The sequence below is a fragment of the Streptomyces sp. ALB3 genome (assembly GCF_044385685.1).
Classification (GTDB): domain Bacteria; phylum Actinomycetota; class Actinomycetes; order Streptomycetales; family Streptomycetaceae; genus Streptomyces.
In genome coordinates this window covers 1-55,918 of sequence record NZ_JBISCE010000046.1, presented here as the reverse complement: position 1 = coordinate 55,918, position 55,918 = coordinate 1, and the positions used below count along the sequence as shown (strand labels likewise).

Below are 55,918 nucleotides of genomic sequence, written 5' to 3'. Positions count from 1 at the left end.
CACCCATGTGCTCGCCGTAGCACCCGTGATGGCCATCGAGCCGGCGGTGGAGTGGTACGAACGGCTTCTCGGCCGCCCGGCCGACGCGAGGCCCATGGACGGCCTGGCCGACTGGCACATCGCGCCGTACGCCTGGCTCCAGGTCTTCGAGTCCCCCCAGCAGGCCGGCGGGACGCTGGTGAACCTGGTGGTCGACGATCTGGACCGGGCGCTCTCCGAACTGACGGGCCGGGGGATCACGGCCGGGGAGATCCGGCCCGGCGCGGAGGGCGTACGGTTCGCCGCCCTCCATGACCCCGACGGCAACCGGGTCACCCTCATCGAGAACCCGGTGGCCGGCTGAGGGATCCGTACGACGGTTGTCACGGGCTCACGGGAGCTCCGCCCGGGACCTGGGTTCAGGCGGCCCGGGCCGTGTTCCCGCCCTCGTCCCCGTCGTCCGGGAGCTTGCAGACCCGCTCCAGGAAGACGGCCGCGGCGACGACCGCGATGCCGGCGAGGACGGCGAAGCCCGCGTAGATGGCCTGGTCCCGCCGGGGCGGGACATCGAGGGAGCCCAGCAGGAAGACCCCTGTGCCGCCGTACATCCCCGCGACCAGCGCGGCGACGAGCGCGCTCGCCTGGCCGAAGACGACGGCGCGCGCCGCCATCATCGGCTCCACGCCCTTCGCTCCGGGGCGGCGCTCCCGCTGGGCGCGCAGCCGGGCGCGGATCGACAGGGCCGATGCCAGCAGGACGACGGCGATGACGGCCAGCACGATGGGCGCGGCGAGCGGCACGCTCGGCAGCGTGCCCAGGGAGTCCCAGAGGCGGGCTCCACCCCAGCACAGCACGCCGGCTCCGGCGAAGAGTCCGGCCAGGAGACCGAGCCGTAGTTGCTTCACCGAGAGTGCCGCCCTTCGTCGCCGTTGCCCGTCGCCGCCCGCAGGCGGTCGTCCATGAGCCTAACGACTACTCGGGGAGACGGAGTTCCAGGTCGGGCCGGGGAAGCACTCCCTCGCGGCCGACACCGTCCAGCAGTCCGGCGACCGCGCCGGCGCCGGGCAGCTGGGCCTCCGGGTCCACGTCGTGCCAGGGGGCGAGGACGAAGGCGCGCTCGCGGGCGCGCGGGTGCGGGAGGGTCAGGAGGGGGTCGTCGGAGACCACGTCGGAGTACGACACGATGTCGACGTCGATGGTGCGCGGCCCCCACCGCTCCTCGCGGACCCGGTCGAAGGCCTCCTCGATGGCCTGGCCGCGCTCCAGCAGGGACGAGGGGGGCAGGGTCGTCTTCACGATGACGACCGCGTTGAAGTACGACGGCTGGGAGCCGGGGGTGACGCCCCAGGGCTCCGTCTCGTAGACCGGGGAGACAGCTTTCACCCGGAGGCCGGGGGTGTCCTCCAGGGCGTCGACGGCGCCCTGGATCGTCTCCAGCCGGTTGCCGAGGTTCGAGCCGAGGGAGATCACGGCCAGTTTGGGGTTGGAGAGCGTGACGTCCGCCGCGTCGACCTGCTCGACCACTGCGGCGGGGACCGGCTGTACGGTCGGGTCGCTCTGCCCCTCGGTGGAAAATGCAGTCATGCTCGGCTCCGGGTGATGGTGATGGTCACGTCGTCGAAGGGGACGGTGATCGGGGCATCCGGCTTGTGGACGACCACCTCGACCTCCTCGACCCCTTCGTGCTTGAGGCACTGCTGCGCGATGCGCTCCGCGAGCGTCTCGATCAGATCGACCGGCTCACCCTTGACGACGTCGACGACCTCCTCCGCGACCACGCCGTAGTGCACGGTCTTCGACAGGTCGTCGGCGGCTGCCGCGGGGCGGGTGTCGAGGCCGAGCACCAGGTCCACGATGAAGGTCTGGCCCTCCTGCCGCTCCTTGGGGAAGACACCGTGGTGCCCACGGGCCTTGAGGCCGCGCAGCGCGACACGATCCACGCGAATCACTCCTGCTGTTCGTCGTCTCTGGAGGCACCCGGCCGCGTGCGGGCGGTGAGGTGCCGTCTTCCGAATCTACCCGCGAGCTCCGACAGCGCCCGCCCGCGGGGGCGCGGGCCGACCCGGCAGAGGGTTGGTAGCCGCGTATACCCCGTGTTCGGGGGGCCCAACCTCCGTGCCCGTGTTCCGCCCGCTCAGACGGTGGGTTCCTCGTCCTCTTCCTCACCGGTTTCGGCCAGTACGGGTGAGCCGTGGTGGGACCAGAGCTTCCAGCCCTCCGGTGTGCGCCGGAACACGTTGGTGGCGACGACGAGCTGGCCGACGAGCGGTCCGAGCGCGTTCCCCTCCTCCGCGGGGCCGCCGCTGAGGATGTTCTCGGTGCAGGTCACCAGGGCGGTGTCGCCTGTCATCGAGACCCCGACGTCGGTCAGGAAGAACTGGATGTACTCGGTGTTCGCCATGATCAGCGCGTAGCTCCGCAGCACTTCGCCGCGGCCCGTGAGGACCGGCCATCCGGGGTGCACACAAGAGACGGTGAGGTCCTCGCCGGGCAGCCACAGGCCGGAGAGCTCGTCGAAGTCCCCTCGTTCCATCGCCTCGTAGAAGGCGGTGTTGGCCTGCTCGACCGCCGCGATGTCGGCGGCGGCCTCCTCGTGCTCGTCGCGCGCGGCGCTCACGCGGCTCCCTCGACGGCGCGGGCGACTCGCACCGCGTCCGCCGTGGGCCGTACCGCGTGCACCCGGACCGCCCAGGCGCCCGCTGCGGCGGAGAGGGCGGAGACGGCGGCGGTCGCGGCATCGCGTTCACGGGCGGGCGGCGGGGCCGCCCCCTCGTCCGCCAGGACATGGCCGAGGAACCGCTTGCGGGAGGCCGCGACGAGCAGCGGCCTGCCCAGATCGCGCAGCCGGTCGAGGTGGGCGACCAGCGCGAGGTCCTGGGCGGCGTTCTTGGCGAAGCCGAGTCCCGGGTCGATCACCAGTCTCCCGGGGTCCACGCCGCCCTCGATCACGGCCTCCATACGCTCCCGGAGCTCCGCGACGACTTCGGCGACGACGTCCCCGTACACCGCGCGGCTGTTCATGGACTCGCTGAAACCGCGCCAGTGCATGACGACGAACGGCACTCCGGCGTCGGCGACGACCGGGATCATGGCCGGGTCGGCGAGTCCACCGCTCACGTCGTTGACCAGGACGGCGCCGGCGGCGACGGACTGTTCCGCGATGCAGGCCCGCATGGTGTCCACGGAGACGGTGACGCCCTCGGAGGCGAGTCCCCTGACGACGGGGATCACCCGCCGCAACTCCTCGGCCTCGTCCACCCTGCTCGCACCCGGGCGGGTCGACTCACCTCCGACGTCGATCAGGTCCGCGCCCTCGGCCACGAGTTCGAGGCCGTGTTTGATCGCCGCCGTGGTGTCGAACCAGTGGCCCCCGTCCGAGAAGGAGTCGGGCGTCACGTTGACGACTCCCATGACCGCGCAGCGGTCCCACTCCGGCAGACCCCGCACCGTGCCCCGTCCTCGCAACGTACTCATGCGACCAGCCTAGGCCCGGCAAGGGACCCGCCGGGCCGTGCCGGCGTCGTGATCACCGGACGGTCCGCGGCAGCGGGAGCGGTGCCGCGCCCGGTGAGCCCCTTCCCCATGCGCCCGCCCCGCAGTGATCACACCGCCGGGGATCCGCTCGTACCGGTTCAGCCGGACGGACGGCGACGCCCCCGCCGCGGGCCCCTCCGCCCGCGTCCACGATGCCCGTGCCCGGGCCGGCGGCGTGCCTGCGCGGACCGGCCGCAGGTACGCGGCACCCGGCCCGCCGGGCCGCGACAGTCCACGCGTCACGCGCAGCCGCTCGCGCCGCGGGCCCCCGCCGATGCGGAGAGGGCCGGCTCACTCCGCGCCGACACCGGCCACGGTCTCCACGGCGACCTCGGCGCGCGGCACGTCCAGGGCGTCCGCGTCGATCGAGCGGCGCAGCGCCTCGTGGAGGCGTGCCGGGGTGAGGACGCCCAGGAAGCGGCCGGTGCCCTCCTTGTCGAGGACGGCGATCCAGCCCGCGTCGTGCTGCAGCATCGTGGCGAAGGCCTGCTTCAGCGGCGCGCCGAGCGGAAGCCACGCGTCCATGCGCCGGGCGTGCTCGCGGACCGTGCCCTCGGCCGTCGCCCCGTCGCCCGCGGGGATCCAGCCGTGCAGGTTGTCCTGACCGTCGAGGACGACCGCCCAGCGCGCTCCCTCGGCCCGCAGCCGGCCGGTCGCCTTCGCCAGCGGGTCGTCGAGATGGACGACCGGCGGCTGGTCGAGGTCGCTCTCCTCGACGGCCGTGACCGAGAGGCGCTTCAGGCCGCGGTCCGCGCCGACGAAGTCGGCGACGTACGGGGTCGCCGGAGCCCCGAGCACCGTGGCGGGGGTGTCGAACTGCTCGATGCGGCCGTGCCCGTACACCGCGATCCGGTCACCGAGCCGGACGGCTTCCTCGATGTCGTGGGTGACGAACAGCACGGTCTTGCGCACCTGTGCCTGGAGCTTCAGGAATTCGTTCTGCAGCCTTTCCCGAACGACCGGGTCGACCGCTCCGAAAGGCTCGTCCATCAGCAGAACGGGCGGGTCGGCGGCCAGGGCCCGGGCCACGCCGACCCGCTGGCGCTGACCGCCGGAGAGTTGTTCGGGATAGCGGCCGCCATGAACGGACGGATCAAGTCCGACGAGTTCGAGCAGTTCGGCGGCGCGCTTCCTGCCCTTTTCCCGTCCCCAGCCCAGGAGATGGGGAACGGTCGCCGTGTTCTCCAGGACCGTTCTGTGCGGGAAGAGTCCGACCTGCTGGATCACATAGCCGATGCGGCGGCGGAGCCGGACGGGATCGATGGTGGATATGTCGTCCCCGTCGAGGAATATCCGGCCGTCGGTCGGTTCGGTCAGACGGTTCACCATTTTCATGGTGGTCGTCTTGCCGCAGCCGGAAGGCCCGACGAGCGTGACCAGTTCACCCTCGGCGACCTCGAAGGAAAGGTCGTCGACGGCGGTGGTGCCGTCCGCGTACCGCTTGGTGACGTGCTCGAAACGGATCATGATTCCCCATTGTGGCGCGGGTTCTGTGAAGCCCATGTTGCCGGAATACGACAGCCTCGGCGATTGTCGGTGGTCGAGGATAGGGTCACCCAGGACCGGAGACCGGGGCGGCATCGCGACGGCGAACAGGAGGTGGGTGCGGGTGGCCGAGCAGAACTGCCTGGTGGCGAACGACTGGATCTGCGGAGAGTATCTGCGGTCCCGCGCCGACGAGTTGACCGAAGCGACCGTCCAGCACATCTGGATCACGGCCCTTTCCGTGCTGATCGGGCTGGCGGTGGCATTTCCGCTCGCGCTGCTCGCACGCAGGGGCCGGCATCTCGCCGGCCCGGTGCTGGGCCTGACGACCGTGCTCTACACCGTGCCGTCGCTGGCGATGTTCTCGTTGCTGCTGCCGCTGTTCGGACTGTCCGCGGCGCTCGTCGTCACCGGCCTGGTGCTCTATTCGCTGACCATTCTCGTACGGAACATCCTGGCCGGTCTCGAAGCCGTCCCGGAGGAGGCCAGGGAAGCCGCGAAGGGCATGGGGTACGGGCCGGTCCGGCTGCTCTGGGAGGTCGAACTGCCCCTCGCGCTGCCCGCGCTGATGGCCGGACTGCGGATCGCCACGGTGTCGACGGTCGCCCTGACGACGGTCGGTTCCCTCGTGGGCAAGGGCGGCCTCGGCAATCTCATCGAGGACGCGCTGCCGAGCTTCTTCAAGGCCCAGGTGCTCACCGCCTCGGTGCTCTGCGTGCTGCTGGCGGTGGCCGCGGACCTGCTGTTGCTGGGCGCGCAACGCCTGCTCACGCCCTGGACCCGGATACGGACGCCCGCCGCGGCGGGCATCGCGAAGACGGAGGCCGGCTGATCCATGGGAGTCATAGGGGAGGCCTGGGCCTGGCTCACGACCGGTGCCAACTGGTCGGGGGACGGCGGGGCGGCACACCGGCTGGCCGAGCACCTGTACGTCAGCGGGGCCGCCCTCGCGGTGGCCTGCGCCATCGCCCTGCCGGTGGCGCTGTACCTCGGGCACGTGGGCAAGGGAGGGGCGCTGGCCGTCAACCTCTCCAACGTGGGCCGGGCGGTACCGGTGTTCGCGGTGCTGGCCCTCTTCATGATGACTCCCCTGCGCGACTCCGGGTATCTGCCGACGGTCATCGCGCTGGTGCTGTTCGCCGTGCCCCCGCTGCTGACCAACGCCTACGTCGGGATGACGGGGGTGGACCGCGCGGTGGTGGAGGCGGCGCGGGGCATGGGGATGTCAGGTGCGCAGCTCTTCGTCCGGGTCGAGCTGCCGCTCGCCTATCCCATGATCATGACCGGTCTGAGGTCCGCCGCCGTCCAGGTGATCGCCACCGCCTCGATCGCGGCGATGGTCGGCCTCGGCGGCCTGGGCCGGATCATCACAGCCGGATTCAACACCTACGACACCCCGCAGGTCTTCGCGGGCGCCGTGCTGGTCGCGCTCCTCGCCCTGGTGGTGGAGGGCGTGCTCGTGGCGCTGGACCGGCTGTTTTCGCCCTTGCGCCGCCGCCGGAGCGTATGAGCGTGCGGGCTTCCCGGACTGCGCACACCGTCTGTGCGCACCATTTCTCACGGACGGAGAACAACATGAGCAGGACCTCGCGCACAGTGGGTGCGGCCATCGGAGCGCTGGCGCTGGCAGGATCGCTCGCCGCCTGCGGGGGCGACAGCCTGGAGAGCGGGAAGAGCGGTGCGGACACGGGTTCCGGCGACGGCTCGAAGAAGGGCGCGCTGGTCGTGGGAGCAGCCGGCTTCACCGAGTCCAAGGTGCTCGCCGAGCTGTACGCCCAGGTCCTGGGCGACGCCGGATACGACACCTCGGTCACCACGGTGAAGAACCGCGAACTGTACGAGCCCTCGCTGGAGAAGGGCGAGATCGACGTCGTCCCCGAATACGCGGCCACTCTCGCGGAATTCCTCAACGCCAAGGTCAACGGAGCCGAGGAGGCGGAGAGCAAGCCGGTCGCGTCGGGTGACGTGACGGCGACCGTCGCCGCTCTGGAGAAGCTCGCGGGCCCCCTCGGGCTGAAGGTCCTTCCGGCGGGCAAGGCCGTCGACCAGAACGCTTTCGCCGTGTCGAAGGAATTCGCCGACAAGAACGGCCTCAGGACGCTTTCCGATCTCGGCAGCTCGAAGATCAAGGTGAGGATCGCGGCGGGGGACGAGTGCGAGGTGCGCCCGTTCTGCGCGCCCGGACTGAAGAAGACGTACGGCATCGACGTCACCGGGGTCGATCCCAAGGGCGTCGGTACGCCGCAGTCCAAGCAGGCGGTCAAGGACGGCAAGGACCAGCTGGTCCTGACGACCACCACGGACGCCGTGCTCGACTCCTACGGTCTGGTGTTCCTGGAGGACGACAAGAAACTGCAGAATGCGGACAACGTCCTTCCGGTACTCAATGCCAAGGACGCGGGTGCTCCGGAGATCGCCGAGGCGCTCGGCAAGCTCACCGGCGTACTCACCACGGAGGACCTCGCGGAACTGAACCGCAAGGTCGACGCGGAGCGTGCCAAGCCCGCTGATGCGGCCGGGGACTATCTCCGGTCGAAGGGGCTGATCAAGAAGTAAAAAGGCGGACGCGGGGGCCACTTGGGCGGCCGCCAGGTAACCGGCGGGGAACAGATTGCCGGGCGGCCTCCCAAGTGACTCGTACGCACGGTAAATTTCGGGCCATGCCACGAGGACGCCACCGCCATTCGCCGCCCCTCCACAGAATCCTGCCTCCCGCCGTGGTGGCCGGAGCGCCGGTCGTCTGTGCCGCCGGTGCCTGGTTCCTGGCGGAACCCCTGGCACTGCGCGTGCTGGTGGCCGTGACGGCGGCCGCCGCCGTCACCGGTGCCTGTCTGATGCGCAGCTGGGACCGGGCCGCGGGGCTGCGTGTCGCGGAGCTGACCCGTGCCCGGGCCAGCGACGAGTGGAGGACCGAGGAGCGCATAGCCGAACTCGAGGCGGACCTCGAGGAGTCCAGGGAACTGCGCACCCGGCTGGAGACGAAACTGCGCCGCAAGCGCGTGGAGCTGGCCGGGCTGCGGGGTGAGCACGCCGCGCTGCTGCGCCGGTACGCCAATGCCGAGACGGAACGGGCCAGTGCGCTGGAGGGCCGCAGGCAGCTGGCCATCGAGGCGTCCGGACCGCGCGAGCTCCTGCCCGCCCGGTCCACGCCGACTCCCGGCGCGTATCTGCTCGCCGCGCAGGCCCTGCGGGACCTGCCCCGCAACGCCGCCCTCCAGGAGGCGCGCCGCACGGCGGAGCAGGCCCGTAAGCGCGACCTCGCCGAGCGGTCGGCGGAGCGGGACGCGGAGGGCGACGGCCGGAAGGGGAAGCACGCGGCGGCAGCCGGAGCGGGTGACCTCCAGCACCGCCGCCCGCAGGCGGCCCGTCCCGCACCGCAGCTGTCACCCGCGGCCGTACGTCCGCCCCGCGCCGTACCCGCGGCATCCGCCGTCGTCCCGTACGCCGCGGCGCGCCGTCACCTCGTCCCGCAGGGGAGCTTCGACTTCTTCGGCACGCAGAAGGCGGACGCCGCGATCGAGTCCGTGCAGAACGAGGACCTCGCGGACGTGGTGGGCGAGGAGGCACTGGCGGCACACCGGACGGGCGCCGCCGAGAACCGTGCCGTCGGCAAGGTCATCGACCTGACGGCGCACGACGAGACCGAGCAGCTCGACGTCGTGGGACTGCGCAGCGCGATCTCCTCGTAGCACCGGGTGCCCGGCCGACGGGTGGTCCTGCCGGCCGGTGGGCGGGGCTACTTGTCGATGTCCCCGACGACGAAGAAGAGCGAGCCGAGAATCGCCACCATGTCGGCGACGAGCGTGCCGGGCAGCAGCTCGGTGAGTGCCTGGATGTTGTTGAAGGAGGCGGAGCGCAGTTTCAGCCGGTACGGGGTCTTCTCGCCGGTGGACACCAGGTAGTAGCCGTTGATGCCCAGAGGGTTCTCGGTCCACGCGTAGGTGTGGCCCTCCGGCGCCTTCAGCACCTTGGGCAGCCGCTGGTTGATGGGCCCCGGCGGCAGGTCGGCCATCCTGTCCAGGCACGCGTCGGCGAGGTCCAGCGCGTTGTGCGTCTGCTCCAGGAGGCACTCGAATCGCGCCAGGCAGTCGCCCTCGGTCCGCGTCACGACCTCGAGCGTGTCCCGCAGCTCGCCGTAGGCGAGGTACGGCTCGTCGCGCCTCAGGTCGAAGTCGACTCCGGAGGCCCTGGCGATAGGCCCGGACACCCCGTACGCGTGCACGGCCTCGGCGGACAGCACGCCGACCCCGCGGGTGCGGCCCCGGAAGATCTCGTTGCCGAGGACCAGCCGGTCGTACACGTCCATCCGGGAACGTACGGACGCCACGGCGTCCCGCGCCCGGCCGAGCCAGCCCGCGGGCAGGTCCTCCTTGAGGCCGCCGACCCGGTTGAACATGTAGTGCATCCGGCCGCCGGAGACCTCCTCCATCACGGCCTGGAGTTCCTCGCGCTCCCGGAAGGCGTGGAACATCGGGGTGATCCCGCCGAGTTCGAGCGGGTAGGAGCCGAGGAACATCAGGTGGTTGAGTACCCGGTTCAGCTCCGCCAGCAGCGTCCTCGTCCAGACGGCCCGCTCGGGGACCTCCATGCCGAGCATCCGCTCGACGGCCATGACGACCCCGAGCTCGTTGGAGAACGCCGACAGCCAGTCGTGGCGGTTGGCGAGCACGATGATCTGCCGGTAGTCCCTGGCCTCGAAGAGCTTCTCGGCGCCTCGGTGCATGTAGCCGATGACGGGCTCGGCCTGCTGGATCCGCTCGCCGTCCAGGACGAGCCGCAGCCGGAGCACACCGTGGGTGGAGGGGTGCTGCGGACCGATGTTCAGCACCATGTCGGTGCTCTCCGCCGCGCCGCCGATGCCGATCGTCGTCTCCGTCATGCGGGACAGTATCCCTCTTCGCGGTATCCCTGTTCGCGGTGCGGGACCCGCTGCCGCAGCCAGCCGAAGTCCCCCAGGCCGCCCCGGGCCGTCAGCTCCGCCGCCTCCCCGGCGGACGCCAGCGCCCGCACGTAGCCGGCGGGATCGGCCGACGCCCTGGCCAGCGGCGGGCGTTCGCCGCTGACGCCCAGGTCCCGCAGTGCCGTCCGCTGGTCCAGGAGCTCGGCCGCGCCGTCCGCCGCGTCGGCGCAGGCGTCCAGCGCCACGTGCGAGGTCAGATCACAGCTCCCGTCGGGCACGGGCGGCACCTCGCGGCCTTCCCGGAAGCCGGTCAGCGTCCCGAACGGCGGCCTCGCACCCCGTACATGCGCGTAGTCCACCGCCACCGCCGTGCCGCCGGCCAGCGACGCGACGGCGCGTGCCCAGGCCTCGTCGCGGGGACGGCCGATCTCCGCGCGGTCGCCGGGCCGGGACAGCGGCCACCAGCGGCTCAGCCACCGGGCGTCCTCACCGGTCACCGGATCACCGAGCCGTTCGGCGCCGTCGGCCGCGCGGACGAGGACGTAGCGGGGCAGCCCCTCGTCGTCGGCCTCGGCGATGTCCGCCGGGACGTTGTCGAGCCATTCGTTGGCGAACAGCAGCCCCCGCACGCCCTGGGGGAGTTCGGAGCACCACTCGACGGCCGGGTCCAGTCCCGGCGGGCGCGGGGCGAGTTCCACGGCGTAGGCCCGTACGGTGAGGCCGGGGGCCAGGGTGCCGTCGCGCAGCGCCGCCAGCACTCCGGTCAGGAGCTCGCCGCGTCCCGCTCCCACGTCCACCAGGCCCACGGAGTCGGTCCCCAGCTCCCGTGCCGTGCGGACCAGCAGCCGGGCGACGGCGGTGGCGAACAGGGGGGAGGCGTGCACGGAGGTGCGGAAATGGCCCGCGGGGCCCTCCGGCCGCCGGTAGAACCCCTCTTCCCCGTACAAAGCGGTCTCGGCGGCTTCCCGCCAGCGGCACCAGTCATTCGTCACGTAGGCAAGTCTCCACCTTGGGGAGTACGGTCCCAGGACCCGGATCGGCCCTTCGGTTGACCCGGGCACCGATCAGCTGTCCCTACGCTGGGTAACGTGCAGCGCTTCTACGATTTCATCCGCAGACACCCGACGGGCGTCGACATCCTCTGGGCTGTCCTCCTCCTCGGGTTCTCCGGCGTGTCCATCGTGGCCGACCAGGCCGGCGTCGGCCGGGAGCGCGTGGCCGCGGTGCCGATCGCCGTCGGCCTGTGCGCCGTGGTCGCGCTGCGCCGCCGCGCGCCGGAGAAGATGCTGCTGCTCGCGATCCTCATGGGGCTGGCGCAGCTGCTGCTCGGGGTGCGGCCCAACGCGGCCGACTTCGCGATGCTCGTGATCACGTACACCGTGGCCACGGTGGGGGAGCGCTGGGCGTCCAGGCTCGCCCTCGGGTGCAGCCTGGCCGCGGCGGGGATCTCACGGCTGCGCTGGTCCGACGGCGCGCCCACGGGCGGCTGGGTGCAGACGGTCTTCTACATCGCCGTCATGACCGTGCCCTTCGTGCTGGCCTGGGTGCTCGGCGACTCGATACGCACCCGGCGGGCCTACTTCAGCCAGCTGGAGGAGCGGGCGGCGCGGCTGGAGCGGGAGCGCGAGGCGCAGTCCAAGGTCGCCGTGGCCGCCGAACGGGCCCGGATCGCCCGGGAGCTGCACGACGTCGTCGCGCACAACGTCTCGGTGATGGTGGTCCAGGCCGACGGCGCCGCTTACGTCATGGACTCGTCCCCGGACCAGGCCCGGCAGGCCCTGGAGACCATCTCCGGCACCGGCCGCCAGGCACTCGCCGAGATGCGCCGGCTGCTCGGGGTGCTCAGGACCGGTGACTCCCCGGAGAGCGGGGAGTACGTCCCCCAGCCCGACGTCGAGCAGATCGAGGAGCTCGTCGGCAAGGTCAGGGAGACCGGCCTCGCGGTGGACTTCAAGATCGAGGGCACTCCGCGTCCGCTGCCGAGCGGGGTCGAGCTGACCGCGTACCGCATCGTCCAGGAGGCGCTCACCAACACCCGCAAGCACGGAGGCCCGGACGCCGGGGCGAGCGTGCGGCTGGTCTACTTCGACGACGGCCTGGGCCTGCTGGTCGAGGACGACGGCCGCGGTGCCCCGCACGAGCTGTACGAGGACGGCGGGGCCGACGGCGCCGGCCAGGGCATGATCGGCATGCGGGAGCGGGTCGGCATGGTCGGCGGCACGCTGGACGCGGGGCCGCGCCAGGGCGGCGGCTTCCGGATCAGCGCCCTGCTACCGCTCAAGCCGGCCAACCAGTGACAGAAGGAGCAGGACAGCTCATGGCGATCCGAGTGATGCTCGTCGACGACCAGGTGCTGCTGCGCACCGGTTTCCGGATGGTGCTCGCCGCCCAGCCGGACATGGAGGTCGTCGCGGAGGCGGGCGACGGGGCCGAGGCGATCGAGGTGCTGAGGTCCACGGCCGTCGACGTGGTGCTGATGGACGTGCGCATGCCGCGCCTGGACGGCGTGGAGGCGACCCGCAGCATCTGCGCGCGGACCGATCCGCCGAAGGTGCTGATCCTGACCACGTTCGACCTGGACGAGTACGCGTTCTCCGGTCTGAAGGCGGGCGCCAGCGGTTTCATGCTCAAGGACGTGCCGCCCGGCGAGCTGCTCTCCGCCATCCGGTCCGTGCACAGCGGCGACGCCGTCGTGGCCCCGTCCACGACCCGCAGGCTGCTCGACCGGTTCTCGCCGATGCTGCCGAGCGGCCGGAAGGAACCCCGGCACAAACACGTCGAAAAGCTCACCGAGCGTGAGCGCGAGGTCATGCTGCTGGTCGCGCAGGGCCTGTCGAACGGTGAGATCGCGGCCCGCCTGGTGCTGTCCGAGGCGACCGTGAAGACCCACGTGGGCCGCATCCTCACCAAGCTGGGCCTGCGCGACCGCGTCCAGGTGGTCGTCCTCGCCTACGAGACGGGTCTCGTCAGGGCCGGCGGCGGGACGGGCTGACCGTGGCGCCGTTGATCTGGGTCAACGGGCCGTTCGGCGGCGGGAAGACGCAGACGGCGTACGAGCTGGTGCGCCGGCTGCCCGGCAGCGTGGTCTGCGACCCCGAGCACCCCGGGTTCGGTCTGCACCGGATGCTGCCGCCGGCGTTGCGGGGTGACTTCCAGGACCTGGGCGCTTGGCGCCACGGCGTGCGGGAGGTCCTCGGCCTGGCCCTGCGAGGGCATCCGGGCCCCGTCGTCGCGCCGATGACGCCCGTCCACGGCGGTTACTTCGAGGAGATCGTCGGACGGCTTCGCGAGGACGGGCACACGGTGCACCACTTCTCCCTGCTCGCCGAGCGGGGGACCGTGCTGCGGCGGCTGGGCGAACGCGGCCTCGGGCGCGGGCTCAAGCGGGAGAGCTTCGCCGTGGAGCGGCTGGACGACTGCCTGGAACGGCTCCGGGCGCCGGAGTTCGCCGAGCACATCCGCACCGACCGGCTGACCGTCCCTCAGGTCGCCGACCGCATCGGGGAGGCGGCGGGGCTCCGGCTCCTGCCGGACACGGACGGCCCCTTGCGGCACCGCGTCCGGCGTACCTGGACGGGCATCAGGCACATCCGCTTCGACTGAGCCGGCCGCCCGGCCCGGCACACCCGCACCGGGCCGCCCGCCGGTCACCGCAGGACGCCCTCCAGGAAGTCGCTGCCCAGCCGGGCCACGACCGTCAGGTCCAGTGAGTGCAGGACGTACCGCCCGCGGCGGCGGGTGGTGACCAGGCCGGCCTTCTTGAGCACGGCCAGGTGGCGGGAGACCTCGGGGGGCGTGATGCCGTGCGAGCCGGCGAGTTCGCCCGTGGTGTACGGGGAACGTGCCAGGTTGCGGCACATCCGCATCCGCATGGGGTTGGCCAGTGCCTCCATCCGGAGCTGGAGCAGCTCGACCGGGGCGGGGGAGGGCAGCTCGGGGCGGTGCACCGGGTAGTGGATCACCGGACGCCATCCGGGCGCGTGCAGCACCATCAGGTGCGGCCAGCCGAAGCTGGTCGGGACGAGGGTGAGGCCGGTGCCGGCGGCGGAGCCCGTGGCCTCGGTCCTGCCCGTGGTCAGCTTGTCCACGCTGATCCTGCCGGACTCCTCGTCCAGCGAGAGGGCTGCGGAGACCGCGTCCAGGGCCGCGGCGACGCCCTTGTGCCGCAGCACCTCGGTCTTGTGCCTGGCGTCGGCGACCAGCTGGACCCGGGCCCGCCGCCAGGTGTCGGCGAAGAAGGCGTGGTCGCAGTCCTCGAAGAGCCGCCTGACCCAGCCGCGTACGGATCCGGGGTCGGCCAGCAGCTGCCGGGTGAAGGCCAGCTGCTTCGGCCCTCTGGCCGACGCCATGTCGAAGGCGCGTGTCCGCATCCCGGCGTCGGCGAGGGGGGAGGGCGCACCCGTGCCGTACAGACTCGTGCAGGTGAATTCCAGGGCGGCGGAGACGAACCGTTCGTCGTCGAGCCGGTCCAGGATGTCCAGGTCCTCGGCGAGGGTCGAGCCGGTCCTGCCGTCCCCGCCGCGCACGCCGGCGAACGGCATGAAGATGTCGGAGAAGGTGTTCCGCCACAGGAACTCCGCCTCGTGCAGCCGGTCCGCGAGGTCCGGCTCCAGGGCTGCGGATGTCGCGGTCGCCCAGCCGTGCAGGCCGGGATGGTGTCCGGGCTCGGACAGCGCGTGGAGGGCGAGCCCCAGCTCCGCGAGAGGGGAGGTCTCGAAAACCACGCGTTCGGGAGGCAGGCCCGCGATGTCGATGTGCACACTCACCCCTCCATGGTGCGGGGTGCGGGGCCGAGGCCCGTGCCACTTGACCGCGGTCGTCGATCCACGGGCGGACCCGCCCGGCCGGGGCCAGGCTGGACCCATGGACATCGTTCAGCAGCACATGCTCGACAGCTATCGCTCGGCGCAGCACGGTGAGGTGCCGCCCCCGCCGCCCGGACGGCACGACCGGGACGTCCTGCGGACCCTCCGCAGGCGTGTCCGCGCCTTGGCGGCCGCCTACCGGCCGCCCCTGCCCTGAACCGCCCGCTCCGGCCTCTCCACGAAATCCGCCACCGCGGCCCGTACGTCGTCGGCCGTCCACTCCAGCCCGGGTGCCGACACCGTGACCTCGGTGAACGAGAGTCCGGGCAATCCGGCCGGTGCGGCGGACCAGCGACGGAAGAGGGTGACGCCGGTCTCCTCCGCCTGCCGCACCGACGCCTCGTCGAGCACCTCCGCCGGGTACGGCAGCCAGACCCTGAACTGGTGGGTGTGCGGGGGCTCGGGGTGCACGCGGAACCACGGCACGGACGATCCGGCGAACGCCTCGGCCATCGCCCCCGCGACCACCTTCGCCTGTGCCACGTACGACGGAAGCCTCGGGAGCTCCCGGTCCAGGCCCAGCAGGGCGGACAGCGCCGCCGGGTACTGCTGGAAGACCTGGCCGCCGTACCGGTGGCGCCAGGTCCTCGCCTCCTCGACCAGGGACTCGGGGCCGGCGAGCACCGCTCCGGAGAGCCCGTCCAGGGACTTGTAGAACGACACGTACACGCTGTCGGCGAGGGTCGCTATCTCCGGCAGGCCGCGCCCGAAGTGCGGCGTGCACTCCCACAGGCGCGCCCCGTCCAGGTGCACCACCGCGTCCCGTTCCCGCGCCGCGGCCACGGCGGCCTCCAGCTCCTCCCAGGAGGGCAGGACGAACCCGGCGTCACGCAGCGGCAGTTCCACCATCAGCGTCCCGAAGGGCTCGGGGAGATCCCGGATCTCGTCCGCGGTGGCGTGCCGGTGCGCGGTCGTCGGATGCACCGTGCGCAGCCCGCTCACCGAGGTGAGCGCGCCCCGCTCGTGCACCTCCGGGTGGGAGAGCGGGTGCAGGGCCACGACCGGGTTGCCCGTACGCCCCGCCCAGCACCGCAGCGCGACCTGCTGGGCCATGGTCCCGGTCGGGAAGAACGCGGCGGCCTCCATGCCCAGCAGGTCCGCCGTGCGCCGCTCGACCTCGCCGACGACCCCGCCGCCGTACACGTCCGTCCACGCGCCGAGGTCGTGGACGGTGCCGGCGTCGGCGGCGAGCGCGGCCAGCCGTTCGGCCAGCGTGTGGTCCGCGGACATCCGCGCCAGCGTCCTCGTGGACCGCTGCCAGGCGGTCAGCCTGCGGTTCTGCTGCTGCTGCTCATCGAGGGCTCCCATGGGACGATCATCACCCGGGCCGCTGACACCGCCCACCCCGGGGTTCGCGGCCCGCCCGAAGTTATCCACAGGCTGTGGACGGACGGGAGGTGTGAGCAGACGCTGGCGTAGCATGCAGAGGAATCGTCCGGTACCCCCCGCGGACTGGAACGGAAGGCCATCGCCGCGTGAACGCATCAGTTTCCAAGGAAGCCCTCGACGCGAGGGACCGCCCCGCCCGCCTCACGGTCGGCGTCGTCGGCGCGGGACGGGTCGGCCCCGCCCTCGCCGCCTCGCTGCGGCTCGCCGGGCACCGCCCGGTCGCGGTGTCGGGGGTCTCCGACGCCTCGGTGCGCCGGGCCGCCGCACTGCTCCCCGACATCCCCCTCGTGACTCCCTCCGAGGTCCTCGCCCGCGCCGAGCTCGTGCTGCTGACCGTCCCCGACGACGCGCTGCCCGGGCTGGTCGAAGGCCTCGCGGAGACGGGCGCCGTGCGACCCGGCCAGCTGCTCGTCCACACCTCGGGGCGCTACGGCACGAAGGTGCTGGACCCCGCGCTGCGGGCCGGGGCCCTGCCGCTCGCCCTGCATCCGGCGATGACCTTCACCGGCAGCTCCGTCGACGTCCAGCGGCTGGCGGGCTGCTCCTTCGGGGTCACCGCCCCGGAGGAGCTCAGGCTCGCCGCGGAGGCGCTCGTGATCGAGATGGGCGGTGAGCCCGAATGGATCGCCGAGGAGTCCCGCCCGCTCTACCACGCGGCGCTCGCCCTCGGGGCGAACCACCTGGTCACCCTCGTCGCACAGTCCATGGAGCTGCTTCGTGAGGCCGGCGTGGGCGCTCCCGACCGGATGCTCGGCCCCCTGCTCGGTGCGGCTCTGGACAACGCCCTGCGCTCCGGTGACGCGGCGCTGACCGGGCCGGTGGCCCGGGGCGACGCGGGGACGGTGTCCGCGCACATCCGCGAGCTGCGCGCCCATGCCCCGCAGACGGTGGCCGGTTATCTCGCCATGGCGCGCGCCACGGCCGACAGGGCACTCGACCACGGCCTGCTCAAGCCGGAGCTGGCGGAGGACCTTCTCGGAGTCCTCTCCGACAGCAGCCCCGCGCACGGGACGAACGGCACACACGGCCCGGACGGAACCGGACCGGGGGAGAAGCGATGAACACCGAACCCGCCACCCTGCTCCGCTCCGCCGCGGACCTGGACGCCCTCGGCCGGGCAGCCGGGGCGCGCCGTGCCGTCGTGATGACGATGGGCGCGCTCCACGACGGCCACGCCACGCTGATCCGTGCGGCTCGGGATGCCGCGGGACCGGGTGGCCAGGTCGTGGTCACCGTCTTCGTCAACCCGCTCCAGTTCGGCGAGGCCGCCGACCTCGACCGCTATCCCCGCACCCTCGACGCCGACCTCGCCGTCGCCTCAGCCGCCGGAGCGGACGCGGTCTTCGCCCCTTCCGTCGAGGAGGTCTACCCGGGAGGTGAGCCGCAGGTCAGGATCACCGCCGGTCCCATGGGCGAGCGGTTCGAAGGCGCCTCCCGCCCGGGGCACTTCGACGGCATGCTGACCGTCGTCGCCAAGCTCCTCCACCTCACCCGGCCGGACGCCGCGTTCTTCGGGCAGAAGGACGCCCAGCAGCTGGCACTCGTCCGCCGCATGGTGCGCGATCTCAACTTCGGCATCGACATCGTCGCGGTGCCGACCGTCCGCGACGAGGACGGCCTCGCGCTCTCCAGCCGTAACCGCTTCCTCTCCCCCGAGGAGCGCCGGACCGCCCTGGCCCTGCCCAGGGCCCTGTTCGCCGCGCGCGACCGCCTGGCCGCGCAGCAGACGCTGCACGTCCGCGCCCGGTCGGTGCCGGAGCGCGAGGGCCGGGCCGCCGCCCTCTCCCGGCTCGGAGAGGCCCGGGCGGCCGCCGACACCCAGGCCGTGGCGCTGGCCCGGCCGACGGTCGCGCCCGCCGCGGTGCTGGCCGCCGCGCGGGCCGTCCTGGACGAGGCGGCCGGGGAAGCGGTGCCCCTCTCCCTGGACTACGTGGCGCTCGTGGACCCGGCGGACTTCACCGCGCTCCCGGACGACCGCGTGAGCGGCGAGGCGGTCCTCGCCGTCGCGGCGCGGGTGGGGGCCACCCGCCTGATCGACAACATCCCGCTGACCCTCGGAGCCCACACGTGACCGGAATACGGCTGACCGCCCCCGCCCCCGGCTGGGCCATCGACGCGGACGTCGTCGTCGTCGGCTCCGGCGTGGCCGGTCTCACCACCGCACTGCGCTGCGCAGCGGCGGGCCTGGCGACCGTGGTCGTCACCAAGGCGCGCCTCGACGCCGGCTCGACCCGCTGGGCGCAGGGCGGAATCGCCGCCGCGCTCGGCGAGGGCGACACCCCCGAGCAGCACCTGGACGACACCCTGGTCGCCGGGGCCGGCCTGTGCGACGAGGCAGCGGTCCGCACCCTGGTCACCGAGGGCCCCGACGCCGTTCACCGGCTGATCGACACCGGGGCGCACTTCGACACCACCGACACCGGGGCGATCGCCCTGACCCGCGAAGGCGGCCACCACCGCCGCCGCATCGCACACGCGGGGGGCGACGCGACGGGCGCGGAGATCTCCCGCGCCCTGGTCGAGGCGGTCCGCTCCGCTGCCCTGCGCACCATCGAGAACGCCCTGGTCCTGGATCTGCTCTGCGACGCCGAGGGCCGTACCGAGGGCGTCACCCTGCACGTCATGGGCGAGGGCCAGCACGACGGCGTCGGCGCCGTCCACGCCCCGGCCGTGGTGCTCGCCACCGGCGGCATGGGCCAGGTCTTCTCGGCCACCACCAACCCGCCGGTGTCCACGGGCGACGGGGTGGCGCTCGCACTCCGCGCCGGCGCCGAGGTTTCCGACCTCGAATTCGTCCAGTTCCATCCGACCGTCCTGTTTCTCGGCGCCGACTCCGAGGGCCAGCAGCCGCTGGTGTCCGAGGCGGTGCGCGGCGAGGGAGCCCATCTCGTCGACGCCTCCGGCACCCGCTTCATGCTCGGGCAGCACGAGCTGGCCGAGCTGGCGCCCCGTGACATCGTCGCCAAGGCGATCACACGGCAGATGCACCTCCAGGGCGCCGAGCACATGTATCTGGACGCCCGCCACTTCGGCGCGGCGATGTGGGAGCAGCGCTTCCCGACGATCCTCGCCGCCTGCCGTGCCCACGGCATCGACCCGGTCACCGAGCCGATCCCCGTCGCCCCCGCGGCGCACTACGCCTCGGGCGGGGTGCGCACCGACCTCCGCGGCCGCACGACGGTGCCCGGCCTGTACGCCTGCGGCGAGGTCGCCTGCACGGGCGTGCACGGTGCGAACCGGCTGGCGTCCAACTCCCTGCTGGAGGGCCTGGTCTTCGCCGAGCGCATCGCGGCCGACATCGTGGAGGGGCCCCGGGCCGGTTCCGGGGCCGCCTCCCGGCGTACGCCCGTGGGGCTCCCCGCCGGGGCGCACACCGTCCCGCTGCTCACGGCGGAGTCCCGGACCGCCATCCAGCGGATCATGACCAGGGGCGCGGGGGTCATCCGCTCCGCCGGCAGCCTCGCCACCGCGGCCGGGGAGCTGGACGCGCTCCAGCGGGCCGCGGCCGAGGACGACGGCCCCAAGGACGCCGTGCCAGGGGTGGAGGCGTGGGAGGCCACGAACCTGCTCCTCGTCTCCCGCGTCCTGGTCGCCGCCGCCCGGGAGCGCGAGGAGACCCGTGGCTGCCACTGGCGCGAGGACCGCCCCGACCGCGACGACACCGCCTGGCGCCGCCACCTGGTCGTCCGTATCGCCCCGGACGACCGGCAGCCGGTCGTCCGCACGACGGACAGTGCCGCGTTCCCGCCCGTACGCTCCGGAGACCCCGTGGACCCCACAGACGCAGCACTGTCCGCCGGCCTCCGCAACCACCCCGCCGACGCCCCCGAGGAGCCGTAACCGTGAGCACGCCCGAAGAGAATCCGCGCCCCACACCTGTGGACGTACCGCTGATCCACATCGGCGCACCCGCCGAGACCGCGGGTGGCTGCGGCGACGGCTGCGGCTGTGGTGACGGCTACGACCCGGACGGCCTGGAGTGCGGGCTCGATCCCGCCCTCGCCCAGCTCCTGGCCGACGCCGGGCTGGACCCGGTCCAGGTCGAGGACATCGCGCACGTCGCGATCGAGGAGGACCTCGACGGAGGCGAGGACGTCACCACCGTGGCGACCGTTCCCGAGGACGCGGTCGCCACCGGTGACTTCACCGCGCGTGAGGCGGGTGTCGTCGCGGGTCTGCGCGTCGCCGAGGCGGTCCTGTCCATCGTCTGCACCGACGAGTTCGAGGTCGAGCGCCACGTCGAGGACGGTGACCGTGTCGCCCCCGGCCAGAAGCTGCTCACGGTCACGACCCGGACCCGTGACCTGCTCACCGGCGAGCGCAGCGCGCTCAACCTGCTCTGCCGGCTCTCCGGGATCGCGACCGCGACCCGCGCCTGGGCGGATGTGCTCGAAGGCACGAAGGCCGAGGTCCGCGACACCCGCAAGACCACCCCGGGGCTGCGCGCTCTGGAGAAGTACGCGGTGCGCTGCGGAGGCGGGGTCAACCACCGCATGTCGCTCGTCGACGCGGCGCTGGTCAAGGACAACCACGTGATCGCGGCCGGTGGTGTCGCCGAGGCCTTCCAGCGGGTCAGGAAGGCGTTCCCGGACCTCGCCATCGAGGTGGAGGTCGACACCCTGGAGCAGGTCCGTGAGGTGCTGGACGCCGGAGCGGACCTGATCCTGCTGGACAACTTCACGCCTGCGGGGACCGCGGAGGCGGTCGCCCTCGTCGACGGCCGTGCGGTGCTGGAGTCCTCGGGCCGTCTGACCCTCGACTCCGCCCGCGCCTACGCCGAGGCCGGGGTCGACTACCTCGCCGTCGGCGCGCTCACGCACTCCGCGCCGATCCTCGACATCGGCCTGGACTTCCGCGACGCCGCGGCCCGGACCGACGGGGCCGACGCCTGATGCTGCTCACCATCGACGTCGGTAACTCCCACACCGTCCTCGGCCTGTTCGACGGCGAGGAGATCGTCGAGCACTGGCGGATCTCGACCGACGCGCGCCGCACGGCCGACGAGCTCGCCGTCCTGCTCCAGGGCCTCATGGGCATGCACCCGCTGCTCGGCGTCGAACTGGGCGACGGCATCGAGGGCATCGCGATCTGCTCGACCGTCCCCGCCGTTCTGCACGAGCTCCGCGAGGTCACCCGCCGCTACTACGGCGATGTCCCGGCGGTACTCGTCGAGCCCGGCGTGAAGACGGGGGTGCCCGTCCTGACGGACAACCCGAAGGAGGTCGGCGCGGACCGCATCATCAACGCGGTGGCCGCGGTGGAGCTCTACGGCGGTCCGGCCATCGTCGTCGACCTCGGCACGGCCACGACCTTCGACGCGGTCTCGGCCCGCGGTGAGTACACGGGCGGGGTGATCGCGCCGGGCATCGAGATCTCCGTGGAGGCCCTCGGGGTGAAGGGGGCCCAGCTCCGCAAGATCGAGCTGGCGCGGCCCCGCAGCGTGATCGGCAAGAACACCGTCGAGGCCATGCAGTCCGGCATCGTGTACGGCTTCGCCGGTCAGATCGACGGAGTCGTCGAGCGTATGAAGAAGGAGCTGGCGGACGACCCGGACGAGGTCACCGTGATCGCGACGGGTGGCCTTGCGCCGATGGTGTTGGGTGAGTCCTCCGTCATCGACGAGCACGAGCCCTGGCTCACCCTCATCGGGCTGCGTCTCGTGTACGAGCGCAACCTCGCCCGGATGTAGACGCGCCGGTGACCACCTGCGGGAATGCCTGAGCGGCGCGGCGGCCGACGCCGCGCCGCCGCGCGGTTGGTTAAGCGGATTTTGTCCATTTAGCACGTATTGTCGCGTCATGCCCACGCCCTACGGATCACGCGGCGGTATGGCGTTCAGCGCGGACGAGCTCCGGGTGCTCCGACGTGCTCTCGCCAACGCCCTGCACCCCACGCCCCTGCCGGAAGAGGATGTCCAGGACTGCCTGCGCCTCGCGGGCGCCGTCGACGAGGTGGCGAGGGAGGCGGGCCGGCTGCGCGCCTTCCTCCTCGCCGACCTCGCCCGGTACCGCGACGCGCTCCCCGGCTCCCTGAGCGGCTACCTGGAACTGCTCCAGGACGCCCTCGCCGCCGGCTACGACCCCCGCCCCGACGACCTCGCGGCCTTGCGCGCCCTGCGTGCCGGGCCGGTCGCCGCGGCCCTGCTGGAGCGCTGTCAGGTGCTCGCCGAGCGGTCGGTGCGGGCGCGTCTCGCCGGTCGCGCGGTGTCCGTGACGGCGCCCGCGCCGCGCAGCCGGCTGCTGGCCCTGCCCGGCGGCCTCGCGGCGGCCAAGGAGCCCGAGGGGCCCCGCACCCCGCCGCGCCCCGCCTCACCCGCCCGCCCGCCGGCCCCCGGCGAGCGTCCGATGCCCAAGCCGTCCGAGGCCTTCCCGCCCCGCCGCCGTCCGGCGCCCGCTCCCACTCCGGAGGAGCGCGCCGTCTCCTGAGGCGGCGGCGCGCCGAGGGGTGCCCGGGAGTGGCCGGAATGCCGGGCTCGCTACCCTGGACGGCATGGACTACGTATCCGCGCTCGTTCCCCCCGTGGTGATGGCCGTCTTCTTCGTCGGCCTCGTCGTGACGATCATCAAGAGCCAGGGTGGCCCGAACAAGGCCAAGGAGGACGCCGCCGTGGACGCGGCGCTCGCCCGCGCCGAAGCGGCCGAGCGTGCGCCGCGACCCGAGGGCGTCTGACCCGGCCCGAGCACGAAGGGCGCACGACTCCGCAGGAGGCGTGCGCCCTTTTGCCGTCCCCGAACCGTCCCCGAATTATCCCATTCCAGACATCTAGCACTAAGGTGATGCTGTGCCTCGCCAATTGGGAGAGCTGGAAGACACCGTGATGACACGGGTCTGGCAATGGAACCGTCCGGTCACCGTGCGGGAAGTTCTCGAGGACCTTCAGCAGGAGCGGTCCATCGCGTACACGACCGTCATGACGGTTATGGACAATCTCCATCAGAAGGGCTGGGTGCGCCGGGAAGTCGATGGCCGCGCTTATCGATATACGGCGGTCTCCACCCGCGCCGCATACTCGGCGGCACTGATGAACGAGGCCTGGTCGCAGAGCGACAACCCGGCCGCCGCGCTGGTCGCCTTCTTCGGCATGATGTCCGCCGAGCAGCGTGAGGCTCTCCGGGACGCGATCCGCGTCGTAGCGCCCACCTTCCCGGAACCGGCGGAGAGTCGCCCCGATGACGGGACCGCAGCCGATGAAGCGCCGCCGGAGAGCGGGCGATAGCGTCGGGGGATGTCCTCAGAGCAGTCGCAAACCGAGCACCGTGCCGAGTCGCAAACCGGAGCTCAAAGCGGGCCGGAAACCGGATCTCCCGCAGATGTTCATACCGGCCCGTCGGTAAATAGGCCGGCCATCACCGTCCGGCGCGCCAGGACGAGCGATGTGGCGTCCGTCCGCGGACTCCTTGACGGCTACGTCTCCGAAGGCATCCTGCTCGACAAAGCCACGGTGACGCTTTACGAGGACATCCAGGAGTTCTGGGTGGCCGAACGCGACGAGGACGCGCGTGTCATCGGATGCGGCGCCCTCCACGTGATGTGGGAAGACCTCGCCGAAGTCCGTACTCTCGCGGTCGACCACGGCATCAAGGGCGCCGGAGTCGGCCACCAGGTCCTGGACAAGCTCTTGCAGACCGCGCGCTGGCTCGGTGTCCGCAGGGTTTTCTGCCTCACGTTCGAAGTCGACTTCTTCGCCGCGCACGGCTTCACGGAGATCGGCGAGACACCGGTCGACGGAGATGTCTACAGCGAGCTGCTGCGTTCCTATGACGAGGGCGTCGCCGAGTTCCTGGGTCTCGAACGAGTGAAGCCGAACACCTTGGGCAACAGCCGCATGCTTCTGCACCTGTGAACCGGGGGAAGACGCCGGAGCTCTATGTCCGAATCGCGCATGTTTCCCGTGTTCTTGCGCTGCTGAACCTCTCCCAGGGGTTTGTGTTTTCCGGAGAAAAGCGGTTTCCTTTCCGCGTACTGCATTTTCGATGAAAGGAAATCCGGTGGCACAGAAGGTTCAGGTCCTTCTTGTTGATGACCTCGACGGTGGCGAGGCGGACGAGACGGTGACGTTCGCTCTGGATGGCAAGACGTACGAGATCGACCTCACCACGGGCAACGCGGACAAGCTCCGTGGTCTTCTTGAGCCGTACACCAAGAGTGGCCGCCGCACCGGTGGCCGCGCGGCGACCGGCCGTGGCAAGGGCCGCGCCGTCACCGGTGGCAACAAGGACACGGCCGAGATCCGCCGGTGGGCGCGCGAGAACGGCCACAACGTGAATGACCGTGGTCGCGTTCCCGCCGAGATCCGCGAGGCTTACGAGAAGGCCAACGGCTGACCTGTCGGCCGATGGGTCCGCAGGTGTGTCCGGGCATGCGCGATTCTGGCCCGGTGGCACTCCGTCGCCGCCGCGTCCACGAGTCGTACGAGATCGGGAGCATCCCCACCGCTGCTCCCGAGGCCGCCGAGGGCCGGGAGCGATGTCTCCGTCTCCTGGCGCGATCCGGGGGGCCGCAGCCAGAACGCGGCCCCCGGCGAGCCCGCCGCCCCGCCCGGCGGCTCCGGCGCGGTGATCTGCCCGCCGGTACCGATGGCGGTCAGATCGAGAGCGATACCGCCCCACTCCAGCCAGTCCAGCAGGCCAGGCAGCTCGTCGGCGCTGCCCGCGGCCACCAGCAGCCGCATCCGCTGTCCCGTCAGGGCCACCGGGCCGGTGCGCCCGACCCGGCGCAGCGTCGCGTGTCCTGCCGCGGCCGGCAGTTCCAGCACGTCGAAGCTCAGCCCCGTCGGCAGTCGCACGGGTGACGTGCCTGTCGTGGCCCAGCCGAGTTCGCGGTCGTACCACCGTGCGCAGCGGTCGGATTCCGGCGACGAGCGGGGAGGCGGGACCAGGAGAGCCATGTTCCGTGAACCGCCGAACCGGCGCCGGGGTTACGCACCGTCCACGACCGGCTGCTCTGTGTCGCCGGTACGGGGGCGTGCGGAAGCGCCGGGCGGCGCGAAGTTGTTCGCCCGTAGCGGAGGAAACGGGGGTGCGCCGCATGGACTGTCGGTGGGTGCGGGTAAGACATCCCTTGTGGGAAGGGGCGACACGCGGGCAAAAACGTCTCACGTTCGCCATCGGCGTACTGGCGAAAGGGCTATCTGCCTGGCCTGCGGGAACATCGTCTCGCACCATCGGGTTGGAGCAGTTGTCGGCGTTCGGGGCAGGAGGCCATCGACGGGTGTCGGCAGTTGAAATGAGCGGTCCCCGCTTGCGGGACTAAGCTGCGGAAGGACAGGGAGGGGACCGACCCCTTACTGCCTGACCGCTCTGAGGAGCGATTAACGATGTTCGAGAGGTTCACCGACCGCGCGCGGCGGGTTGTCGTCCTGGCTCAGGAAGAAGCCCGGATGCTCAACCACAACTACATCGGCACCGAGCACATCCTCCTGGGCCTGATCCACGAGGGTGAGGGTGTCGCCGCTAAGGCCCTGGAGAGCCTCGGGATTTCGCTCGAGGCGGTCCGCCAGCAGGTGGAGGAGATCATCGGTCAGGGCCAGCAGGCCCCGTCCGGACACATCCCCTTCACTCCCCGGGCCAAGAAGGTCCTGGAGCTGTCGCTCCGGGAGGCTCTCCAGCTCGGCCACAACTACATCGGCACGGAGCACATCCTGCTCGGCCTGATCCGCGAGGGCGAGGGTGTCGCAGCCCAGGTCCTCGTGAAGCTGGGCGCCGACCTGAACCGGGTGCGGCAGCAGGTCATCCAGCTGCTCTCCGGGTACTCGGGAGGCAAGGAGGCGGCCACTGCGGGCGGCCCCGCGGAGGGCACGCCCTCCACGTCCCTGGTGCTCGACCAGTTCGGCCGGAATCTCACCCAGGCCGCTCGTGAGTCCAAGCTCGACCCGGTCATCGGGCGCGAGAAGGAGATCGAGCGGGTCATGCAGGTGCTGTCCCGCCGTACCAAGAACAACCCGGTCCTCATCGGCGAGCCCGGCGTCGGCAAGACGGCGGTCGTCGAGGGCCTGGCCCAGGCCATCGTCAAGGGCGAGGTGCCCGAGACCCTCAAGGACAAGCACCTCTACACCCTGGACCTCGGCGCCCTGGTGGCGGGTTCCCGCTACCGAGGTGACTTCGAGGAGCGCCTGAAGAAGGTCCTCAAGGAGATCCGCACCCGCGGCGACATCATCCTGTTCATCGACGAGCTCCACACCCTGGTGGGTGCGGGCGCCGCCGAGGGCGCGATCGACGCGGCGAGCATCCTCAAGCCGATGCTGGCGCGAGGCGAGCTCCAGACCATCGGTGCCACGACGCTCGACGAGTACCGCAAGCACCTGGAGAAGGACGCCGCGCTCGAGCGCCGCTTCCAGCCCATCCAGGTCGCGGAGCCGTCGCTGCCGCACACCATCGAGATCCTCAAGGGGCTGCGCGACCGTTACGAGGCCCACCACAGGGTCTCCATCACGGACGAGGCGCTGGTCCAGGCAGCCACCCTGGCCGACCGCTACATCTCGGACCGCTTCCTGCCGGACAAGGCGATCGACCTGATCGACGAGGCCGGTTCCCGGATGCGCATCCGCCGGATGACCGCGCCGCCGGACCTCCGCGAGTTCGACGAGAAGATCGCGGGCGTCCGACGCGACAAGGAGTCGGCGATCGACTCCCAGGACTTCGAGAAGGCAGCTTCGCTCCGCGACAAGGAGAAGCAGCTGCTGGCGGCGAAGACCAAGCGGGAGAAGGAGTGGAAGGCCGGCGACATGGACGTCGTCGCCGAGGTCGACGGTGAGCTCATCGCCGAGGTCCTGGCCACGGCCACCGGTATCCCGGTCTTCAAGCTGACCGAGGAGGAGTCCTCGCGTCTGCTGCGCATGGAGGACGAGCTCCACAAGCGCGTCATCGGTCAGAAGGACGCCATCAAGGCTCTCTCGCAGGCGATCCGCCGTACGCGAGCCGGTCTGAAGGACCCGAAGCGCCCCGGTGGCTCGTTCATCTTCGCCGGCCCGTCCGGAGTCGGTAAGACGGAGCTGTCCAAGACGCTCGCCGAATTCCTCTTCGGTGACGAGGACGCGCTGATCTCCCTCGACATGTCGGAGTTCAGCGAGAAGCACACGGTTTCCCGTCTCTTCGGTTCGCCCCCCGGTTACGTGGGCTACGAAGAGGGCGGCCAGCTCACCGAGAAGGTGCGCCGCAAGCCGTTCTCCGTCGTCCTCTTCGACGAGGTCGAGAAGGCCCACCCCGATATCTTCAATTCCCTGCTCCAGATCCTGGAGGACGGTCGTCTGACCGACTCCCAGGGCCGGGTCGTGGACTTCAAGAACACGGTCATCATCATGACGACCAACCTCGGGACCAGGGACATCTCGAAGGGCTTCAACCTGGGCTTCGCGGCGCAGGGTGACGTCAAGACGAATTACGAGCGGATGAAGGTCAAGGTCAACGAAGAGCTCAAGCAGCACTTCCGGCCCGAGTTCCTCAACCGTGTCGACGACACGGTGGTCTTCCACCAGCTGACCGAGGAAGACATCATCCAGATCGTCGACCTGATGGTCGCCAAGGTGGACGAGCGCCTGAAGGACCGCGACATGGGCATCGAGCTCAGTGCCGAGGCCAAGTCGCTCCTGGCGAAGAAGGGCTACGACCCCGTGATGGGCGCCCGGCCGCTGCGCCGGACGATCCAGCGCGAGATCGAGGACATCCTCTCCGAGAAGATCCTCTTCGGTGAGCTGCGTCCTGGTCACATCGTGGTCGTGGGCACCGAGGGCGAGGGGGACGAGAAGAAGTTCTCGTTCCGTGGCGAGGAGAAGTCGGCTCTGCCGGACGTCCCGCCGATCGAGCAGGCAGCGGGCGGCGGCCCGAACCTGACGAAGGAAGCGTAGGGCGCGCGCCTGGCGCCTGAGCGTTGAAAGGGGCTGCCCCGGACCGTTACCGGTCCGGGGCAGCCCCTTTCCTCGTTCTGCGCGGGTCCACCGGCTCCGTACGGGGCCGGTGGACCCGCGCGCCCGCTGCGGCGCCGACGGGCCCGGCGGCCGGCGCGGGGCGAGGACCGGGCGGGGGTGACGAGGGCCCGACGGCGCCGAAGGGCTCCTTACCTCCGTCGGCGCCCCGATGCCTCGCCGCCCGCTCCGCTCCCCGTTCCCGGCCGGCTGTTCCGCGCCTGCATCCCACCTGGCCCCGCGCCTGTCCCCGCCCGGTCATCGGGCGGCGGGCTCAGAGGGCTCCCGGCAGAGGGCTCCCGGCAGGGGCATCTGCGTCTTCTTCACCCGCCCCGGCGGCAAGCGCCGGACCTGCGGTTCGTGCCGCGTGTCACCCGCCTGCTCGGTGAGGGCCGCTCCGGAAGGAGCGGGCGGACGGCAGACGCCGCGCCCTGGCGGGTCGGGTCGTGAGCCGTCGTGGGCCCGTGGCGTCGCGACGGTGCCCTACGGCCCGCCCGCCGCGAGCGGACCACGCCGGGCCGCACGGGACCGGGAGAACCGCACGATGCGCCGGATCGGGCCGCACGGGACCGGCCGGACCGCGCGGTGCGCCTGACCGGACCGCGCGGTGCGCCTGACCGGGCCGCGCGATGCGCAGGATCGGACCGCTGGGACCGGCCGGACCGCGCGATGCGCCGGATCGGGCCTGCCGCACCGGCCCGGCCCGCAGCGGGCCAACCAAACCGCGCAAGGCACCGGTCCGCACCGGCCCGCACCGGCCCGGTGTGCCCCGGTGTGCGCGAAGCGCCGGACCGGCCCGGACCGCGCGATGCAGCGGACCGCGATGTGCGCGGGCCCGATCCTTTGGGTGCCACGCCCGCGCCATCCGCTACGGCGCGGGGGAGAAGCCCATGAGGCCGCGCCGTCGAGGGCCCGTTCAGGGGGGGGCGCGGGCCCGTGGGGCCGAAGGTCCCGAAACGGACAGGCTTCGGGCCCACCGGCGGTGACAAGGCGCACAGGCCCTCAGAGGCCTACTAGCCCCGCTAGGAGAAGTGGGGGTTCCCGCCGGAGGACCTTGGTCCTGTCCGCCGGGAGACGTTTGCCGTTTGAGGTGTTATGACCGTATTGCTGGCTCTCGTCCGGGAAGGGAGCCTTTGGAGCTGGGCCTAAACCCGCTTCGCGAGAATTCTCCGGAAGATCGTCCGTTGGTCCCGGACGTGTGACCCCCGGGAATTCCCGCCGCCCCCGCTACGGCTTTTGATCGTAGATGGGGGGTTTGAGTGTTGCCGGGGGTGCGGGTTACCAAGGTGGAGCAAGCCCGGTCGAGCACTGGGTCCAGTCACCCCGGAGGTTCCCCCGCATGTCGAAGCGCGTTACGTTCCAGCACTCCCGCCGCCCGTCCATGTCCCGCGTCAGTGGCGCCGTCGTGGCCGCCGGCCTGGGTGCGTCGATGGTGTTCGGCGCGGGCGCGGCGTTCGCGTCCGGCACGACGGGCACCGCGGACACCGCGGCCCTCGCCGGCGCGGCCACCGCGGACTCCGTCGCCCAGCAGGCGACCGCACAGAGCAAGGCCGCCGCCAAGGTCAAGGCCGACAAGGCGGAGAAGGCCGACGCCAAGAAGAAGGCCGCGGCGAAGAAGAAGGCGGCGGCGAAGAAGAAGGCCGCCTCCTGGGAGGCCCCCGTCGACAAGTACGTGCTGAGTGCCACCTACGGCACCGGCGGCGACCGCTGGGCCAGCAAGCACTCCGGTCAGGACTTCGCGGTGCCGATCGGCACCAAGGTCGAGGCCGCGCACTCCGGCCGGGTCGTCAAGGCCGGCCCGAACGGCGGCGGCGACGGTCCCGCGTACGGCAACGCCATCGTGATCAAGCACGCCAACGGCAAGTACTCGCAGTACGCGCACCTGTCCAAGATCCAGGTGAACGTCGGCGAGCGCGTCAAGACGGGCGAGAAGATCGCGCTGTCCGGCAACACCGGTAACTCCAGCGGCCCGCACCTGCACTTCGAGATCCGCACCACCCCGAACTACGGCTCGGCGATCAACCCGGTCTCCTACCTGAAGGCCGAGCACGTCCACATCTGACGATGTGCCCGTAGCCGCTAAGCGGCGGGTCCCGGGTCATGGGCCTTGGTCACCAGTTCGATGGCGACCTCGAGAGCAGCCTTGCGCTTCTCCTCGGGGTCGCCTTCGGCGTCTCTGAGGGCCATCATCCCGGCGTGCATCGTGAAGAGCGCGCTGAAGCACCGCACCTGGTCGGTGAGCGGGGCGTCGGGATCCTTGATCAGGTCGACCAGGGCGATGACCCGGTGCTTGATGGTGTGGCCGATGCTCAGGTCGCGCACCGTCGCCTGGTTCTCCTGCATGAAGACGAACAGCGGTTCGGCGGCCTTGAGCGCCTCGCTGTAGCGGACCAGGATCTCCTTCTTCGTCTCCAGGGTGCGCGGCTGCTCCTTACCCCACTCCAGCAGGGCTTCCACGGGCCGGTTCAGGCCCTCGAAGATGCTGATGAGGATGTCTTCCTTGGTCTTGAAGTGGTAGTACAGCGCCGCCTTGGTGACCCCCAGCTGCTCGGCGATCTCGCGGAGCGAGGTCTTCTCGTACCCCTGCTCGGCGAAGAGCTCCAGGGCGACGTCCTGAATGCGCTGGCGGGTGTTGCCCCGGCGCGGCTGCGGCGTACTGCCCATACGACTCTCCCAAGAACTTACTTGACGCCCGGCTAGTAGCGGGTCTACTTTCCTCAGTGTAGCCAACTAGCCGGGCGGCAAGTAAGTGTCGAGGGCGGTGGCGGACCGGGCGTTCCAGGGGATCAGGGGAGCAAGGCATGACGGAATCGAAGAAGGCGGCGAGCGGGCGGGCCGCGCCACGGGTGCGCAGCATCAGGGTGGTGGTGTTCGCCCTGATGATCACGATGCTGCTGGCCATGCTGGACAACCTCATCGTCGGCACGGCGATGCCGACGATCGTCGGTGATCTCGGCGGTATGGAACACCTGAGCTGGGTGGTGACGGCCTACACCCTGGCCACTGCGGCCTCCACCCCCATCTGGGGCAAGCTCGGGGACCTGTACGGACGCAAGGGCGTCTTCCTCACGTCCATCGTGATCTTCCTGATCGGCTCCGTGCTGAGCGGCATGGCGCAGGACATGAGCCAGCTGATCGGGTTCCGCGCGGTGCAGGGCCTCGGCGCCGGCGGACTGATGGTCGGCGTCATGGCGATCCTCGGTGACCTCGTGCCTCCCCGCGAGCGCGGCAGGTACCAGGGCATGATGGCCGGCGTCATGGCGGTCGCGATGATCGGCGGACCGCTGGTCGGCGGCGCGATCACCGACCACCTCGGCTGGCGCTGGAGCTTCTACATCAACCTCCCGCTGGGCGCGGTCGCGCTGGCCATGGTCACCGCGGTGCTGCACCTGCCTGCCAAGGAGCGGTCGAAGGCCAGGGTCGACTACCTGGGCGCGGCCCTCCTCACCGTGGGCATCACCGCGATCGTGCTGGTCACGACGTGGGGCGGCACGGAGTACGCCTGGAGCTCGGCCGTGATCATGGAGCTCATCGCGCTCGGAGTGGCCTCCCTCGTCGGCTTCCTCTTCGTCGAGACGAAGGCCGCCGAACCGATCATGCCGCTGCACATCTTCCGCAACCGCAACTTCACCCTCATGTCGGTGGTCGGCTTCATGGCGGGCTTCGTGATGTTCGGAGCGGTGCTCTTCCTTCCGCTGTACCAGCAGTCGGTCCAGGGCGCGTCGGCGACCAACTCCGGGCTGCTGCTCCTGCCGATGCTGCTCGCGATGATGGTCGTCTCGCTGGTGGCAGGCCGGATCACCACGAGCACCGGCAAGTACAAGGCGTTCCCGATCCTGGGGAGCGTCCTGATGGTGACGGGCCTGTTCCTCCTCGCCACCATGGACACCGGCACCACGCGCTTCACCTCCGGCGTCTACATGGCGGTGCTCGGGGCCGGCATGGGCTTCCTGATGCAGATCACGATGCTGGTCGCGCAGAACAGCGTCGAGCTGAAGGACATGGGCGTCGCCTCGTCCGCGACCACGCTCTTCCGTACGCTCGGCAGTTCCTTCGGAGTCGCGATCATGGGCGCTCTGTTCACCGGGCGGGTGCAGGACGAGATGGCCGCGCGCGGTGGCGGCGGGGTGACGGAGCAGTCCGCGCAGCTCGACGCGCAGAGCCTGGCGAAGCTGCCCGACGCCGCACGCGAGGCGTACGAGTACGCGGTGGCCTCGGGGACGCACATCGCCTTCCTGGTGGGCGGCTCGGTCGCCGTGGTTGCCCTGGTGGCGGCGCTGTTCGTCAAGGAGGTCCCGCTGCGCGGCACGGCGAAGCCGGACGAGGCGCCCTCCCAGGACACGGACGGCGACGGGGCGGGGCCCGCGAGGCCCGCGACCGTCAGGGAGTCGCAGACCGTCTGAGCGGTTCCTGCGGTGGCCGGGCCCCGGGGCGGACCTCCGGGGCCCGGCCACGGCTTCCCCTCAGTCAGTCCCCGCCTGGCGCAGCACGGGGAAGCTGCCGGTGTTCGTCGGCGCGTGCTCGGGCAGCCAGAGCACGGCGACCGCCCCGCCCTCCCCGCCCGCGCCCCCGGCGTTGCGGAACGTCAGCCTGGCGCCCAGGACCCGCGCCTGTCCGGCGGCGATGGTCAGACCCAGGCCGTGGCCGCGTCCCGACCTGTCGCTGCTCCCGGTACGGAACCGGCTCGGCCCCTCCCGCAGCAGCGCGTCGGGGAAACCGGGCCCGTGGTCGCGGACCCGTACCACCCGGCCCTCGACCGTGACCTCGACCGGGCCGGCTCCGTGCTTGGCGGCGTTGCCCAGCAGGTTGCCGAGGATGCGTTCCAGCCGTCGCGGATCCGTGGACACCCACGACTCGTGCACCACCCGCACCGTGATCCCCGGATCCAGCAGCCGGACCCGCCGGCTGACGAATTCACCGAGGTGCAGCTCCTGCAGTTCGGCCCGCTCCGAGGCGCTGTCCAGTCTGGCCACCTCCAGGACGTCCTCGACCAAGGTCCGCATCGCCTGGGCCCGGTCCCGTACGAGTTCCGTGGGACGTCCCGGGGGCAGCAGCTCGGCCGCGGTGAGCAGCCCGGTCACCGGGGTGCGCAGCTCGTGGGCGATGTCGGCGGTGACCCGGCGCTCCGCCTCGATGCGCTCGTTCAGCGCGTCCGTGAGCGCGTCCACGGCCCTCGCCAGCTCGTCGGTCTCGTCCCGTACGACCCCGCCGACGGCCTTCCGCACGCGTACCTCCGTGTTGCCCTGGGCGACCTTGCCCGCCGCTGCCGCCGCCTTGCGGAGCCTGCGGGACAGCTGGCCGCCGATCAGGACTCCCAGCGCGCAGCCGCCGAAGACGACCGAGACCGAGCCGATGACCAGGGCCCGGTCGAGGTCGCCCATGATCGTGGCGCTGCGGTCGGCGAAACGGGTGTGGAGGGACAGGACGTCGCCGTTGGCCAGCGGTACGGCCGCCCAGACGTCGGGCACCCCGTCCGCGAACTCCTCGACGTGGGTGGCACGCCGGTTCTCGCGGATCTGCCTGCGCAGGCTCTCCGGCAGCGAGGGATCGTTGATCTTCGCGCCGAACTTCGGTGACGGTTTCTGCGCCGGTGTCGCCTCGTACAGCCGCTGCGCGAACAGCAGCCGCTCGAGCTGCACCTCGCGCGCGTTCTCCAGCATCGAGACGCGGGCCGCGTTGTGGACGACGAGGCTCAGGGCCAGCGCGATGAGCGCTCCGACGGCCGCGATCGCGATGCTGATCTTCCAGCGGACACCCGTCCGCAGCGCCAGCCGCCTCATGCGCGCAGCTTGTAGCCGAAACCGCGGACCGTCTCGATCCGGTCCTGCCCGATCTTGGTGCGCAACCGCTGCACATGGACGTCGACGACACGGGTGTCCCCGCCCCATCCGTAGTCCCAGACCCGCTCCAGGAGCCTGTCCCGGGAGAGCACCGTGCCGGGCGCCGAGGAGAACTCCAGCAGCAGCCGCATCTCCGTCGGTGTCAGGCCCACGTGCGCGCCTCCTCGGCGTACCTCCATGCCCTCGGTGTCGATCTCCACATCGCCGAAGACCAGCACACCGCCCGGCTCGTCCGGCGTCCCGCCGGACCCCGGGCGCTCCCCGCCCGCGCCGGCTGCATGGCCGAAGCGCCGGAGCACGGCACGGATGCGGGCGACGAGGACCGCCCCGTCGAACGGCTTCGTGACGTAGTCGTCGGCCCCGGCCTCCAGGCCCAGCACCACGTCGATCGAGTCGGCCCGCGCCGACAGCATGATCACGGGCACGGCCGACTCGTCCCGGATGCGCCTGCACAGGCTGACCCCGTCCAGGCCCGGCACCATCACGTCCAGCAGCGCGATGTCCGGACGGTCCGCCCTGAAGGCCTCCAGGCCCAGCAGGCCGTCGGGTACCGCGGTGACCGAGAAGCCGACCCGCTCCAGCGCGAGCTGGGTGGCCTCACGGATGACGTCGTCGTCCTCGACGAAGAGGACATGGGTATCGGCCATGCGAGAGGCTCTCAGTTCTGCGTCGTCTGCGGTGCGGGAAGAGCGCCCTCCCCGCTGCCGACGGCCCGGTTGAATTCGTTGTGGACCCTGTCGGTCTCGGCGAACCGGCCGGAGGACCAGTGATAGGTGACGACGTCCTCACCGGAGGGGTACGCGACCGAGTCCTTCGACCCGTACACCTGCGTCGTCACCACGAGGTCGCCCCGGTCGATGGTGCCGTACACCGCCGGGACCTCGGCGGCGAAGACGTTGCCGTACGTACCGTCGGCGCCCCGCCGGTAGACGTAGGTGCCCACTCCCACCGAATCCCCGCAGGTCATGACGTTGACCACGACATCGGCCGCCGTTCCGTCGGTGAGTGTGCCGTACGAGGTGTCCACGGGGTACTCGTCGCCGGTGCAGGGCTTCAGGTCGTCCTTGAGCTGCCGGCTGACCTTCGGGTCACCCTTGACGAGCATCACCGCGTCGACCCGGGGAGAGGGTTTCGCCGTGCCCGTGGGGGCCGTGCTCGACGGAGCCGCCCTGGCGACCTGCTGGGTGGCGGCCGGGCCCTCGTCGCGCGTACCCGTGCCCCCGGCCGAACACCCGGCGCAGAACAGCCCGAAGGCGGCGAGTCCGGCCATGGCCGTGCTCGCCGCCGTCAGTCCGGCCCCCGGTTTCCCGCGGCCGGCCGTCGTGTTCCCTGTGGTGCCGTTCAGGCCGCCCACCGCTCCCGCCCCCGCTCGTCGTGACGCCTGTCCCGCTGTGCGGGTATCCGCGCCGGTGCCCCCTCGGCCTCACCGCTCCGGGCCGCACGGTCCTCCAGCTCCTGGCGCAGCCGTGCCAGCGCCCGGTGCAGTGTGCTCTTCACCGTGCCGGCGGACATGCCGAGCGCCGCGGCCGTCTCCTCCGTGCTCATCTGCTCCCAGTGTCGCAGCACGACGACGCTGCGCTGCTTCGGAGCCAGCACTCCGAGGACGTCCATGAGCAGTGCGCGGTCGGCGCGCTGCTCGGTCCCGTCGTCGACGCTCGCGTCGGGCAGCTGCTCGGTCGGCACCTCGTCGAGCTTGCGGGCCCGCCACCACTCCGTGCGCGTGTTGATCATGACGCGGCGCAGATAGGCGTCGGCGAGGGACTTGTCCGCGATGCCGTCCCAGCGGCCGAAGGTGCGGACCAGAGCGGTCTGCAGCAGGTCCTGCGCGTCCACGGGGTCGGGGACGAGCCGGCGGGCACTGCGCAGCAGCGCGTCCTGCCGGGTCCGTACGTACTCCTCGAAGCCGAGCACCTCGCCCTGCGCCATTACGACCGCCTCCGTCCCCGTGTTTCCCCGTGTACCGCCGTCGGCCGGGTGGTCCCGGTCCGACGTCCGGTGACGTTACGGAGGCGTTGTCACGAGGGTGTGCGGAGCAGCCGTACGCGGACGCACGGCTGTCCATCGGTTGTGTAACAGCCGCTGGACAGCCGGGCCCGCGGGAGCGCCGTCAGGTCAGGGGCAGCCGGTACCGGCCGTTCGCCAGGGGCTCGACCAGGCCGTCGGCGACGAGCCCGTCCAGGGCGCGCGCCCGCTGCACGGGCTCCTCCCACACCGCGTCCAGCGCGGACTGCGGCACCGGCGTGACCGCGTCGCGCAGCACCGCGAGCAGCCTCCCCCGCACCTGGCGGTCCGTACCGGCGTAGGTCTGGCCACGGCGGGGCGGACCCTGGTGGGCGGGCTTCCCCGCGAGCCGCCAGGCGCACTGTCCGGCGATCGGGCAGCGCGCGCAGTCCTCGTTCTTCGCGGTGCACACGAGTGCGCCGAGCTCCATCGTGGCCGCCGCCCAGCGGGCGGCGCGTTCGTCCTCCTCCGGAAGCAGGGCGCGGGCGAGCTTGCGCTCGGCCGCGGTCGTCGCGTTCGGCGGGTACTGGATGCCGCCGGCGGCCCGGGCGAACACCCTGCGGACGTTCGTGTCGAGCACCGCGTGGCGCTGCCCGTACGCGAACGAGGCCACGGCCGCCGCGGTGTACTCCCCGATCCCCGGCAGTGCCAGCAGCTGGCCGTGCTCGCTCGGCACGTCGCCGCCGTGGCGTTCCGTTATCGCCTGCGCGGCCCCGTGCAGGCGCAGCGCGCGTCGCGGGTAGCCGAGCCGGCCCCAGGCGCGGACGGCTTCCCCCGGCGCGTCGGCGGCCAGATCCGCGGGGCGGGGCCAGCGGGCCATCCACTGTTCGTAGACCGGGAGGACTCGGTTCACCGGGGTCTGCTGCAGCATGAACTCGCTCACCATCACACCCCAGGCACCCGCTTCGGGGCGGCGCCAGGGCAGATCGCGGGCGTGCTGCTCGAACCACCCGATGACGGGGGCATGGAGGGAGGCGGGGGGCGTCTGTGTCGAAGTCGTGGCAGTCATCGCACCCACGATCCTGGCACGGAAGGCGGGACATCGCGCACGGCTCCGGGGGTGTCGCACCGGCTGAGGACTCTGGGGGTGATAACGCCACCCGTTCTGACCCTTCGTACGAGCCGGACGACGCCCGATGCGGTGCAAAGTGGCTGGAAGCGCCCGGGAGTGGGCGCTCCAGGATGATGATCCGGAAAACTTGTCGATCAGAGCGGGGGTCGGGAACGGGAGTTGGGCAGGATCTCTCGTACAGTTCGGTCCGTGGGATCTATGCGCAATCCGGTCGGGCCGCTTCCCTCCAGCATCTACTGGCGTAGGAGAGCAGTAGCGGTGCTGGTGGTCGCGCTGCTCGCGGCGCTGGTCGCGTGGGCCGTCACCTCGGGCGGCGGCAGCGGCGGAGGGCAGGACGACGGGAAGCCCGGAGACTCCGACCCCGCCCCGTCCATCACCCCCGGTCCCACCAGCTCAGGCCCGGTCGTCGGCCAACCTCCCGGCGGACGCGACGAGTCGGACGCTCCCGGGACCGGCACGGCCGCGGGATCCGGAGGGGACGGCGGCAGCGGGGCAGGCGGCGCGGCGGGTCCGGGAACCGGGGGAGCGGGAAGCTCCGGTCCGGCCGGCACGAGTGCGGGGACCGGCGGTGGCGGTGCGGGCGGCGAGCAGGTGCCGGCCGGTTCGCCCCTCCCCGACTGCGCGCCCGCCGCACTCCGGCTGGGTCTGAGGACGGACATCAGCTTCGGGCCCGACGACAAGCCGGAGTTCCGGCTCACCGTCAGGAACACCTCGGCCGCCGACTGCAAGGCCGACTTCGGCCCGAAGAGCGCGGTGCTCACGGTCACCGAGGCCGGCGAGGACGACGAGAAGGTCTGGTCCTCCAAGGACTGCCCGAGGAACGGCGCCCTCTTCCTGAGGGTCCCGGCGGGAGCGACGGTCGTCCACGCGGTGGAGTGGGACCGCAGGGGCAGTGCGCCCAGGTGTGCGACACCGCCCGTCAGGGCCGCGGGCCCGGGGACGTATCTGCTGGAGGCCGTGATGCCGGGCGAGAGCGTCCAGCGCGCCTCGTTCGTCCTGGCCAAGGACTGACGGTCCGCGGGGCCCTGCCGGCCCGGAAGCCGGGGGCCGGGCGCCGGTGAGCCCGGCGCGGTCCGTGCAGGGTGACCTAGACGTACCGCTCCAGGATCGACGACTCCGCCAGCCGCGACAGGCCCTCACGGACGCTCCTGGCCCGGGCCTCGCCGACCCCGTCCACGGCCTGGAGGTCGTCGACGCTCGCGGCGAGCAGCTTCTGCAGGCCGCCGAAGTGCTCGACGAGCCGCTCGATGATCGCTCCGGGCAGCCTCGGCACCTTCGCCAGCAGCCGGTAACCCCGCGGCGAGACCGCCGAGTCCAGCGTCTCCGGTGAGCCGCTGTACCCCAGCGCCCGCGCCACGGCGGGCAGTTCGAGCAGCTCGGTGTGGGTGAGCGTGTCCAGCTCGGCCAGCGCCTCCGCGACCGTACGGGACCGCTTCGCGGTCGGTTCGGGCACGTAGTCGCGTACGACCAGCTCGCGCTCCGGCTCGACACCCGCGATCAGTTCGTCCAGCTGGAGCGAGAGGAGGCGGCCGTCGGTCCCCAGCTCGACCACGTACTCGGCGATCTCGGTCGCGATGCGGCGCACCATCTCGAGCCGCTGCGAGACCGACGTCACGTCCCGCACGGTCACCAGGTCCTCGATCTCCAAGGCGGAGAGTGTCCCGGCGACCTCGTCGAGCCTGAGCTTGTACCGCTCCAGGGTGGCGAGCGCCTGGTTGGCGCGGGACAGGATCGCGGAGGACTCCTCCAGGACCCGGCGCTCCCCGTCCACGTACAGCGCGATCAGACGCATCGACTGGGAGACCGAGACCACCGGGAAGCCACAGGCCTTGGAGACCCGGTCGGCCGTGCGGTGACGGGTGCCCGTCTCCTCGGTGGGGATGGAGGCGTCCGGGACCAGCTGGACACCGGCCCGCAGGATCTTGGTCATGTCCTTGTCGAGGATCATCGCGCCGTCCAGCTTGCACAGTTCGCGCAGGCGGGTGGCGGCGAAGTCCACGTCGAGCACGAAGCCGCCGGTGCACATGGACTCGACTGTTCTGTCCATGCCGAGAACGATCAGTCCGCCGGTGTTGCCACGGAGGATGCGCTCCAGGCCGTCACGGAGTGCCGTTCCGGGCGCGACCGCGCTCAACGAGGCGCGCATCAGCGCCTCGTTCCCCGTGCCTTGGCCGGACTTTCCGGGCGATGCTGCCCGGTCGTTGGCTGCCACTGCACTCCTCCGGTCACAGGTCGGCGGTGCCCTTGCGTCCCTCGTACCGTTCGTACGGGCGGGCGAGACCAGGGCAAAGTCTACCGGCGCGCGCCGTCCTCCTGTGGTCCCTCCGGCCGAGACCGGCGGGGGAGGACTCTCAGCGCGTCGCCCATGTCGGCCACTTCCGTCACCTTCATGCCGGCCGGGACCTGTCCCGGGTCCCTCGGGACCAGGGCGTGCTTGAACCCGAGACGGTACGCCTCCGCGAGTCTGCGCTGGACACCCGTCACCCTTCTGACCTCCCCCGCGAGCCCCACCTCGCCGATCGCGACCAGGTTCTTCGGGAGCGGTGTGTCGCTGGCCGCGCTGGCCAGCGCGAGGGCGATCGCGAGGTCCGCGGCCGGCTCCGTGAGCTTCACGCCGCCCACCGTGGCGCTGTAGATGTCCCGCTTGCCGAGCGCGCTGATCCGGCCCCGCTGTTCGAGGACGGCCAGCATCATCGAGACCCTGGAGGTCTCCAGACCCGAGGTGGTGCGCCGGGGCGAGGGGATCTGCGAGTCGACCGTCAGGGCCTGCACCTCGGCCACGAGCGGGCGCTTGCCCTCCAGGGTGACCGTCAGGCAGGTGCCCGGGACGGGTTCGTCACGGCGGGTGAGGAAGAGCCCGGACGGGTCGGCGAGGCCGGTGATGCCCTCGTCGTGCAGTTCGAAGCAGCCGACCTCGTCGGTGGCGCCGTACCGGTTCTTGACGCCCCGTACGAGTCGGAGGCGCGCGTGCCGGTCGCCCTCGAAGGACAGCACCACGTCGACGAGGTGTTCCAGGAGCCGCGGCCCCGCGATCGCGCCGTCCTTGGTCACATGACCCACCAGGAGCGTCGACATGCCGCGTTCCTTCGAGGCCCTGATGAGTGCTCCCGCGACCTCGCGGACCTGCGCCATGCCGCCGGGCGCCCCGTCGATCTCGGGCGAGGCCACGGTCTGCACGGAGTCGAGGACGAGGAGGGAGGGCTTGACCGCGTCGAGGTGCCCCAGCACGGCGGAGAGGTCGGTCTCGGCCGCCAGGTAGAGGTGGTCGTTGATCGCCCGGATCCGGTCGGCACGCATGCGCACCTGGCTGGCGGACTCCTCGGCCGTGACGTAGAGGGTGCGGTGGTCGTCGCTCGCCGCCTTGGCGGCGACGTCCAGCAGCAGCGTCGACTTGCCGACGCCCGGCTCGCCCGCGAGCAGCACCACGGCACCGGGCACGAGCCCTCCGCCGAGCACCCGGTCCAGCTCGCCGACGCCCGTCGAGCGCGCCGTGGCCTGCCGGCTGTCGACCTGGCCGATGGGCACGGCGGCCGTGGAGACCCGGCCCGCGGCGGTCGTGCGGACGGCGGGGGCGCCGCCGAACTCCTCGACCGTCCCCCAGGCCTGGCACTCCGGGCAGCGGCCGAGCCATTTGGCGGTCGTCCAGCCGCATTCGGTGCAGCGGTAGGACGGCCGGTCCTTCGCGGATTTCGTACGGGCAGCCATGGCGTCACCGTATAGGTGCGGTCTGACACGCGACCGGACAGCTCCGGACGTACGTACGGGGATCGCACCTGCGGCCGATGCGGTAATGGCGGGGGAATGCGGGATTCCTGTCCCCTTTCGAGGGAGAGTGTCACCCGTAAGGATTAAATGTCGGAAAGTGCTGCCAGAGGTCCGCCTTCGTCTGCCTACGGTCGCCACGTGACGAGCAGCAGTCTGGAGACCCCCACGCACACCACCGGCGCACACCGGGCGCACCGCCGTGAGTCCCGCCCCCCGGCGCAGCGGGCGTCCGCACGTTACGAGCCTCATCTCGACGGCCTGTTCACCTACTGCCTCTCCGTGCTCTGTGACCACGAGGCGGCCACCGAGGCGCTCGGCGCGGTCCTGGCGGTCGCCGAGCGGCAGGACGGCCGGTGCCCCGAGGCCGAGGAGGAACGTAAATCCTGGCTGTACGCCCTGGCCAGGTGGGCGTGCCTGCGGGCGCTCACCGAGCAGCGGCGGGGCCGCCGGGCGCACCGTCGGCCGCCCGCCCCGCGTGCGGGCGCCCACGCGGCCGGCGCCCTCGCCACCCCCGAGGAGGCGGCGGCCACCGGCCGGCCCACGGAGACCCCGGTGGCCGAGGCGCGCCGGCGTGAGCTCGCCCGGCTGGCCTGGCCCGAGGCCGCGGGCACCACTCCCGAGCAGCGCGAGGCGCTGGAGCTCTCCGTGCGCCACGGACTCACCCCGCGCGCCGTCGCCGCCGTCCTGGGCCTCGACCCCGGAAGCGCCCGGGAACTCCTGGCCGGCGCGGCCTGCGAGGTGGAACGCACCCGAGCCGCCCTCGCCGTGGTGGAGACGGGGGACTGCGCCGCCGTCTCCCGGCTCACCGGTGCCCACCGGAGGCTGCTCCCCGCGGCCCTGCGCCGCGAGCTCGTCCGGCACGTCGACGACTGCCCCCGCTGCCGCCGCGCCGCCGAGCGGGCCGGCGCGGCCGGGCCCTGGCCGGGCGCGACCGTCACCCCGGCCGCCGCGCTCCCGCTCGTCGAGGCTCCCCGTCCCTCCGTCCACGTCGCCCTGACGCACGCCAGGCGCTCCCGCTCCGGCGCCCCGCGCTTCGGCCGGACCGGCTTCCCGCTGGACCCCAAGGACCACGCCGCGCGCCGGGACAGACTGCGCGCCCGGGTCGTGACGACCACGGTCGTGGCGACGGTCGTCGCCGCCCCCGTCATCGCCCTGTGGGCGGCCTACCGGGGCGCGCCGCTGACCGGCGAGGGACGCGGCACCGCGGTCACCGCGAGGGACACGGACGGGGAGTCCGCCCCCGGATCCGATCCGTACGGCCACTACGAGACCGCGGGCAACGCCCGGCAGGGCGGGGCCGGCGGCTTCAATGACGGCGCCCGGGACCCGGGCGTATCCGCCGAGGTCGTCAGCGTCGGCGCGGGCCGGGCGCCGCAGGGCTCGCTGTCGGTCACGGCCCGGGCATCCGGCGACCGCACGACGATCACCCTGACCGCGACGGGCGACGGGACCGTCGTCTGGTCGGCACGGACGGACGCCCCGTGGCTGCGCCTCAGCCGTACGTCCGGCACGGTGGCCCCCGGCCGGAGCGTCACCCTGTACGTGCTCGTGGACTCCGCGGCCGAGCCGAGGGGCCCGTGGAGCGCCCGGGTCCTGCTCGCCCCGTCGGGGTCCGCGGTCGCGATCACCGGCCACGGCGCCACGGCAGCCCGCCCCGGAAGTCCGGCACCGTCGCCGGACCGGCCCTCCGGGCCTCCGGGCCCGACGCCGTCCTCCCCGCCCCCGCCGACGGACCCGGCACCGTCGCCCACCGATCCCACCGGCCCGCCCGAACCGTCTCCCACACCCACGGACACACCGACGGACACACCGGACTCCCCCGGCCCCGCTCCGTCGCCTTCGGACGGCTCCACCGGCCCGGCCCCGCCGGGCGAACCCTCCGGACCGGAGGGCTGACGCCCGTCGGCGGCCCGTCGCGCGGCGGAACGTCTGTGCGCCCTGCGACGGACCGCCCTCGCTACGACGGGGCCGGGCCTGCCCTGACGGCTGTCCCACGGCCACGCGCCGGACGCGCACCGCGGACCGCCCCGGACCACTCCGCTCAGGCGGGGTCGGCCGGATGCGGCGCCATCGGCAGCAGGGACGCCAGCCGCTGCTCGCACAGCTCGGCCAGCCGCCCGTAGGCCTCCTCGCCCATCAGCTCGGTGAGCTCAGGCCGGTAGGACACGTAGACCGGGTCACCGGCCCCGTGCGCGGACGTCGCCGACGTGCACCACCAGTGCAGGTCATGACCACCCGGGCCCCAGCCCCGGCGGTCGTACTCCCCGATGGAGACCTGGAGCACGCGCGTGTCGTCGGGCCGTTCGATCCAGTCGTACGTGCGGCGGACCGGCAGCTGCCAGCACACGTCCGGCTTGGTCTCCAGCGGCTCCCTGCCCTCCTTGAGAGCCAGGATGTGCAGCGAACAGCCCATGCCGCCCGCGAACCCGGGACGGTTCTGGAAGATGCAGGAGCCCTCCCACCGCCGTGTCTGACGCTCGCCGTCCTCGTCGACCCCGACCCAGCCGGACTCCGTGCCGACGTCGTGGAACTGCCACAGCTCCGGTGTGAGCCGCGCGACGTGCCCGGCCACCCGCTTCTCGTCGTCCTCGTCCGAGAAGTGCGCGCCCAGCGTGCAGCAGCCGTCGTCCGCCCGGCCCGCCTGGATGCCCTGGCAGCCGCTGCCGAAGATGCAGGTCCACCTGGACGTCAGCCAGGTCAGATCGCAGCGGAAGACCTGCTCGTCGTCGGCCGGGTCGGGGAACTCGACCCAGGCCCGCGCGAAGTCCAGCCCCTTCTCGTCGGGCCCGTCCGGCCCCGTTGCTTCCGGCTGCTGCATCTCCCGCTTCACGTTCGGCTGCTTCTTCGTGGCTTTGTCCGGCTTCGCCTTTTTCGTCTTTGGCACATGCCCAGAGTAAGCCGCAGTAGCGTTCCCGTATGAGACTCGGAGTCCTCGACGTGGGGTCGAACACGGTGCATCTGCTGGTCGTCGACGCGCATCGCGGCGCCCGCCCGCAGCCGGCCCACTCGCACAAGGCGGAACTGCGGCTCGCCGAACTCCTCTCCCCGGACGGGGCGATAGGCCGTGAGGGGGTGGACCGCCTGGTGGCGACGGTCGCCGACGCCCTCCAGGCAGCCGAGGACAAGGGCTGCGAGGACGTGCTGGCGTTCGCCACCTCCGCCGTGCGTGAGGCGAGCAACGCCGACCAGGTGCTGGCCCGCGTGCGGGACGAGACCGGTGTCACCCTCGCCGTCCTCAGCGGCGAGGAGGAGGCCCGGCTGACCTTCCTGGCCGCCCGCCGCTGGTTCGGCTGGTCCGCCGGGAAGCTGCTCGTCCTGGACATCGGCGGCGGCTCGCTGGAGGTCGGCTACGGCCTGGACGAGGAGCCCGACGCCGCCGTCTCCCTGCCCCTCGGTGCCGGCCGGCTCACCGCGGCCTGGCTCCCGGGCGACCCGCCCGACGCGACGGAGGTACGTGCTCTGCGCCGCCATGTCCGCGCGGGGATCGCCCGCAGTGTCGGCGAGTTCACCCGGCTGGGGCGGCCCGACCACGTCGTGGGGACGTCCAAGACGTTCCGTCAGCTCGCCAGGATCACGGGCGCCGCCCGTTCCGCCGAGGGGCTGTACGTCCAGCGTGTCCTCACCCGCAAGGCCCTGGAGGAGTGGGTGCCGAAGCTGTCCGCGATGACCGTGGAGCAGCGGGGGAACCTGCCCGGCGTCACGGAGGGGCGTGCCGCCCAGCTCCTGGCGGGGGCGCTCGTCGCCGAGGGCGCGATGGACCTGTTCGAGGTCGAGGAGCTGGAGATCTGCCCCTGGGCGCTGCGCGAGGGCGTCATCCTGCGCCGGCTCGACCACCTGCCGGCGGAGCAGGCCGCGCTGGCCTGATCCGGTCTCCGGCCTTCATGGTCCTTCTCACTTTCAGCCGGGCTCCCTCGGCGTCGCCGACTGCTGCCCGTACCCTGGCCACGTGGCAGAACCAGTGGTGCGCATCCCGAATGCGAAGGTCGCCCTGTCGACGGCCTCCGTCTATCCGGAGTCGACGGCGACGGCCTTCGAGATCGCTGCGCGCCTGGGCTACGACGGTGTCGAGGTCATGGTCTGGACCGACCCCGTCAGCCAGGACATCGAGGCGCTGAAGCGGCTGTCGGACTACCACCAGGTGCCGATCCTGGCGGTGCACGCGCCCTGTCTGCTGATCACGCAGCGGGTCTGGTCCACCGACCCGTGGGTGAAGCTCCAGCGGGCCAGGGCGGCGGCCGAGAAGCTCGGTGCCTCGGCGGTGGTCGTCCACCCGCCGTTCCGCTGGCAGCGCAACTACGCCCGGGACTTCGTCACCGGCATCTGGCGCATGGCGGACGAGACCGACGTGCGCTTCGCGGTCGAGAACATGTACCCGTGGCGCTACAGGGACCGCGAGATGCTCGCGTACGCGCCCGCCTGGGACGTCAGCAACGACGACTACCGGCACTTCACCGTGGACCTCTCGCACACCGCGACCGCGCGCACCGACAGCCTGGCCATGGTCGACCGGATGGGCGACCGGCTCGCGCACGTCCACCTCGCCGACGGCAAGGGCTCCAACAAGGACGAGCACCTGGTGCCCGGCCGGGGAGACCAGCCGTGCGCGGAGCTGCTGGAGCGGCTGGCCCGTACGGGCTTCGACGGGCACGTGGTCATCGAGGTCAACACCCGCCGCGCCATGTCGTCGGCCGAACGCGAGGCCGACCTCGCGGAAGCGCTCGCCTTCACCCGGCTCCATCTGGCGACGTCCGCGCGGGCCCCCCGCCCGTGACCCCCGGCGCCGACGGCCCGCCGCCCCGGCGCAGGGGCCGCCCCTCCCGGACGGAGGGCGCCACCGGCCCCGACGCCAGGACCCGGATCCTGGAGGCGGCCCGCACGGAGTTCGCCGGCCGTGGCTACGACAGGACGACGGTCCGGGGCATCGCCAGGGCGGCGGGCGTCGACGCCGCATTGGTCCACCACTACTTCGGCACGAAGGACGAGGTGTTCGCCGCCGCCGTCGAGGTCTCCTTCGAGCCCGCGCTCCTCGTCCCCGAGATCCTCGGCGGCCCCTCGCAGGACATGGGGGAGCGACTGGCCCGGTACTTCATCGGCGTGTGGGAGAACCCGGTGTCCCGGGCGCCCCTGCTGGCGATCCTCCGTTCCGCGCTCACGCACGAGGCGGCGGCGAAGGTGCTGCGCGGCTTCGTGCTGCGCCGGCTGCTGGAACGGATCGCGGCGGAGCTGGACGTGCCGGACCCGGCCTTCAGGGCCGAGCTCGCGGCCTCCCACATGGTCGGTGTCGCGCTCATGCGGTACGTGATCCGCGCGGAACCGCTGGCCTCGGCGGACCCCGAGAAGATCATCGCGATGGTGGCGCCCACGCTCCAGAGGTACCTGGGGGACACGTGATGCGGGGTCCTGCCCGTGTGACGGCTGTGCTGGTGACTGCACAACGGTGTCCCGAGTCGGTATCAGATCCCGTCATGGCCGGAATCCGGTGGTTGGCTGTCCGGGATCGGTGACCCGTGGTGGACGACAGGTGGGGGAGACGGACAGTGACGACTCGGAACGTGCGCGGACCGCAGGAGCACGCGGCGGACGGCGGGCCCACCGCCGTGTCCCGCAGGCGACTGCTGCGGCTGGCCGGAGCGGGACTGGGCATCGTGCTGGCCGGGGCGGTGACGACCGCGTGCGGCCCCGAGAAGGAGGACGCCTCGGGTGGAATGGAGGGGCGGGGGTCCGGTGGGAGCGAGGGAGGCGCCGACGCGTTCACGACTCCGCCCCCCGGGACCGCCCCGCGTGCCCTGTGGCAGCAGGGGACCTCGGTGAGCACCCTCGGCAACCACGAGGTGCTGGCGGTCGTGGGCGACGTCGTGCTGGTCGCCGGTGATCCCCTGGTGGGCCGGGACCTCGCCACCGGCAGGGCACTGTGGTCGCTGCCGGGGGCGGCCCAGCCGGGCGCGCGGCTGATCATGGGCGGGGACACGCTCTTCCTGGCGAGCGGTGAGTACGACGGCGATCTCGTGGGCCTCGATCCGGCCACCGGCAAGGAGACCTGGCGCAGCCGTCTGGAGGGCCGGTACAACCAGCCCCGGCCCATCGGCGCCGACACCGAACGCGTGTACGTGGTCGCGGGCATCCTGGAGAAGGACCTCAGCTCCCGGACGAACGTGATCGCCGCCGTCGACATCCGTACCGGCAAGGCCGTCTGGAGCGAGCGGCGGGACGCCGGGACCGAGGAGTCGGGCCTCACCTCCGTGGTGCTCGACGGCCGCCTCGTCTACACCGACCACCGGGAGAACCTGACCGTCCGCGACGCCGCGACCGGACGCCAGCTGTGGACCAGGAAGATCAGCAGGTCCAACTTCGAGAGGATCGCCGTCCACGACGGAGCGGTCCACATCGCAGACGGCAGGCACCTGCGCTCGTACGCGGTGGACGACGGCGCGGAACGCTGGGTGCTGCGGACCGAGGAGTTCTCCACGTTCAACGGGCCGAGCGTCCTCGACGGTGTGCTCTACGCCTCCGACAGCGCCCACGCCCTGTGGGCCGTCGACCCCGCCACGGGAAAGCAGCGGTGGCGCAACGCCGACCTGCTCGACGTCTCCGTACCGCTTCAGTTCGCCAAGGTGGGGGACACCCTGTACGGGGCGACGGAGTTCGACAAGAACGGTGGCGTCCAGGCCTACGACGCCCGCGACGGCAAGCTGCGCTGGACCTTCAACGACGGCACGGGCGACGAACAGCAGTGGTACGTCGTGTCGGGGGGCAAGCGTCTGGCGGCGCTGCACGCCCGTCGTCTCCACGCCCTCCCGGCCGTCTGAGAGCGGGCGGGCGGGGGCGTCAGCTGTTCGCACAGTGAGCAGTCCGTCCCGCCCACCGGACAGGCTGTCCAGATCTTGGCACGGGGGGCGTACGCTCGGAGGCAGTCTTTTCTGTCGAAGGAGCGAGAGTCGATGCCGCAGCTGAGGTCCCGCACTGTCACCCACGGCCGCAACATGGCGGGCGCCCGCGCCCTTATGCGGGCGTCCGGCGTAGCCAGTGAGGACATTGGCAAGCCGATCATCGCGGTGGCCAACTCCTTCACGGAGTTCGTGCCCGGCCACACCCACCTCGCCCCCGTCGGCCGGATCGTCTCCGAGGCGATCCAGGCGGCGGGCGCGGTGCCCCGCGAGTTCAACACCATCGCGGTGGACGACGGCATCGCCATGGGACACGGCGGGATGCTGTACAGCCTGCCGTCCCGCGACCTCATCGCGGACAGCGTCGAGTACATGGTCGAGGCCCACTGCGCCGACGCCCTGATCTGCATCTCCAACTGCGACAAGATCACCCCCGGCATGCTGATGGCCGCGATGCGCCTCAACATCCCCACGGTGTTCGTCTCCGGCGGCCCGATGGAGGCCGGCAAGACCACCCTGGTCGACGGCACGGTCCGCACCCTCGACCTCGTCGACGCCATCTCGGACGCCGTCAACGACAAGATCTCCGACGCGGACATCCTCCGCATCGAGGAGAACGCCTGCCCGACCTGCGGCAGCTGTTCGGGCATGTTCACCGCCAACTCGATGAACTGCCTCGCCGAGGCCATCGGCCTGGCCCTCCCCGGCAACGGCTCGGTCCTCGCCACCCACACCGCCCGCAAGGCGCTGTACGAGAACGCCGGCCGCACGGTCGTCGAGATCACCAAGCGCCACTACGGGGAGGACGACCACTCCGTCCTGCCCCGGAGCATCGCGACCCGCGAGGCCTTCGAGAACGCCATGGCCCTCGACATCGCCATGGGCGGCTCCACCAACACGATCCTCCACCTGCTGGCCGCCGCCCAGGAGGCCGAGCTCGACTTCGGCCTCCCGGAGATGGACGAGATCTCCCGGCGGGTGCCCTGCCTCGCGAAGGTCGCCCCCAACGTGGCTCCCGGCGGGACGTACTACATGGAGGACGTGCACCGCGCGGGCGGCATCCCCGCCATCCTCGGCGAGCTCCACCGAGGCGGCCTGCTCAACGAGAACGTGCACAGCGTGCACGCCGACTCCCTCGACGAGTGGCTGAAGACCTGGGACGTGCGCGGGGGCTCGCCCTCCGCCGAGTCGCTCGAACTCTGGCACGCGGCTCCCGGGTGCAAGCGCTCGGCGACCGCCTTCTCCCAGTCGGAGCGCTGGGACTCCCTCGACACGGACGCGGCCGGCGGCTGCATCCGCTCGGTCGAGCACGCCTACTCCAAGGACGGCGGACTCGCGGTCCTCAGGGGCAACCTGGCCGTCGACGGCTGCGTGGTGAAGACGGCGGGCGTCGACGAGTCGATCTGGACGTTCGAGGGCCCCGCCGTCGTCTGCGAGTCCCAGGACGAGGCCGTCGACAAGATCCTCCGCAAGGAGATCAAGGACGGCGACGTCGTCGTCATCCGCTACGAGGGCCCCAAGGGCGGCCCCGGCATGCAGGAGATGCTCTACCCGACGTCGTTCCTCAAGGGCCGCGGACTGGGCAAGACCTGCGCCCTGGTGACCGACGGCCGCTTCTCCGGCGGCACCTCGGGCCTGTCGATCGGCCACGCCTCCCCGGAGGCCGCGTCCGGCGGCACCATCGCCCTGGTGCGGGACGGCGACCGGATCGCGATCGACATCCCGAACCGCACGATCGAGCTCCTGGTGTCCGACGAGGAGCTGGCCCGCCGTGACCAGGACCTCGGCGGGGTGTACGCCCCCAGGAACCGCGACCGCAAGGTCTCCCAGGCGCTGCGGGCCTACGCGGCGATGGCGACCAGCGCGGACAAGGGCGCGGTCCGCGACGTCTCCAAGCTCGGCTGACCCGCGGCGGTCGCCTGCGTCCCGCCGACGGTCGCACCACAGGTCCCGGACGGCCCCGTCCCTGGTCTCACCAGCGGGCGGGGTCGTCGGCGTCCACGGCGAACACCGACCCGTCCGGCGCGGTGCCGATGACGCTCGTGCCCACGACGACGGGGGCGGGGAGGGACGAGGCATGGCTGAGCCTGCCGTCCCTCAGCCGGGGACGCGTCTGGCCGAGGAGCGTTCCGTGCTCGGTGTCGACGGCGAGAAGCCGTCCGTCGGCGGCCGAGAAGTACAGCCGGCCGCCGTCCCCGCCGAGGACCGGCGCCGAGGTCATCCCGACGGCCGTCTCCAGCCGCCACCGCTCGGCCCGCCCGGCACCGGGACGGAGGTCGAGTGCCAGCAGGGTCCCGCCGCGCTCCAGCAGCAGGGCGGTGTCCCCGTCCACCACGGTCTCCGGCGCGTTCATCCGGAAGGGCAGTGCGATGCGGGCCGTGCTGCGCGCCACCGGGTCGTACCGTACGAGCCCGGTGGTCTGGGCGTTCTCGTTCATGGAGGTCAGCAGGAGCGCGCCGTCCGACATCCCGGCGGGGGTGAGCATCCCGTCCAGCCTCCGCTGCCAGGCAGTCCCGCCCGTCTCCGCCTCCACGGCCGTGACCAGCGTGGTGGTCCCCTGCGCGGAGCTCTCGAACGCGTACGCGAGCCCGGTCCTGGTGTCGTGGACCCCGAGACCCGGCCTCTCGTGGCCCGGGAGGGCGCGCCGCCACAGCGGTCTGCCGGTCGCCGCGTCGAGCCCCTGGAGTGCTCCGTCGCGGCGGACGGTCAGCAGGGTGTCGCCCGCCGGGAGCGGGGTGTCGAGGTAGGCGGAGAGATCCGTACGCCAGAGCTCCGTACCCTCGCCTGGGGAGTGGGCCCGTAGCTCCTCGCCCGCCACGACGGTGAAGGCCGCGGACACCGCGCCACGGGGAGCCGAGCCTCCGGAGCCCTTCCAGGAGGCGTCCCGGTGGGACCACACCACCCGGCCGTCCGAGGGGTCCAGCCGGGCCGGGCCGAAACCGTCTGCGACGCAGTACACCGCGGCGCCCGTGCCCGACGCCCCCGGGACGCACGACGGCGTCGAACTGCCAGGGGCGGACAGCGGTGTCCGCCACGGTGTGAAGGGTGCCGTGCCCGGTTTCCCCACTCCGGCGTCCGGTGCCCCCGAGCCGCCCCAGGCGCCCACCGCCCAGACGCCTCCGGCCACCAGGACCGCTGCCGCCGTGGCGAGGCAGGCCAGGCGGCGCCGCGTGCGACGCGCCTGCCCGGCCCCGGGGCCGGACGGCAGCCCGTCCGCCGCCCGCACATGGGTCGTCCCCTCGTCGGGCTCCGGCTCCCCCGACTCGGCCGCGGGCGGCTTGCGCTGGACGGGTATGAAGGCGGCGGCCTCGTACGAAGGAGGGTGCAGCGCGGCCATGATCTCGTCCGGGGTGGGGCGCTCCGCCGGATCCTTGGCCAGGCACCGCCCGACCAGCGGTGCGAGATCCGCCGGCACTCCGGCCAGGTCGGCCTCGTCGTGCACCACCTGGTAGGCCACGAGGTACGGGCTGTCCGAGTCGAAGGGGCCCCGGCCCGTCGCCGCGTGGACCAGCACCGCCCCGAGCGCGAACACGTCCGCGGCCGGACCGACCTCACGGGGCCGCTGGAACTGTTCGGGCGCCATGTACGGCGGCGAGCCGATCAGCTTGCCCGTCTCCGTGCGGAGATCACTGTCGTACGGCCGGGAGATCCCGAAGTCGATGACCTTGGGCCCGGAGTCGGGGAGCAGCACGTTGCTCGGTTTGAGATCCCGGTGGATCACCCCGGCCCGGTGGATGTCGCGCAGCGCCTCGGCGAGTCCTGCGGTGAGCCTGCGCAGCTCGGCGGGGCTCATCGGCCCGTTCCGCTTCACCTGTGCGGAAAGCGTCGGTCCGGGGACGTAGAGCGTGGCCATCCAGGGCAGCGCGGCCGTCGGATCGGCGTCCACGACCGGGGCGGTGAACGCTCCGCTGACCCGTCGGGCGGCAGCGACCTCCTGCCGGAACCGTGCTCTGAACTCGGGGTCCGCCGCGTGCTGGCGGTGCACCACCTTCACCGCGAGCTGCAGCCCTGAGGCGGAGCGCGCCAGGTGCACGACACCCATGCCGCCCGCGCCGAGACATGCCTCGAGCCGGTACTGCCCGGCGTACTCAGGATGCTCCGCTTCCGGATGTGATCCGGTCCCTCGCAGCGGCGGCATCGCCCACCCCCGTGTGTTCGTGCGCAAGCGCGACGCACGGAGCCTAGTCGATGGTGCGTGCGAGGAGCGTGGAGCTTGTTAGCCTGCGCGTCACTTGCACCGATCCGACGGGGGAGGCCCTCATGGGCAACGAAGAGAACGCCACCGGCACAGTCACCACGGACACCGGGGCGGACGCCGCCGAGGGGGTGTCGACGCTCGCCGCGGGCACGGTCGTCTACCCGATCGCTCCCGGCCACCGCGTCAACGTCCGCAGGGGGCCCGGCACGCAGTACGGGATCGTACGGACGCTTCCGTACGGGATGAGCGTGCCGGTGTACTGCCAGAAGCCGGGGGAGCGGGTATCCGGCCCGTACGGCACGACGAACCTCTGGGACAACATCGCCAACGGGCAGTTCGTGTCGGACGCCTACGTCAAGACGGGCAGTGACGGCTACATCGCCCCGCGCTGCGACTGACGGAACCGGTACGCGTCCGGGGATAATCGATTCCGTGAGCGATAACAGCGAAGCCCCCGGAACGCCCTCGGCCGCGCCTGCGGGCGGCACCACGCCGGGGCCGCAGCCCGAACCCCTCCGTTTCTTCGGTACGACCTGGGTCGACCACGACGGCGGGTACGGGCTGCGGCGCGCGGGCGTCACCGTCGGCTCCCTCGTCGCGGCTGTCGCGGCCTGCTTCGTCCTGCGCTTCGCCTACCAGGGCCTGGAGATCGCGGAGGTCGGCAGCCTCGTGGGCATGCTCGTGGTGCTGATGTTCGCGATCTGCAGCGCCATCGCCTTCCGCAAGACCTGGGAGGGCTTCACCCGCCGTCCCGCCGACCCCGCCCAGGACGACAGGCTGCGCGGCCTGAAGTCGATCGGCTTCATCGGCTCGCTCCTCGCCTACTTCTTCCGCTCGTTGCAGGAGGCACCGGGGGAGAAGCTGCGACGCGCGGAGTACGAGACGGCACTCGACCGGTACACGAAGCGCCGCTCGTCCCGGACCGGTAACCCGGCAGCCCGCAAGGGAACCAAGGGGAAGCGCTCCGGGCGCCGATAGGCAGTCCCCACGCCGGGGCTCGGCGGAGTAGTTCCCCGCTCCGGGCTCCGGTACCGGCCCCACCCGAACGGCCCCGGCGCCAGGGGACACGCGCGAAGAGCCCGTGCCCGCCCGTCGGGACCGGACACCGTCGAGGAACTGACGGGCCGCCCGCCGAGCGGGGTGCCCACCGTCGGCGTGAGCTCGGGCGCCGCCGTCCCGGCGCGTGCGCCACGGCACACCGGGCGACGCCGGTTCGCGCCCCCTCCCGCACCTCTCCGGTGGCCGGTTCCGGCAACGACTGCTGCCGTGGCCCAGGACCGTGCCGGTCCCCACGGCTCCCGCCGACCCCGCCGCCCGGGCACGCGCCAACCCTTGACGTGCTCCCTTCGACGCGCCCAATATTCATCGCATGATGAATTCTCTGAGTACTACGGAAGCGGGGGCCGTCGAGGCGCGCGGCCTGACCGTCGTACGAGGAGACCGCACCGTCCTGCGCGGCCTCGGCTTCACCGTCGAGCCGGGCAGGATCACCGGCCTCCTCGGCCCGTCCGGCTGCGGCAAGTCCACCCTCATGCGGGCCGTCGCCGGCACCCAGGCCGGGGTCAGCGGCACGCTCGACGTCCTCGGACACCCGGCCGGCCACCCGTCCCTGCGGCCACGGGTCGGGTACGTCACGCAGGCGCCGTCCGTCTACGCGGACCTCACCGTGCGGCAGAACCTGGACTACTTCGCGGCAATCCTGCGGCCGGGCCGGGGGAACCGGGCCTCCCGCCGGGAAGCCGTCGCCCGCGCGATCGACGACGTCGACCTCACGGGCCACGCCGACGCCCTCGCAGGCCGCCTCTCCGGCGGCCAGCTCAGCCGCGTCTCCCTCGCTGTCGCCCTGCTCGGCACGCCCGAACTCCTGGTCCTCGACGAGCCGACCGTCGGCCTTGACCCCGTCCTGCGCCGTGACCTGTGGGACCTCTTCCACGCCCTCGCCGCCGACCGGGGAACCACGGTCCTCGTCTCCTCCCACGTCATGGACGAGGCCGAACGCTGCCACCGGCTGCTGCTCATGCGCGAGGGCGCGATCCTCGCCGACGACACCCCCGAAGCCCTCCGCGCCCGTACCGGCTCCGCCACCGTCGAAGAGGCGTTCCTCCGCCTCGTCGACGAAACCGCCGGGCCGGTCACCGCCCACGAAGCCTCCGTCGACGGAGCCGCCGCCCGCCAGGAGAGGACCCGATGAGCACCGACGCCCCCGTACTCTCCGCGGCCCGGGCCCTCGCCACCGCCGGACGCGTCCTGCGACAGCTCAGCCACGACCCCCGCACCGTCGCACTGCTGCTGGTCGTCCCGGTCCTCATGATCACGCTGCTGCGCTTCGTCTTCGACGCCGACGAGCGGACCTTCGACGCCATCGGCGCCTCGCTGCTCGGCATCTTCCCGCTGATCACGATGTTCCTGGTGACCTCGATCGCCACCCTCCGCGAACGCACCTCCGGCGCCCTCGAACGCCTCCTCGCCATGCCCCTCGGCAAGGGCGACCTGATCGCCGGATACGCACTGGCCTTCGGCACGGTCGCCGTCGCCCAGTCCCTCCTGGCCACCTCGATGTCCGTCCGGGTCCTCGGGCTGGAGGTCGTGGGGTCTTTCTGGCTGCTCCTCGTGGTGGCGTTGCTCGACGCACTCCTCGGCACGGCGCTCGGCCTGTTCGTCTCCGCCTTCGCCGCCTCGGAATTCCAGGCGGTGCAGTTCATGCCCGCCGTGATCTTCCCGCAGTTGCTGCTGTGCGGACTGTTCACCCCGCGCGACCGGATGCACCCGGTGCTCGAAGCGATCTCCGACGTCCTGCCGATGTCGTACGCGGTCGACGGGATGAACCAGGTCCTCGCCCACCGCGACGTCACCGCCGACTTCGCCCGCGACGTCCTGGTCGTCGCGGGCTGTGCCCTGCTCGTCCTCGGCCTGGGCGCCGCCACCCTCCGCCGCCGCACCGCCTGACGGCGCGGTGCGAAGATGGCGGCGTCCACGACACGTACCGCGCACCGCCACCCGGAGGATGAACCGTATGACCCAGACAGTCGCAGTCCTCGGTACAGGCAAGATCGGCGAGGCCCTGCTCAGCGGCATGATCCGGGCAGGCTGGCGGGCCCGCGACCTCCTGGTGACCACCCGCCGTTCCGAGCGTGCCGAGGAGCTCCGCAACCGGTACGGGGTCGAGGCCGTCACCAACGCCGAGGCCGCGAGGAGCGCCGACATCCTCATCCTCGCGGTCAAGCCCCAGGACATGGGCAGGCTCCTCGACGAGCTGGCCCCCCACGTCGCCGCCGACCGCCTGGTCATCAGCGCGGCCGCCGGCATCACGACAGGCTTCATCGAGGACAGCCTCGCCGCGGGCACCCCGGTCGTACGCGTCATGCCGAACACCCCCGTCCTGGTGGACGAGGGCATGTCCGTCATCTCCGCGGGCAGCCACGCCACCGCGGAGCATCTCGACCACGCCGAGTCGATCTTCGGCGGCGTCGGCAAGACGCTCCGCGTGCCCGAGTCCCAGCAGGACGCGGCCACCGCACTCTCCGGATCGGGCCCGGCGTACTTCTACTTCCTCGTCGAGGCGATGACCGACGCGGGCATCCTGCTCGGCCTGCCCCGGGCGCAGGCCCATGACCTGATCGTCCAGGCCGCGATCGGCGCAGCGGTCATGCTCCGGGACAGCGGCGAGCACCCGGTCAAGCTCCGCGAGGCCGTCACCAGCCCGGCCGGCACGACCATCAGTGCCATCCGGGAGCTGGAGAACCACGGCGTACGGGCCGCCCTCATCGCCGCCCTGGAGGCCGCCCGCGACCGCAGCCGCGAGCTGGCCACGGGCAACGGCTGACCACTGCCCCGCCACGCCCGCGAGGTCCACGCGACCACGGGCCGGGCCTCGGCGGCGGGGGAGCCCGGCAGGGGTTGACACGCCCGGCCCCCATCCGTAATGTGCTCCGAGTTGTCCGACGTGAGCGCCGACCCCGGTCGGTCCCCGGACAGCCATTCCGCAGTGACCACTCGAAACGAACGGCATCTGTCGTGCGTTTTTACGGGTGCACGTGCGAAATGAGGAATCAGTGTTCGAAGGAGCCCGATTAGCGTCGGGGCCGGGGATTCCGCTAAAGTCTCACT

At 72.0% G+C, this 55,918-nt stretch carries 55 protein-coding genes (1 of these 55 cut by a window edge); 34 read left to right on the top strand and 21 right to left on the bottom strand.

Annotated elements, in window-relative coordinates; all coding sequences use genetic code 11:
• Window positions 1-343 carry the 3' portion of a VOC family protein gene (locus ACHFIV_RS30275; protein WP_398975652.1) on the top strand. 8 nt of this gene lie to the left of the window's left edge, so 343 of the gene's 351 nt are visible here — the last part of the coding sequence; the start codon falls outside the window, past its left edge; its stop codon occupies window positions 341-343.
• A gap of 55 nt (window positions 344-398) precedes the next feature.
• On the opposite strand, the gene ACHFIV_RS30270 is transcribed toward ACHFIV_RS30275, so the two are convergent.
• The 6 genes from ACHFIV_RS30270 to ACHFIV_RS30245 form a co-directional block, all read right to left on the bottom strand.
• Window positions 399-884, bottom strand: a complete 486-nt coding sequence (locus tag ACHFIV_RS30270) for a DUF3180 domain-containing protein (RefSeq protein ID WP_398975650.1) — start codon at window positions 882-884, stop codon at window positions 399-401.
• 67 nt (window positions 885-951) lie between these two features.
• A complete protein-coding gene (gene folK / locus ACHFIV_RS30265) occupies window positions 952-1,563 on the bottom strand; it encodes a 2-amino-4-hydroxy-6-hydroxymethyldihydropteridine diphosphokinase (protein ID WP_398975648.1) in 612 nt (203 codons plus the stop codon).
• Window positions 1,560-1,919, bottom strand: a complete 360-nt coding sequence (gene folB / locus ACHFIV_RS30260; RefSeq protein ID WP_203186964.1) for a dihydroneopterin aldolase — start codon at window positions 1,917-1,919, stop codon at window positions 1,560-1,562. The genes folK and folB overlap by 4 nt, the downstream gene beginning before the upstream one ends.
• Window positions 1,920-2,113: 194 nt before the next feature.
• On the bottom strand, window positions 2,114-2,596 hold the full coding sequence (locus ACHFIV_RS30255; protein ID WP_398975646.1) for a nuclear transport factor 2 family protein: 483 nt from the start codon (window positions 2,594-2,596) through the stop codon (window positions 2,114-2,116).
• Window positions 2,593-3,453 carry a dihydropteroate synthase gene (gene folP, locus ACHFIV_RS30250; RefSeq protein WP_398975645.1) on the bottom strand — a complete coding sequence of 287 codons (861 nt, stop codon included), beginning with the start codon at window positions 3,451-3,453 and terminating at the stop codon, window positions 2,593-2,595. The genes ACHFIV_RS30255 and folP overlap by 4 nt, the downstream gene beginning before the upstream one ends.
• Before the next feature lie 351 nt (window positions 3,454-3,804).
• Window positions 3,805-4,980, bottom strand: a complete 1,176-nt coding sequence (locus tag ACHFIV_RS30245; RefSeq protein WP_398975644.1) for an ABC transporter ATP-binding protein — start codon at window positions 4,978-4,980, stop codon at window positions 3,805-3,807.
• Window positions 4,981-5,122: 142 nt separating this feature from the next.
• Between ACHFIV_RS30245 and ACHFIV_RS30240 the strand changes: the two genes are divergently transcribed.
• From ACHFIV_RS30240 to ACHFIV_RS30225, 4 genes are all read left to right on the top strand, one after another.
• Window positions 5,123-5,830 (top strand): ABC transporter permease, encoded by a 708-nt coding sequence (locus ACHFIV_RS30240; RefSeq protein ID WP_398975642.1) that lies wholly within the window; start codon window positions 5,123-5,125, stop codon window positions 5,828-5,830.
• A gap of 3 nt (window positions 5,831-5,833) precedes the next feature.
• On the top strand, window positions 5,834-6,508 hold the full coding sequence (locus ACHFIV_RS30235; RefSeq protein WP_398975640.1) for an ABC transporter permease: 675 nt from the start codon (window positions 5,834-5,836) through the stop codon (window positions 6,506-6,508).
• Between the two features lie 65 nt (window positions 6,509-6,573).
• Window positions 6,574-7,554 (top strand): ABC transporter substrate-binding protein, encoded by a 981-nt coding sequence (locus ACHFIV_RS30230; RefSeq protein WP_398975638.1) that lies wholly within the window; start codon window positions 6,574-6,576, stop codon window positions 7,552-7,554.
• A 104-nt stretch (window positions 7,555-7,658) separates the two neighbouring features.
• A complete protein-coding gene (locus tag ACHFIV_RS30225) occupies window positions 7,659-8,687 on the top strand; it encodes a hypothetical protein (protein ID WP_398975636.1) in 1,029 nt (342 codons plus the stop codon).
• 47 nt (window positions 8,688-8,734) lie between these two features.
• Here the strand turns inward: ACHFIV_RS30225 and ACHFIV_RS30220 are convergent, their stop codons facing one another.
• Both ACHFIV_RS30220 and ACHFIV_RS30215 read right to left on the bottom strand, forming a co-directional pair.
• Window positions 8,735-9,877: an NADH-quinone oxidoreductase subunit D gene (locus ACHFIV_RS30220; protein WP_398975634.1), complete on the bottom strand. Its 1,143-nt coding sequence runs from the start codon at window positions 9,875-9,877 to the stop codon at window positions 8,735-8,737.
• Window positions 9,874-10,890 carry an SAM-dependent methyltransferase gene (locus tag ACHFIV_RS30215; RefSeq protein ID WP_398975632.1) on the bottom strand — a complete coding sequence of 339 codons (1,017 nt, stop codon included), beginning with the start codon at window positions 10,888-10,890 and terminating at the stop codon, window positions 9,874-9,876. Before ACHFIV_RS30215 ends, ACHFIV_RS30220 begins: the two co-directional genes overlap by 4 nt.
• 96 nt (window positions 10,891-10,986) lie before the next feature.
• Here ACHFIV_RS30215 and ACHFIV_RS30210 point away from each other — a divergent pair, with 96 nt between their 5' ends.
• From ACHFIV_RS30210 to ACHFIV_RS30200, 3 genes are read left to right on the top strand one after another with little or no spacing between them, the layout of a single operon-like run.
• The gene (locus ACHFIV_RS30210) at window positions 10,987-12,195 is read left to right on the top strand and encodes a sensor histidine kinase (protein WP_398975630.1); all 1,209 of its coding nucleotides are present in this window, start codon (window positions 10,987-10,989) and stop codon (window positions 12,193-12,195) included.
• Window positions 12,196-12,215: 20 nt separating this feature from the next.
• On the top strand, window positions 12,216-12,890 hold the full coding sequence (locus ACHFIV_RS30205) for a response regulator (protein ID WP_398975629.1): 675 nt from the start codon (window positions 12,216-12,218) through the stop codon (window positions 12,888-12,890).
• A 14-nt stretch (window positions 12,891-12,904) separates the two neighbouring features.
• Window positions 12,905-13,501 carry an ATP-binding protein gene (locus ACHFIV_RS30200; protein WP_398976579.1) on the top strand — a complete coding sequence of 199 codons (597 nt, stop codon included), beginning with the start codon at window positions 12,905-12,907 and terminating at the stop codon, window positions 13,499-13,501.
• 44 nt (window positions 13,502-13,545) lie between these two features.
• On the opposite strand, the gene ACHFIV_RS30195 is transcribed toward ACHFIV_RS30200, so the two are convergent.
• On the bottom strand, window positions 13,546-14,658 hold the full coding sequence (locus ACHFIV_RS30195) for a DUF5937 family protein (protein ID WP_398976577.1): 1,113 nt from the start codon (window positions 14,656-14,658) through the stop codon (window positions 13,546-13,548).
• Window positions 14,659-14,761: 103 nt separating this feature from the next.
• Here ACHFIV_RS30195 and ACHFIV_RS30190 point away from each other — a divergent pair, with 103 nt between their 5' ends.
• Window positions 14,762-14,920: a hypothetical protein gene (locus ACHFIV_RS30190; RefSeq protein ID WP_398975627.1), complete on the top strand. Its 159-nt coding sequence runs from the start codon at window positions 14,762-14,764 to the stop codon at window positions 14,918-14,920.
• On the opposite strand, the gene ACHFIV_RS30185 is transcribed toward ACHFIV_RS30190, so the two are convergent.
• Window positions 14,899-16,071 (bottom strand): threonine aldolase family protein, encoded by a 1,173-nt coding sequence (locus ACHFIV_RS30185; RefSeq protein ID WP_398975625.1) that lies wholly within the window; start codon window positions 16,069-16,071, stop codon window positions 14,899-14,901. The two genes, ACHFIV_RS30190 and ACHFIV_RS30185, sit on opposite strands and share 22 nt — an antisense overlap.
• Window positions 16,072-16,238: 167 nt before the next feature.
• On the opposite strand from ACHFIV_RS30185, the gene ACHFIV_RS30180 reads away from it, so the two are divergent.
• The 10 genes from ACHFIV_RS30180 (at window position 16,239) to ACHFIV_RS30135 (ending at window position 24,476) form a co-directional block, all read left to right on the top strand.
• On the top strand, window positions 16,239-17,213 hold the full coding sequence (locus tag ACHFIV_RS30180) for a Rossmann-like and DUF2520 domain-containing protein (protein ID WP_398975624.1): 975 nt from the start codon (window positions 16,239-16,241) through the stop codon (window positions 17,211-17,213).
• Complete coding sequence (gene panC / locus ACHFIV_RS30175) at window positions 17,210-18,223, top strand: pantoate--beta-alanine ligase (RefSeq protein ID WP_398975622.1); 1,014 nt, start codon at window positions 17,210-17,212, stop codon at window positions 18,221-18,223. The genes ACHFIV_RS30180 and panC overlap by 4 nt, the downstream gene beginning before the upstream one ends.
• A complete protein-coding gene (locus ACHFIV_RS30170; RefSeq protein WP_398975620.1) occupies window positions 18,220-19,992 on the top strand; it encodes an L-aspartate oxidase in 1,773 nt (590 codons plus the stop codon). The genes panC and ACHFIV_RS30170 overlap by 4 nt, the downstream gene beginning before the upstream one ends.
• 2 nt (window positions 19,993-19,994) lie before the next feature.
• On the top strand, window positions 19,995-21,044 hold the full coding sequence (nadC, locus tag ACHFIV_RS30165; RefSeq protein WP_398975619.1) for a carboxylating nicotinate-nucleotide diphosphorylase: 1,050 nt from the start codon (window positions 19,995-19,997) through the stop codon (window positions 21,042-21,044).
• Window positions 21,044-21,841: a type III pantothenate kinase gene (locus ACHFIV_RS30160; RefSeq protein ID WP_398975617.1), complete on the top strand. Its 798-nt coding sequence runs from the start codon at window positions 21,044-21,046 to the stop codon at window positions 21,839-21,841. Before nadC ends, ACHFIV_RS30160 begins: the two co-directional genes overlap by 1 nt.
• 139 nt (window positions 21,842-21,980) lie before the next feature.
• Window positions 21,981-22,577: a hypothetical protein gene (locus tag ACHFIV_RS30155; RefSeq protein ID WP_398976575.1), complete on the top strand. Its 597-nt coding sequence runs from the start codon at window positions 21,981-21,983 to the stop codon at window positions 22,575-22,577.
• Window positions 22,578-22,641: 64 nt separating this feature from the next.
• On the top strand, window positions 22,642-22,821 hold the full coding sequence (locus ACHFIV_RS30150) for a hypothetical protein (RefSeq protein WP_398975615.1): 180 nt from the start codon (window positions 22,642-22,644) through the stop codon (window positions 22,819-22,821).
• 112 nt (window positions 22,822-22,933) lie between these two features.
• Window positions 22,934-23,368, top strand: coding sequence for a BlaI/MecI/CopY family transcriptional regulator (locus tag ACHFIV_RS30145; protein WP_398975613.1), 435 nt, complete (start codon window positions 22,934-22,936; stop codon window positions 23,366-23,368).
• Window positions 23,369-23,377: 9 nt separating this feature from the next.
• Window positions 23,378-23,995 (top strand): amino-acid N-acetyltransferase, encoded by a 618-nt coding sequence (locus ACHFIV_RS30140; protein ID WP_398975611.1) that lies wholly within the window; start codon window positions 23,378-23,380, stop codon window positions 23,993-23,995.
• 145 nt (window positions 23,996-24,140) lie between these two features.
• Complete coding sequence (locus ACHFIV_RS30135) at window positions 24,141-24,476, top strand: histone-like nucleoid-structuring protein Lsr2 (protein WP_203186944.1); 336 nt, start codon at window positions 24,141-24,143, stop codon at window positions 24,474-24,476.
• Here ACHFIV_RS30135 and ACHFIV_RS30130 read toward each other — a convergent pair.
• Window positions 24,455-25,039: an SCO3374 family protein gene (locus ACHFIV_RS30130; RefSeq protein ID WP_398975608.1), complete on the bottom strand. Its 585-nt coding sequence runs from the start codon at window positions 25,037-25,039 to the stop codon at window positions 24,455-24,457. The genes ACHFIV_RS30135 and ACHFIV_RS30130 overlap by 22 nt on opposite strands.
• A 429-nt stretch (window positions 25,040-25,468) precedes the next feature.
• On the opposite strand from ACHFIV_RS30130, the gene ACHFIV_RS30125 reads away from it, so the two are divergent.
• Together ACHFIV_RS30125 and ACHFIV_RS30120 are read left to right on the top strand one after the other, a co-directional pair.
• Entirely contained in the window at window positions 25,469-27,994 is a 2,526-nt protein-coding gene (locus ACHFIV_RS30125) for an ATP-dependent Clp protease ATP-binding subunit (RefSeq protein WP_398975606.1), read from the top strand.
• 1,396 nt (window positions 27,995-29,390) lie between these two features.
• Window positions 29,391-30,113: a M23 family metallopeptidase gene (locus ACHFIV_RS30120; RefSeq protein WP_398975604.1), complete on the top strand. Its 723-nt coding sequence runs from the start codon at window positions 29,391-29,393 to the stop codon at window positions 30,111-30,113.
• 17 nt (window positions 30,114-30,130) lie between these two features.
• Here ACHFIV_RS30120 and ACHFIV_RS30115 read toward each other — a convergent pair whose 3' ends face one another.
• On the bottom strand, window positions 30,131-30,715 hold the full coding sequence (locus ACHFIV_RS30115; RefSeq protein ID WP_398975603.1) for a TetR/AcrR family transcriptional regulator: 585 nt from the start codon (window positions 30,713-30,715) through the stop codon (window positions 30,131-30,133).
• Window positions 30,716-30,852: 137 nt separating this feature from the next.
• Between ACHFIV_RS30115 and ACHFIV_RS30110 the strand changes: the two genes are divergently transcribed.
• Window positions 30,853-32,454, top strand: coding sequence for an MDR family MFS transporter (locus tag ACHFIV_RS30110; protein ID WP_398975601.1), 1,602 nt, complete (start codon window positions 30,853-30,855; stop codon window positions 32,452-32,454).
• A 60-nt stretch (window positions 32,455-32,514) separates the two neighbouring features.
• On the opposite strand, the gene cseC is transcribed toward ACHFIV_RS30110, so the two are convergent.
• The 5 genes from cseC to ACHFIV_RS30085 all read right to left on the bottom strand — a co-directional run bounded on the left by cseC (window position 32,515) and on the right by ACHFIV_RS30085 (window position 36,901).
• Window positions 32,515-33,831, bottom strand: coding sequence for a two-component system sensor histidine kinase CseC (cseC, locus tag ACHFIV_RS30105; RefSeq protein ID WP_398975599.1), 1,317 nt, complete (start codon window positions 33,829-33,831; stop codon window positions 32,515-32,517).
• Window positions 33,828-34,538 (bottom strand): two-component system response regulator CseB, encoded by a 711-nt coding sequence (gene cseB, locus ACHFIV_RS30100; RefSeq protein WP_398975597.1) that lies wholly within the window; start codon window positions 34,536-34,538, stop codon window positions 33,828-33,830. Before cseB ends, cseC begins: the two co-directional genes overlap by 4 nt.
• Before the next feature lie 11 nt (window positions 34,539-34,549).
• Window positions 34,550-35,161 carry a hypothetical protein gene (locus ACHFIV_RS30095; RefSeq protein ID WP_398976573.1) on the bottom strand — a complete coding sequence of 204 codons (612 nt, stop codon included), beginning with the start codon at window positions 35,159-35,161 and terminating at the stop codon, window positions 34,550-34,552.
• Between the two features lie 71 nt (window positions 35,162-35,232).
• Window positions 35,233-35,817 carry a SigE family RNA polymerase sigma factor gene (locus ACHFIV_RS30090; RefSeq protein WP_398975595.1) on the bottom strand — a complete coding sequence of 195 codons (585 nt, stop codon included), beginning with the start codon at window positions 35,815-35,817 and terminating at the stop codon, window positions 35,233-35,235.
• A 181-nt stretch (window positions 35,818-35,998) separates the two neighbouring features.
• Window positions 35,999-36,901 (bottom strand): A/G-specific adenine glycosylase, encoded by a 903-nt coding sequence (locus ACHFIV_RS30085; RefSeq protein WP_398975593.1) that lies wholly within the window; start codon window positions 36,899-36,901, stop codon window positions 35,999-36,001.
• A gap of 261 nt (window positions 36,902-37,162) precedes the next feature.
• Here ACHFIV_RS30085 and ACHFIV_RS30080 point away from each other — a divergent pair, with 261 nt between their 5' ends.
• Window positions 37,163-37,975 (top strand): hypothetical protein, encoded by an 813-nt coding sequence (locus tag ACHFIV_RS30080; protein ID WP_398976571.1) that lies wholly within the window; start codon window positions 37,163-37,165, stop codon window positions 37,973-37,975.
• Window positions 37,976-38,051: 76 nt separating this feature from the next.
• On the opposite strand, the gene disA is transcribed toward ACHFIV_RS30080, so the two are convergent.
• Window positions 38,052-39,176, bottom strand: coding sequence for a DNA integrity scanning diadenylate cyclase DisA (gene disA / locus ACHFIV_RS30075; RefSeq protein WP_398975591.1), 1,125 nt, complete (start codon window positions 39,174-39,176; stop codon window positions 38,052-38,054).
• A gap of 80 nt (window positions 39,177-39,256) precedes the next feature.
• Window positions 39,257-40,669, bottom strand: coding sequence for a DNA repair protein RadA (gene radA, locus ACHFIV_RS30070; RefSeq protein ID WP_389191877.1), 1,413 nt, complete (start codon window positions 40,667-40,669; stop codon window positions 39,257-39,259).
• 198 nt (window positions 40,670-40,867) lie between these two features.
• On the opposite strand from radA, the gene ACHFIV_RS30065 reads away from it, so the two are divergent.
• Entirely contained in the window at window positions 40,868-42,625 is a 1,758-nt protein-coding gene (locus tag ACHFIV_RS30065) for a BACON domain-containing protein (RefSeq protein ID WP_458575938.1), read from the top strand.
• 145 nt (window positions 42,626-42,770) lie between these two features.
• On the opposite strand, the gene ACHFIV_RS30060 is transcribed toward ACHFIV_RS30065, so the two are convergent.
• On the bottom strand, window positions 42,771-43,613 hold the full coding sequence (locus ACHFIV_RS30060; RefSeq protein ID WP_398975587.1) for a hypothetical protein: 843 nt from the start codon (window positions 43,611-43,613) through the stop codon (window positions 42,771-42,773).
• A gap of 32 nt (window positions 43,614-43,645) precedes the next feature.
• Here ACHFIV_RS30060 and ACHFIV_RS30055 point away from each other — a divergent pair, with 32 nt between their 5' ends.
• From ACHFIV_RS30055 to ilvD, 5 genes are all read left to right on the top strand, one after another.
• Entirely contained in the window at window positions 43,646-44,593 is a 948-nt protein-coding gene (locus ACHFIV_RS30055) for a Ppx/GppA family phosphatase (RefSeq protein WP_398975585.1), read from the top strand.
• Window positions 44,594-44,675: 82 nt separating this feature from the next.
• Window positions 44,676-45,500, top strand: coding sequence for a sugar phosphate isomerase/epimerase family protein (locus ACHFIV_RS30050; protein WP_398975584.1), 825 nt, complete (start codon window positions 44,676-44,678; stop codon window positions 45,498-45,500).
• Window positions 45,497-46,120 carry a TetR/AcrR family transcriptional regulator gene (locus tag ACHFIV_RS30045; RefSeq protein WP_398975582.1) on the top strand — a complete coding sequence of 208 codons (624 nt, stop codon included), beginning with the start codon at window positions 45,497-45,499 and terminating at the stop codon, window positions 46,118-46,120. The genes ACHFIV_RS30050 and ACHFIV_RS30045 overlap by 4 nt, the downstream gene beginning before the upstream one ends.
• 146 nt (window positions 46,121-46,266) lie before the next feature.
• Window positions 46,267-47,535, top strand: coding sequence for a PQQ-binding-like beta-propeller repeat protein (locus ACHFIV_RS30040; RefSeq protein ID WP_398975580.1), 1,269 nt, complete (start codon window positions 46,267-46,269; stop codon window positions 47,533-47,535).
• Between the two features lie 132 nt (window positions 47,536-47,667).
• Complete coding sequence (gene ilvD, locus ACHFIV_RS30035; protein WP_398975578.1) at window positions 47,668-49,518, top strand: dihydroxy-acid dehydratase; 1,851 nt, start codon at window positions 47,668-47,670, stop codon at window positions 49,516-49,518.
• 67 nt (window positions 49,519-49,585) lie between these two features.
• Here the strand turns inward: ilvD and ACHFIV_RS30030 are convergent, their stop codons facing one another.
• Entirely contained in the window at window positions 49,586-51,751 is a 2,166-nt protein-coding gene (locus ACHFIV_RS30030; protein ID WP_398976569.1) for a protein kinase domain-containing protein, read from the bottom strand.
• 122 nt (window positions 51,752-51,873) lie between these two features.
• On the opposite strand from ACHFIV_RS30030, the gene ACHFIV_RS30025 reads away from it, so the two are divergent.
• From ACHFIV_RS30025 to proC, 5 genes are all read left to right on the top strand, one after another.
• Entirely contained in the window at window positions 51,874-52,209 is a 336-nt protein-coding gene (locus ACHFIV_RS30025) for an SH3 domain-containing protein (RefSeq protein ID WP_398975576.1), read from the top strand.
• A 34-nt stretch (window positions 52,210-52,243) separates the two neighbouring features.
• Window positions 52,244-52,789 (top strand): hypothetical protein, encoded by a 546-nt coding sequence (locus ACHFIV_RS30020; RefSeq protein WP_398975574.1) that lies wholly within the window; start codon window positions 52,244-52,246, stop codon window positions 52,787-52,789.
• A 391-nt stretch (window positions 52,790-53,180) separates the two neighbouring features.
• On the top strand, window positions 53,181-54,002 hold the full coding sequence (locus ACHFIV_RS30015) for an ABC transporter ATP-binding protein (RefSeq protein WP_398975572.1): 822 nt from the start codon (window positions 53,181-53,183) through the stop codon (window positions 54,000-54,002).
• Window positions 53,999-54,757, top strand: a complete 759-nt coding sequence (locus tag ACHFIV_RS30010; protein WP_398975570.1) for an ABC transporter permease — start codon at window positions 53,999-54,001, stop codon at window positions 54,755-54,757. The genes ACHFIV_RS30015 and ACHFIV_RS30010 overlap by 4 nt, the downstream gene beginning before the upstream one ends.
• A gap of 58 nt (window positions 54,758-54,815) precedes the next feature.
• Window positions 54,816-55,634 (top strand): pyrroline-5-carboxylate reductase, encoded by an 819-nt coding sequence (gene proC / locus ACHFIV_RS30005; RefSeq protein WP_398975568.1) that lies wholly within the window; start codon window positions 54,816-54,818, stop codon window positions 55,632-55,634.
• Window positions 55,635-55,918: the final 284 nt, after the last annotated feature.

Bases quoted from the DNA above. Each gene is read 5' to 3' on its own strand.
- proC (WP_398975568.1), top strand. From the start codon at position 54,816: ATGAACCGTATGACCCAGACAGTCGCAGTCCTCGGTACAGGCAAGATC.
- ACHFIV_RS30160 (WP_398975617.1), top strand. From the start codon at position 21,044: ATGCTGCTCACCATCGACGTCGGTAACTCCCACACCGTCCTCGGCCTG.
- ACHFIV_RS30235 (WP_398975640.1), top strand. From the start codon at position 5,834: ATGGGAGTCATAGGGGAGGCCTGGGCCTGGCTCACGACCGGTGCCAAC.
- cseC (WP_398975599.1), bottom strand. From the start codon at position 33,831: ATGAGGCGGCTGGCGCTGCGGACGGGTGTCCGCTGGAAGATCAGCATC.
- ACHFIV_RS30120 (WP_398975604.1), top strand. From the start codon at position 29,391: ATGTCGAAGCGCGTTACGTTCCAGCACTCCCGCCGCCCGTCCATGTCC.
- ACHFIV_RS30055 (WP_398975585.1), top strand. From the start codon at position 43,646: ATGAGACTCGGAGTCCTCGACGTGGGGTCGAACACGGTGCATCTGCTG.
- ACHFIV_RS30010 (WP_398975570.1), top strand. From the start codon at position 53,999: ATGAGCACCGACGCCCCCGTACTCTCCGCGGCCCGGGCCCTCGCCACC.
- ACHFIV_RS30085 (WP_398975593.1), bottom strand. From the start codon at position 36,901: ATGACTGCCACGACTTCGACACAGACGCCCCCCGCCTCCCTCCATGCC.
- ACHFIV_RS30125 (WP_398975606.1), top strand. From the start codon at position 25,469: ATGTTCGAGAGGTTCACCGACCGCGCGCGGCGGGTTGTCGTCCTGGCT.
- ACHFIV_RS30080 (WP_398976571.1), top strand. From the start codon at position 37,163: ATGCGCAATCCGGTCGGGCCGCTTCCCTCCAGCATCTACTGGCGTAGG.
- ACHFIV_RS30015 (WP_398975572.1), top strand. From the start codon at position 53,181: ATGATGAATTCTCTGAGTACTACGGAAGCGGGGGCCGTCGAGGCGCGC.
- folP (WP_398975645.1), bottom strand. From the start codon at position 3,453: ATGAGTACGTTGCGAGGACGGGGCACGGTGCGGGGTCTGCCGGAGTGG.
- ACHFIV_RS30230 (WP_398975638.1), top strand. From the start codon at position 6,574: ATGAGCAGGACCTCGCGCACAGTGGGTGCGGCCATCGGAGCGCTGGCG.
- ACHFIV_RS30185 (WP_398975625.1), bottom strand. From the start codon at position 16,071: ATGGGAGCCCTCGATGAGCAGCAGCAGCAGAACCGCAGGCTGACCGCC.
- radA (WP_389191877.1), bottom strand. From the start codon at position 40,669: ATGGCTGCCCGTACGAAATCCGCGAAGGACCGGCCGTCCTACCGCTGC.
- ACHFIV_RS30090 (WP_398975595.1), bottom strand. From the start codon at position 35,817: ATGGCGCAGGGCGAGGTGCTCGGCTTCGAGGAGTACGTACGGACCCGG.
- cseB (WP_398975597.1), bottom strand. From the start codon at position 34,538: ATGGCCGATACCCATGTCCTCTTCGTCGAGGACGACGACGTCATCCGT.
- panC (WP_398975622.1), top strand. From the start codon at position 17,210: ATGAACACCGAACCCGCCACCCTGCTCCGCTCCGCCGCGGACCTGGAC.
- ACHFIV_RS30110 (WP_398975601.1), top strand. From the start codon at position 30,853: ATGACGGAATCGAAGAAGGCGGCGAGCGGGCGGGCCGCGCCACGGGTG.
- ACHFIV_RS30225 (WP_398975636.1), top strand. From the start codon at position 7,659: ATGCCACGAGGACGCCACCGCCATTCGCCGCCCCTCCACAGAATCCTG.
- ACHFIV_RS30155 (WP_398976575.1), top strand. From the start codon at position 21,981: ATGGCGTTCAGCGCGGACGAGCTCCGGGTGCTCCGACGTGCTCTCGCC.
- folK (WP_398975648.1), bottom strand. From the start codon at position 1,563: ATGACTGCATTTTCCACCGAGGGGCAGAGCGACCCGACCGTACAGCCG.
- ACHFIV_RS30190 (WP_398975627.1), top strand. From the start codon at position 14,762: ATGGACATCGTTCAGCAGCACATGCTCGACAGCTATCGCTCGGCGCAG.
- ACHFIV_RS30115 (WP_398975603.1), bottom strand. From the start codon at position 30,715: ATGGGCAGTACGCCGCAGCCGCGCCGGGGCAACACCCGCCAGCGCATT.
- ACHFIV_RS30025 (WP_398975576.1), top strand. From the start codon at position 51,874: ATGGGCAACGAAGAGAACGCCACCGGCACAGTCACCACGGACACCGGG.
- ACHFIV_RS30150 (WP_398975615.1), top strand. From the start codon at position 22,642: ATGGACTACGTATCCGCGCTCGTTCCCCCCGTGGTGATGGCCGTCTTC.
- ACHFIV_RS30220 (WP_398975634.1), bottom strand. From the start codon at position 9,877: ATGACGGAGACGACGATCGGCATCGGCGGCGCGGCGGAGAGCACCGAC.
- ACHFIV_RS30140 (WP_398975611.1), top strand. From the start codon at position 23,378: ATGTCCTCAGAGCAGTCGCAAACCGAGCACCGTGCCGAGTCGCAAACC.
- ACHFIV_RS30205 (WP_398975629.1), top strand. From the start codon at position 12,216: ATGGCGATCCGAGTGATGCTCGTCGACGACCAGGTGCTGCTGCGCACC.
- ACHFIV_RS30245 (WP_398975644.1), bottom strand. From the start codon at position 4,980: ATGATCCGTTTCGAGCACGTCACCAAGCGGTACGCGGACGGCACCACC.
- ilvD (WP_398975578.1), top strand. From the start codon at position 47,668: ATGCCGCAGCTGAGGTCCCGCACTGTCACCCACGGCCGCAACATGGCG.
- ACHFIV_RS30095 (WP_398976573.1), bottom strand. From the start codon at position 35,161: ATGGCCGGACTCGCCGCCTTCGGGCTGTTCTGCGCCGGGTGTTCGGCC.
- ACHFIV_RS30130 (WP_398975608.1), bottom strand. From the start codon at position 25,039: ATGGCTCTCCTGGTCCCGCCTCCCCGCTCGTCGCCGGAATCCGACCGC.
- ACHFIV_RS30030 (WP_398976569.1), bottom strand. From the start codon at position 51,751: ATGCCGCCGCTGCGAGGGACCGGATCACATCCGGAAGCGGAGCATCCT.